The 49,143-nt window shown below is 70.8% G+C and carries 43 protein-coding genes and 4 pseudogenes; 22 read left to right on the top strand and 25 right to left on the bottom strand.

Annotation, left to right across the window (positions count from 1 at the left end; all coding sequences use genetic code 11):
• Positions 1–148: 148 nt before the first annotated feature.
• Positions 149–2,173 (bottom strand): sensor histidine kinase, encoded by a 2,025-nt coding sequence (locus tag ACIBAF_RS35355; RefSeq protein WP_399468368.1) that lies wholly within the window; start codon positions 2,171–2,173, stop codon positions 149–151.
• 153 nt (positions 2,174–2,326) lie between these two features.
• On the opposite strand from ACIBAF_RS35355, the gene ACIBAF_RS35350 reads away from it, so the two are divergent.
• Complete coding sequence (locus ACIBAF_RS35350; protein WP_399468366.1) at positions 2,327–2,626, top strand: hypothetical protein; 300 nt, start codon at positions 2,327–2,329, stop codon at positions 2,624–2,626.
• 114 nt (positions 2,627–2,740) lie between these two features.
• Here the strand turns inward: ACIBAF_RS35350 and ACIBAF_RS35345 are convergent, their stop codons facing one another.
• Positions 2,741–2,908: a hypothetical protein gene (locus ACIBAF_RS35345; protein WP_399468364.1), complete on the bottom strand. Its 168-nt coding sequence runs from the start codon at positions 2,906–2,908 to the stop codon at positions 2,741–2,743.
• On the opposite strand from ACIBAF_RS35345, the gene ACIBAF_RS35340 reads away from it, so the two are divergent.
• Entirely contained in the window at positions 2,907–3,212 is a 306-nt protein-coding gene (locus tag ACIBAF_RS35340; protein ID WP_399468362.1) for a hypothetical protein, read from the top strand. The two genes, ACIBAF_RS35345 and ACIBAF_RS35340, sit on opposite strands and share 2 nt — an antisense overlap.
• Here ACIBAF_RS35340 and ACIBAF_RS35335 read toward each other — a convergent pair.
• The 3 genes and pseudogenes from ACIBAF_RS35335 to ACIBAF_RS35325 form a co-directional block, all read right to left on the bottom strand.
• Positions 3,184–4,290: a CU044_5270 family protein gene (locus ACIBAF_RS35335; protein ID WP_399468360.1), complete on the bottom strand. Its 1,107-nt coding sequence runs from the start codon at positions 4,288–4,290 to the stop codon at positions 3,184–3,186. The two genes, ACIBAF_RS35340 and ACIBAF_RS35335, sit on opposite strands and share 29 nt — an antisense overlap.
• Positions 4,287–4,946 (bottom strand): RNA polymerase sigma factor, encoded by a 660-nt coding sequence (locus tag ACIBAF_RS35330; protein ID WP_399468464.1) that lies wholly within the window; start codon positions 4,944–4,946, stop codon positions 4,287–4,289. The genes ACIBAF_RS35335 and ACIBAF_RS35330 overlap by 4 nt, the downstream gene beginning before the upstream one ends.
• 103 nt (positions 4,947–5,049) lie before the next feature.
• Positions 5,050–6,076: pseudogene (locus ACIBAF_RS35325) on the bottom strand (medium chain dehydrogenase/reductase family protein).
• A 106-nt stretch (positions 6,077–6,182) separates the two neighbouring features.
• On the opposite strand from ACIBAF_RS35325, the gene ACIBAF_RS35320 reads away from it, so the two are divergent.
• Positions 6,183–6,878, top strand: a complete 696-nt coding sequence (locus ACIBAF_RS35320; protein ID WP_399468357.1) for a TetR/AcrR family transcriptional regulator — start codon at positions 6,183–6,185, stop codon at positions 6,876–6,878.
• Positions 6,879–6,946: 68 nt separating this feature from the next.
• On the opposite strand, the gene ACIBAF_RS35315 is transcribed toward ACIBAF_RS35320, so the two are convergent.
• The 4 genes from ACIBAF_RS35315 to ACIBAF_RS35300 form a co-directional block, all read right to left on the bottom strand.
• Positions 6,947–7,615: a class I SAM-dependent methyltransferase gene (locus ACIBAF_RS35315; protein WP_399468355.1), complete on the bottom strand. Its 669-nt coding sequence runs from the start codon at positions 7,613–7,615 to the stop codon at positions 6,947–6,949.
• 76 nt (positions 7,616–7,691) lie between these two features.
• Positions 7,692–8,189 (bottom strand): hypothetical protein, encoded by a 498-nt coding sequence (locus tag ACIBAF_RS35310; RefSeq protein ID WP_399468353.1) that lies wholly within the window; start codon positions 8,187–8,189, stop codon positions 7,692–7,694.
• A 262-nt stretch (positions 8,190–8,451) separates the two neighbouring features.
• A complete protein-coding gene (locus ACIBAF_RS35305; protein ID WP_399468351.1) occupies positions 8,452–8,646 on the bottom strand; it encodes a hypothetical protein in 195 nt (64 codons plus the stop codon).
• Entirely contained in the window at positions 8,637–9,026 is a 390-nt protein-coding gene (locus tag ACIBAF_RS35300) for a DUF6415 family natural product biosynthesis protein (RefSeq protein WP_399468349.1), read from the bottom strand. The genes ACIBAF_RS35305 and ACIBAF_RS35300 overlap by 10 nt, the downstream gene beginning before the upstream one ends.
• A gap of 132 nt (positions 9,027–9,158) precedes the next feature.
• On the opposite strand from ACIBAF_RS35300, the gene ACIBAF_RS35295 reads away from it, so the two are divergent.
• Both ACIBAF_RS35295 and ACIBAF_RS35290 read left to right on the top strand, forming a co-directional pair.
• Positions 9,159–10,406, top strand: coding sequence for a helix-turn-helix domain-containing protein (locus ACIBAF_RS35295; RefSeq protein ID WP_399468347.1), 1,248 nt, complete (start codon positions 9,159–9,161; stop codon positions 10,404–10,406).
• Positions 10,403–10,612, top strand: a pseudogene (locus tag ACIBAF_RS35290) (transposase); the annotation flags it as partial. The gene ACIBAF_RS35295 and the pseudogene ACIBAF_RS35290, both read left to right, overlap by 4 nt.
• 2 nt (positions 10,613–10,614) lie before the next feature.
• Here the strand turns inward: ACIBAF_RS35290 and ACIBAF_RS35285 are convergent.
• Positions 10,615–11,154, bottom strand: a complete 540-nt coding sequence (locus ACIBAF_RS35285) for a hypothetical protein (protein ID WP_399468345.1) — start codon at positions 11,152–11,154, stop codon at positions 10,615–10,617.
• Positions 11,155–11,541: 387 nt separating this feature from the next.
• Here ACIBAF_RS35285 and ACIBAF_RS35280 point away from each other — a divergent pair, with 387 nt between their 5' ends.
• The gene (locus ACIBAF_RS35280; RefSeq protein WP_399468343.1) at positions 11,542–12,444 is read left to right on the top strand and encodes a Rieske 2Fe-2S domain-containing protein; all 903 of its coding nucleotides are present in this window, start codon (positions 11,542–11,544) and stop codon (positions 12,442–12,444) included.
• A 65-nt stretch (positions 12,445–12,509) separates the two neighbouring features.
• On the opposite strand, the gene ACIBAF_RS35275 is transcribed toward ACIBAF_RS35280, so the two are convergent.
• Complete coding sequence (locus ACIBAF_RS35275) at positions 12,510–14,093, bottom strand: carbohydrate-binding protein (protein ID WP_399468341.1); 1,584 nt, start codon at positions 14,091–14,093, stop codon at positions 12,510–12,512.
• A gap of 326 nt (positions 14,094–14,419) precedes the next feature.
• Between ACIBAF_RS35275 and ACIBAF_RS35270 the strand changes: the two genes are divergently transcribed.
• Positions 14,420–15,247: a hypothetical protein gene (locus ACIBAF_RS35270; protein ID WP_399468339.1), complete on the top strand. Its 828-nt coding sequence runs from the start codon at positions 14,420–14,422 to the stop codon at positions 15,245–15,247.
• 146 nt (positions 15,248–15,393) lie between these two features.
• Positions 15,394–15,849, top strand: coding sequence for a tellurite resistance TerB family protein (locus ACIBAF_RS35265; protein WP_399468337.1), 456 nt, complete (start codon positions 15,394–15,396; stop codon positions 15,847–15,849).
• A 99-nt stretch (positions 15,850–15,948) separates the two neighbouring features.
• On the opposite strand, the gene ACIBAF_RS35260 is transcribed toward ACIBAF_RS35265, so the two are convergent.
• Positions 15,949–16,314 carry a DUF952 domain-containing protein gene (locus tag ACIBAF_RS35260; protein WP_399468335.1) on the bottom strand — a complete coding sequence of 122 codons (366 nt, stop codon included), beginning with the start codon at positions 16,312–16,314 and terminating at the stop codon, positions 15,949–15,951.
• Between the two features lie 215 nt (positions 16,315–16,529).
• Here ACIBAF_RS35260 and ACIBAF_RS35255 point away from each other — a divergent pair, with 215 nt between their 5' ends.
• The gene (locus ACIBAF_RS35255) at positions 16,530–16,733 is read left to right on the top strand and encodes a cold-shock protein (RefSeq protein ID WP_031482971.1); all 204 of its coding nucleotides are present in this window, start codon (positions 16,530–16,532) and stop codon (positions 16,731–16,733) included.
• Positions 16,734–16,920: 187 nt separating this feature from the next.
• Positions 16,921–18,492 carry a DEAD/DEAH box helicase gene (locus ACIBAF_RS35250; protein ID WP_399468333.1) on the top strand — a complete coding sequence of 524 codons (1,572 nt, stop codon included), beginning with the start codon at positions 16,921–16,923 and terminating at the stop codon, positions 18,490–18,492.
• Positions 18,493–18,543: 51 nt separating this feature from the next.
• On the opposite strand, the gene ACIBAF_RS35245 is transcribed toward ACIBAF_RS35250, so the two are convergent.
• The 4 genes from ACIBAF_RS35245 to ACIBAF_RS35230 all read right to left on the bottom strand — a co-directional run bounded on the left by ACIBAF_RS35245 (position 18,544) and on the right by ACIBAF_RS35230 (position 21,029).
• Positions 18,544–18,756: a DUF4287 domain-containing protein gene (locus ACIBAF_RS35245; protein WP_399468331.1), complete on the bottom strand. Its 213-nt coding sequence runs from the start codon at positions 18,754–18,756 to the stop codon at positions 18,544–18,546.
• Positions 18,757–18,811: 55 nt separating this feature from the next.
• The gene (locus ACIBAF_RS35240) at positions 18,812–19,273 is read right to left on the bottom strand and encodes a hypothetical protein (protein WP_399468329.1); all 462 of its coding nucleotides are present in this window, start codon (positions 19,271–19,273) and stop codon (positions 18,812–18,814) included.
• 34 nt (positions 19,274–19,307) lie between these two features.
• Positions 19,308–19,697 carry a hypothetical protein gene (locus ACIBAF_RS35235; protein ID WP_399468327.1) on the bottom strand — a complete coding sequence of 130 codons (390 nt, stop codon included), beginning with the start codon at positions 19,695–19,697 and terminating at the stop codon, positions 19,308–19,310.
• Between the two features lie 96 nt (positions 19,698–19,793).
• Positions 19,794–21,029 (bottom strand): sensor histidine kinase, encoded by a 1,236-nt coding sequence (locus ACIBAF_RS35230; RefSeq protein ID WP_399468324.1) that lies wholly within the window; start codon positions 21,027–21,029, stop codon positions 19,794–19,796.
• Between the two features lie 86 nt (positions 21,030–21,115).
• Between ACIBAF_RS35230 and ACIBAF_RS35225 the strand changes: the two genes are divergently transcribed.
• Positions 21,116–21,484 (top strand): DUF4333 domain-containing protein, encoded by a 369-nt coding sequence (locus ACIBAF_RS35225; protein ID WP_399468322.1) that lies wholly within the window; start codon positions 21,116–21,118, stop codon positions 21,482–21,484.
• Positions 21,485–21,496: 12 nt separating this feature from the next.
• Here ACIBAF_RS35225 and ACIBAF_RS35220 read toward each other — a convergent pair whose 3' ends face one another.
• From ACIBAF_RS35220 to ACIBAF_RS35205, 4 genes are all read right to left on the bottom strand, one after another.
• On the bottom strand, positions 21,497–22,600 hold the full coding sequence (locus tag ACIBAF_RS35220) for a ferritin-like protein (protein ID WP_399468462.1): 1,104 nt from the start codon (positions 22,598–22,600) through the stop codon (positions 21,497–21,499).
• Between the two features lie 165 nt (positions 22,601–22,765).
• Positions 22,766–23,110: a VOC family protein gene (locus ACIBAF_RS35215; protein ID WP_399468319.1), complete on the bottom strand. Its 345-nt coding sequence runs from the start codon at positions 23,108–23,110 to the stop codon at positions 22,766–22,768.
• Positions 23,111–23,138: 28 nt separating this feature from the next.
• Positions 23,139–23,453, bottom strand: coding sequence for a hypothetical protein (locus tag ACIBAF_RS35210; protein WP_399468317.1), 315 nt, complete (start codon positions 23,451–23,453; stop codon positions 23,139–23,141).
• A gap of 132 nt (positions 23,454–23,585) precedes the next feature.
• Positions 23,586–26,372 carry an AAA family ATPase gene (locus tag ACIBAF_RS35205; RefSeq protein ID WP_399468315.1) on the bottom strand — a complete coding sequence of 929 codons (2,787 nt, stop codon included), beginning with the start codon at positions 26,370–26,372 and terminating at the stop codon, positions 23,586–23,588.
• Between the two features lie 327 nt (positions 26,373–26,699).
• On the opposite strand from ACIBAF_RS35205, the gene ACIBAF_RS35200 reads away from it, so the two are divergent.
• From ACIBAF_RS35200 to ACIBAF_RS35190, 3 genes are all read left to right on the top strand, one after another.
• A complete protein-coding gene (locus ACIBAF_RS35200) occupies positions 26,700–27,371 on the top strand; it encodes a LuxR C-terminal-related transcriptional regulator (protein WP_399468313.1) in 672 nt (223 codons plus the stop codon).
• A gap of 176 nt (positions 27,372–27,547) precedes the next feature.
• Positions 27,548–28,222 (top strand): DUF4255 domain-containing protein, encoded by a 675-nt coding sequence (locus tag ACIBAF_RS35195; protein WP_399468311.1) that lies wholly within the window; start codon positions 27,548–27,550, stop codon positions 28,220–28,222.
• A 29-nt stretch (positions 28,223–28,251) separates the two neighbouring features.
• Positions 28,252–30,255 carry an ATP-binding protein gene (locus tag ACIBAF_RS35190; protein ID WP_399468460.1) on the top strand — a complete coding sequence of 668 codons (2,004 nt, stop codon included), beginning with the start codon at positions 28,252–28,254 and terminating at the stop codon, positions 30,253–30,255.
• A 42-nt stretch (positions 30,256–30,297) separates the two neighbouring features.
• On the opposite strand, the gene ACIBAF_RS35185 is transcribed toward ACIBAF_RS35190, so the two are convergent.
• From ACIBAF_RS35185 to ACIBAF_RS35170, 4 genes are all read right to left on the bottom strand, one after another.
• Positions 30,298–31,680, bottom strand: coding sequence for a ricin-type beta-trefoil lectin domain protein (locus ACIBAF_RS35185; protein ID WP_399468309.1), 1,383 nt, complete (start codon positions 31,678–31,680; stop codon positions 30,298–30,300).
• A gap of 97 nt (positions 31,681–31,777) precedes the next feature.
• On the bottom strand, positions 31,778–33,199 hold the full coding sequence (locus ACIBAF_RS35180) for a hydrolase (protein WP_399468307.1): 1,422 nt from the start codon (positions 33,197–33,199) through the stop codon (positions 31,778–31,780).
• Between the two features lie 286 nt (positions 33,200–33,485).
• On the bottom strand, positions 33,486–33,650 hold the full coding sequence (locus ACIBAF_RS35175) for a hypothetical protein (RefSeq protein WP_399468305.1): 165 nt from the start codon (positions 33,648–33,650) through the stop codon (positions 33,486–33,488).
• Between the two features lie 102 nt (positions 33,651–33,752).
• Positions 33,753–39,911: an RHS repeat domain-containing protein gene (locus ACIBAF_RS35170; RefSeq protein ID WP_399468303.1), complete on the bottom strand. Its 6,159-nt coding sequence runs from the start codon at positions 39,909–39,911 to the stop codon at positions 33,753–33,755.
• 377 nt (positions 39,912–40,288) lie between these two features.
• Here ACIBAF_RS35170 and ACIBAF_RS35165 point away from each other — a divergent pair, with 377 nt between their 5' ends.
• Positions 40,289–43,396, top strand: coding sequence for an FG-GAP-like repeat-containing protein (locus tag ACIBAF_RS35165; RefSeq protein ID WP_399468301.1), 3,108 nt, complete (start codon positions 40,289–40,291; stop codon positions 43,394–43,396).
• Between the two features lie 107 nt (positions 43,397–43,503).
• Positions 43,504–43,833 (top strand): annotated as a pseudogene (locus ACIBAF_RS35160) (NUDIX hydrolase); the annotation flags it as partial.
• A gap of 76 nt (positions 43,834–43,909) precedes the next feature.
• Here the strand turns inward: ACIBAF_RS35160 and ACIBAF_RS35155 are convergent.
• A complete protein-coding gene (locus tag ACIBAF_RS35155) occupies positions 43,910–44,242 on the bottom strand; it encodes a hypothetical protein (RefSeq protein ID WP_399468299.1) in 333 nt (110 codons plus the stop codon).
• A gap of 191 nt (positions 44,243–44,433) precedes the next feature.
• Between ACIBAF_RS35155 and ACIBAF_RS35150 the strand changes: the two genes are divergently transcribed.
• The 6 genes and pseudogenes from ACIBAF_RS35150 to ACIBAF_RS35125 form a co-directional block, all read left to right on the top strand.
• Positions 44,434–44,721 (top strand): GntR family transcriptional regulator, encoded by a 288-nt coding sequence (locus ACIBAF_RS35150; RefSeq protein ID WP_399468297.1) that lies wholly within the window; start codon positions 44,434–44,436, stop codon positions 44,719–44,721.
• A gap of 115 nt (positions 44,722–44,836) precedes the next feature.
• Positions 44,837–46,417: a phage tail sheath subtilisin-like domain-containing protein gene (locus ACIBAF_RS35145; protein ID WP_399468295.1), complete on the top strand. Its 1,581-nt coding sequence runs from the start codon at positions 44,837–44,839 to the stop codon at positions 46,415–46,417.
• A 64-nt stretch (positions 46,418–46,481) separates the two neighbouring features.
• On the top strand, positions 46,482–46,925 hold the full coding sequence (locus ACIBAF_RS35140) for a phage tail protein (protein ID WP_020132887.1): 444 nt from the start codon (positions 46,482–46,484) through the stop codon (positions 46,923–46,925).
• Positions 46,925–47,437, top strand: a complete 513-nt coding sequence (locus ACIBAF_RS35135) for a hypothetical protein (protein ID WP_399468293.1) — start codon at positions 46,925–46,927, stop codon at positions 47,435–47,437. Before ACIBAF_RS35140 ends, ACIBAF_RS35135 begins: the two co-directional genes overlap by 1 nt.
• Positions 47,434–47,592, top strand: coding sequence for a DUF6760 family protein (locus ACIBAF_RS35130; RefSeq protein WP_099936383.1), 159 nt, complete (start codon positions 47,434–47,436; stop codon positions 47,590–47,592). The genes ACIBAF_RS35135 and ACIBAF_RS35130 overlap by 4 nt, the downstream gene beginning before the upstream one ends.
• Positions 47,593–48,513: 921 nt before the next feature.
• Positions 48,514–49,143 (top strand): annotated as a pseudogene (locus ACIBAF_RS35125) (hypothetical protein); the annotation flags it as partial.

The following is a 49,143-nucleotide window of genomic DNA, read 5'->3' as shown; positions in this document are numbered from 1 at the left end:
GGGCTCCCCCGCCGGGGTGCCGTCGCGGAGGCCGCCGAGGAGCCCGCGCATCGCCGCCAGCGCCTCCCGGGCGGCCGGGGCCACCTCATCGAGACGGCCAGCCTCGGCGACGCGGACCACGTCGGCGGCCCGGTCCAGCACCCGAACCCTAACGGCGACCGACAGGCTGACCCTCCTGGCCTGCGCCGATCGCGTCCTCGCGGGGCTCCCCCGCCGGGGTGCCGTCGCGGAGGCCGCCGAGGAGCCCGCGCATCGCCGCCAGCGCCTCCCGGGCGGCCGGGGCCACCTCATCGAGACGCCCCTCCTCCGCGACACGGATCATCTCGGCGGCCCGGTCCAGGACCGCGGAGCGCAACCCGGCGGCGACGCGCTGCCGTTCGGTGTGCGCGGCGGCGACCGCGTCGAGGACGGCCTGCCCCAGCTCGGAGTCCTCGCGCCCGGTGACCGTCGTGCGCCGGGACCGTACGGCGAAGCCCGCCAACCAGGCGGCGCCCAGCGGCGGCAGCAGGAGCAGCGCCAGGGCGAACACGCCGACGCCGACCGACAGGGGTCCGACGGGGCGGCCGTCGAGGACCCCGTCCCGGGCCGCAGCCGTCACGGCCGCGCCGCCCAGCGACACGGCGGCCGACGGCACCGCAACCCAACTCGCCCACGCCGTACCGCCGTCGGCGCCCACGGCGTACACCCCGGCCAGCAGTGCGCAGCCGCCCGCGACCAGGACCCAGACCGGATCCGCGGCGCCGGGCAGCCACGGCCACCCCCAGACGCCCGCGCCCACCGCGGCCAGCGCCGCCCAGGGCATCCGCCGCCGCCACAGCAGCGGCAGCACCTGGACGAGCAGCAGCGCGCCCAGCAACAGCCGGGCCCCCGCGTCGCGGGACTCGCCGAACAGCAGTGCCGCCGGGACGGCGAGCACCCCGAGCAGTGCGGCATGCTCGGCGAACCGCCAGTCGACGCCCACGAGGCCGGAGACTCGCGTGCCCCCGGAGTGCGCTGGGCACGCGGGAAGCTCGGCCCGTACCGACCAGCCGCCGGCCGGACCGGGCCGCGGCCCTGCCGTCACCGTGCCGCCGACGGCCGCAGCGCGCTCCTTCATCCCGGCCGTCCCCCGCCCGGACCCGAGCCCACGCCCGGCCCCCGAACTCCCGGCAGCATGGGCCTCGTTGACGACGGTCAGTGCGAGCCGTCCGTCGCGCAGGTCCCGTACCTCGACGCGGACGGGCGCTCCCGGGGCGTACCGCAGCGCGTTGGTGAGCGCCTCCCGGGCGATGCCGAACACAGCGTCGGCCACCGCCTGCCCGACCTCGACCCCGGCCTCGACCCCGGCCTCGACGTCCACTTTCACCTCGACCTCGACGGGCTGGCCCAGCCGCACGAAGCCGGCCGCCAGCTCCCCGAGCCGCTCCGCGAGAGGAACGTGACCGCCGTCGTCGTCCTCCTCGGCGGTGCGCAGGGTGTCGACCAGCCGGTGCAGGGTGTCCAGGGTCTCGCGGCCCGTGCGGGCGGCGAACTCCAGGGCTTCGGCGGCGAGTTCGGGCCGACTGCCGGCGAGGTGCCCGGCCGCGTTCACGGTGACGACGACCGAGGTGAGGTGATGGGCGCTGACGTCGTGCAAATCCCGGGCCAGCCTGCGCCGTTCGGCCGTCGCCGCGTCCCGCCGCTCGGCCCGCGCCCGCTCCAGCCGGCCGGCCGCCTCCGCCCGCGAGGCCAGCCATCGGGCGCGCCCCCGGCCGAGCCCGGCGGCGACCAGGCAGACGGCGGCGGTCACGACCTGGTCGGCGCGGTGCGCGAGCCCCGCCCCGTCCGCCGCGAGGCTCACCAGGACCTCGAACCCGACCAGGACGCCGACGGCCCGGAGCGTCACCGGCAGGGTGGTGCGGGCCGCGACCGAGTACACGGCGACGGCCTCGCCCACGAGGGCGTACACCACGACCGCGTCCGCGGGCACGACGAGCCGGCCGAGTTCGGCCACGACGACGACCCCGGCGAGCGCGATCAGCGGCGCCCGCCGCCGCAGGGCCAGCGCGCCGGTGACGGCGACCCCCGCCGCCACGGCCACCGTCACGTCGGCGACCACGACCTGATGGCCGTCCCACTCCACCGCGCCGGGCCAGACGAGCAGTTGCCCGGCCATGACGGCCAGCGGCAGCAGCCAGTTCCGTACGCTCTCCACGAGGACAGGAGCATAGGCGGGCGCCCGGAACCGCACGTCGTCCGCCGGACGCACCCCGCGCCCACTCGTCTCTACCTTCCGATAGAGCGGACGGCGCCGGGACTCGTACCGCCGCCCGACGCGCCCGCCGTCCGCCGCGGCGAGGCTGGTGGCATGCAGCTGACCTACCTCGTCGTCCCGCTCCTCGCCCTCGCGATCGCCGCCCGGTTCGTCTGGAGCGGCGAGCGCCCCGCGCCCCCGATCTGGCTGGCCGTCGCCCTGTGCCTCGCCTCCTACCCGCTCGGCATCATGACCGCGAACGCCCTCGGGCTGGACATCGACTCCTCCTCCGGCCGCGGCGTCCGCCTGAGCGTGGCCGTGGAAGCCGCCTTCCTGGCGGGCCCGGTGGCGACCGCGGCACGGAAGGCGTCCCGGTCGCTGGCCCCGAAGCGACGGAGCCGTGAGCGGGCCTGAGGTTGATCGACCGGCCGGGTCACGGGCCCGCGTCCGCGTCCTGGTCCGCCGTCACGCGGCGCAGCAGGTCCAGCAGGTCCAGCAGGCTCAGCAGGCTCAGCAGGCTCAGCAGGCTCAGCAGCGTCGCACGGTCGGTCTCGTCCAGGGGGCGAAGCAGGTGGCGAGGACCTCGTCGGCGATCCGGTGGCCGGCCGCCAGGACCTGTTCGCCGGACGGGGTGAGGTGGTGCTCGATGCGCCGGCCGCCGCCGGGGCGGCGCTCGATCAGGCCCAGCGCCACCATGCGCCCGGCGAGCGCGCCGAACGCCTGCTCGCTCCACACCCTCACCCCCACCCACCCCGGCTGGAACGGCGCCCACCGTCCCGACCGGCTGACCGGCGTCGACGACCTCGCCTTGGCCTGCCTCCGCCACCTGCACGCCCTCGGCCGGCTCCAGGTCGTCCCCGAAGCCGGCCACCTCCCGCACGTCGAACAGCCGGAAGCCGCCTTCGCCCTGCTCGACGCCCACCTGCACGGGACGGGCGCCGCCCCCCGGCCGCGCGTCAGCCGGACGAGCCTCAGCCGGACTGCGCCGGCGTCTGCCTGACGCCGTCCACGACGGCCCGGTTGACGACGGCACTGGTGAAGACGACCGTGCCGGGCTTGATCAGCCCGTCGTCCCCGCCCGCTCCCTTCACCTGGACCGAGCGCTCGCCGAGGAAGACATGGGTCTTCTTGTCGAAGATCCACTCCTCGCGCTGCCCGCTGGTCTCGTCCAGCCGCGCCACGGCCACCCCGGACCGTCCGACGGCGTCCACGGCGTCGTTCACGACCACCACCCCGGGGATCTTCGCGGCCGTCCTGAACAGCGCCGAGTAGAGGCCGGCCGGCGGATAGCTCTCGCCGAGCAGGTCGCCGATGGTCGTGAACGCCTCCTGGTCGGGCGAGTTGCCCATCCCCTCGGTCTCCTTGTAGATCTTCGCGAGGAGCTCGTCGGGGTCGGTGGTCAGCTTGCTCAGGTAGTCGTACGACGGAGCGTTCAGGCCGGCCTGCCGGGTGTTGCCCTGCTCGTCGGGGAGGCTCAGGGTCTCGCCCTCGGGGCTGTCGTTGACGGCCGGGTCGATCAGCCAGCCCTTGGCGCCGTCCGCGGACTCCCACACCTGACGGGTGTGCAGCGCCTGACCGACCAGGGTGCTCTTGTCGTCGACCGTCTTCACGAAGCTCTCGGCGGTCCTGGACTCGATGTAGACGTACTGGCCGGGCTTCAGGGCCGGGCGGGGCGCCTCGGCCGCCGCCAGCGAGATCTGGTCGAGCAGCTGCGGCACGCCCTTGGTCGTCGCGACGCCGACGGTGGCGGTCAGGGCCGGTCCGGTGGCGACGCCGCCGTCCCTGACCCCGTCGCCACCGGAGTCCACCACACCGGCGACGACGGCCGCCGCCACGGCGACGGCCAGGGCGGGCAGCGCGATCGCGGGCCGCGGCAGCCGCAACCGCCGGGACTTCGCCGGGGCGGTGGGCTGTGCCGGGGCGGTGGGCTGCGTCTGAATCTCGTGAATCTGGGCCATCATGCGCTCCCTGTGGAACTGGTGACGGCCCGTCGGCAGGTCACGCGCCATCCGGGCGAAGAGCTGTGCGCCCTTTTCTTCCCACTCGGCTTGACTCTGCCGGGACGTGTTCGCGTTCATCGGTTTCCTCCCTGCGCGGGCCGGACCACGTGTGCGTGATCGCCTCTTGTCTGTCGAGCGGAGCGTCCGTCTTCCCGATCCGCGCCGACTTTTCTGGACGCCGGGCCGGCGCCGGTGCGGGCGACCGGTTCGTCCCCGGCCAGCGCGCGCAGCTTCTTCCGCGCCCGGGAGAGCCGGGAGGCGACGGTGCCGACCGGAATCCCGAGGGCTTCGGCCGCCGCCTCGTAGTCCAGCCCCTCCCCCAGACACAGCGCGACGACCTCGCGCTCCGGTCTGCGCAGGGTGGCGAGGGCGGTGAGGGCCTTGGCGAGCCGCCGCCGGTCGTCGACCCGGTCGGCCACCTCGTCGGCGTGGTCGGGCACCGACAGCCCGGCCGCCGCGGCGGCGCCGGCCGCGGCCCGGTACCGGCGGTTGCTCCGGTACTGGTTGCGCGCGGTGTTGGTGGCGATGCCCAGCAGCCAGGGCCGCAGCGAGCCGCCCTCGGGCTCGACCTTGTCCCGCAGCCGCCACGCCTCCATGAAGGTCGCGGCCATCACGTCCTCGGCCGTCGACCAGTTCGCGGTCAGCCGGAAGGCATGGTTGTAGACGGCACGGGAGTAGGCGTCGAACAACTCCCCGAACGCACTCGATTCCCCGGCCCGCACCCGGGCACGCATATGAGTACTCACGTCCCTGAGCTGTCCGCCACCTCACCCCGCCTTCCCGTGACGTGCGTCACACGCCGGGCCCCGCTGGACATGCTGTCTCCCTCGTTGGGCCCTACGGGTTGAGGACGACCTTGCCCGTGACCGTGCCGGACTCGGCCAGGCGCACGGCGTCGGCGACGTCGGCGAGCGGGAGGCGGGCGGCGATCCGGGGGGTGACCTCGCCGCGCTGGAGGGCCGCGAAGAGTTCGGTGAGGTCGGTGCGCAGACGGGCCCGGAAGCGGTTCGGGGCCAGAGCGCGACCTGCCCAGACGTTGAAGAAGTAGGCGCGGCGGCGGTTGGGCAGCGCGTTCCACAGCCACAGCCGGCCGAGCATCTTCAGCACGGGCCACTTCTTGGAGCCCTCGGCGTCCCGCGTGGAGGCGGTGCCGTACGAGACGAGCGTGCCGCGGGGGGCGAGGAGGCGCCAGGAGTATGCTCCGGCCTCCGAGGTGGTCGAAGACGGCGTCCGCACCGGCGGGGGCGAGTGCTCGGATGCGTGCGGCCAGGTCGGCGGTGCGGTAGTCGACGGGGGCGACTCCCTGCTGCCGTAGGGCGTCGTGGTGGCGGGGGGACGCCGTGCCGATCACCCGCACGCCGGCGGCCAGCGCCAGTTGGACCAGGACCGAGCCGACGCCGCCGTTCGCGCCGTGCACGACGATGGTCTGCCCGGCCCGGATCCGCGCCTTGCGGTGCAGCATCTGCCAGGCGGTGATGCCGTTGAGGACCAGGGTCTCCGCCTCCGCCGGGTCGATCCCGTCGGGCACCGGCACGGCGTCGGCGGCGTCGACGAGCACATGGCTGGCCCAGCCGCCGACCTTGACCAGCGCGGCCACCCGGGTGCCGGTCAGGCCCGGCTCGACGCCCTCGCCAGTCGCCTGCACGGTGCCGACCAGGTCGTATCCGGGCACGAAGGGGAACGGCGGCTGGTCGTAGTAGCGGCCGCGGCGCATCTGCTGCTCGGCGAAGGAGACCCCGCTCGCCTCCATCCGGATCAGCACCTGTCCGGGGCCCGGCGCGGGGACTGCTCCGTGCCTGATCCGCAGCCCTTCCGGCTCGACCTTGCCCGGCAGGACGACCTCGACCAGTCCGTCGGCGTTCATGACCATGACCTCTTCCCCATCTATGAGTTACGGGCTTTCCCGTTCGTTAGAAGTTATAACTAGACGGAAGCGCAACTGTCAATAACTCCAGTGATAGCCTCTAACCATGACGAGCGTGACCGGGCCAGGAACAGGCGACGACGACACGAAGACCCCGCGCGAGCGCTACCGCGCCCAGGTGCGTGCGGAGATCAAGCAGCGCGCGTGGGAGCAGATCGCCACGGCGGGGGCGTCCGCGCTGTCCCTCAACGCGATCGCCAAGCAGATGGGCATGAGCGGCCCCGCGCTGTACCGCTACTTCGCCGGCCGCGACGACCTGATCACCGAGCTCATCCGGGACGCGTACCGCAGCCTCGCCGACACCTTCCGCGCGGCCGTGGACTCCGGCGCGGGCGTGTCAGGCCTGGCGCACGCCCTGCGCGCCTGGGCCCTGGACGACCCCCACCGCTACTTCCTCATCTACGGCACGCCCGTCCCCGGCTACCACGCGCCCGACGACATCACCGTGATCGCGTCCGAGATCATGAGGTCCCTGCTCGACGCCTGCGGCGACGCCCCGTCCGACGCCCCGTCCGACGCTCCGGAGTCCCCGTTCGCCGCGAGCCTGGAAGGCCTCGGCCGCCCATGGGCGGACGGCCACCCCGCCCCGCCCGCCACCCTCCACCGCGCCCTGACCCTCTGGACCCGCCTGCACGGCGTCCTGTCCCTCGAACTCGCCGGCCACTTCACGAACATGGGCTTCGACCCGGCAGACCTCTTCACCGCCGAACTGACCGCCCCGACCACCCCCACACCAAACTGACCACCGACCCGCCACGCCCTCTACGCCCCTCCGCCCCTCCGCCCCTCCGCCCCTCCGCCCCTACGGCTTTACGCCTCGGCGCGGACGACCAGCGTGCCGATGTGTCCGACCCTGGGCGCATCGACGACGCGCGCCTCCGCGGCCGCGAACCCGGCACGGGTGAGCAGCCGCTCCCAGACGGCGGGGCGGTAGCTGTACCGGTAGGTGAACATGGCTTTCCCCGCGAACCCGCCCTTGTACATGCCCTGGGGGCCGTACGCGCCGGGGATCGCGGGCGGCTGCGAGAACACGAACACCCCGCCAGGGCTGAGGCACTCGCGCACCAGAGGGAAGAGCCGCCCGGGGTCGGTGAACCAGGCCGCGCCGAAAACCGAGTAGACGGCGTCGAAGCTGCCGTAGGCGCCGGTGCCGTCGCGGGCGGCCAGCCACTCCAGGATCTCGCCGCACTCGAACGTCGCCCCAGTGCCGGCCCACCGTCCAGCGGCCTTCTTCACCATCACCGGGGAAAGGTCCACGCCGTGGGCCTCGATTCCCCGCTGTGCCAGCCAAGCGAGGGCGCGGCCGGTTCCGCAGCCGATCTCAAGGACCCGGCGCGGACTGCCCAGCAGTTCCGGTCCGGGCCCGTGTCCGACGTACTGGGTCCAGCAGAACGCGGGCTCGGCGTCGTCCTTGAAGGCGGATTCGGCGTAGGCGTCCCACAGTTCGGTCTCGGCGGCGATGTCATGCGGCACGGCCACAGCTGTACCTCCGGCGGTCGGAATGCAGAGCCCCCGCCCTCGAAAAGCCGCGCGGGCGGGGGCGACTGCAGTGGGCTCAGTGACTGTCGGGGACCTTGTCGTCGCACGGCGAGCAGTCGGCACCGTCGACGGCCCACAACTCCTCGTCGATCGGCCAGCCCTGGCTCTTCAGGAACTCGCCGGTACGCAGGCACAGGCCGTCGCGGCGACGCTCGATGAACGGTGCGTGGTGCTTGAACCGGCCGCCGTTGTAGGTGCGGCAAATGCCCCACCAGACTGGTGTGTCGAGGATGAGCTGATGGACGCCGATGTCGACGAGCTTGCCGACACCGAGATGCCGACCGGGGTTCTCGATGCTGCCCAGGACATACATGACGGCGTTGGCGAGGATCCGCTCGGCCATGTCGACCATGGTGTGGTCGCGGAGCAGAAGCGCGACCTCGCGGTCCCACAGGCTCATGCCGGAGTCGAAGACGTTGACGGTCAGCTCCGTGATGTGGGGAGCGACGGTGTTGAGGAGTTCCTTCGGTTCCCGCGTGAGGGTGCTCGCAGGCTGGTCGAGGGTGACGGTCATTGACCTTCCCTTCTGGAGTGTCGTGCCGTACCGAGGGAGCCCACGTCGGACCCGACCGGTCTATGGCCGGGGCTCTCGGGTGGGCGTCTTGCGAACCTCTCCCGCCATGTCCTGAACAGCACGCCGGGAGAGGCGATCCGGGCGCGACCCTGACCCCGGGTCGCCATGGGGGTGCGTCAGTACGGTGTCCGCGCGAGCACCAGGGCGAGGACCGGGGCGGTCACTGCCGCGACGTACATGAACAGACCGGTGATCGCCCTCACTACGTGTTCCCTGGCGGCGGTTGCCGGTGGCAGGCGCAACGGCAGCGGCGCACCAGCAGCACGCCCGTGGAGTGCGGCAACGGCACGTCCTTGAGCTGGCGGCACCATCCGTGCACGCTCTCGTAGCCGGCCTTCCGCCCGAGGGTGCATTCGACGGACAGGTCCGTGACGTCGGCCGCCGCCGTCACGAGCACCCGCCGACCTTCTCGTGGTGGTCGCACAGGGCGTTCAGAACCCGGGCCAGGCGCTGGGCGTGTCCGAGCGCCCCGCCGGGGCCGACGCTCGACTCGGCCCGGAGCTTCCCGCGCGCCTCCCCGACGCACGCGAGCGCGCAGTACCGGGGGACGCTCTGCTTGTCCAACCTCCCGGCCGCCTGCTCCACCTCGGGGATGAGGACCGCGAGATGACCGCGCACCGTCCGGGTCAGCGCGGCCAGCTCGTCGGCCGCCGGGGGCAACGCGTCGATGTCCGGGTTCAGCAGAATCCGGACCGTCTCCCGCATCACGGCGAGGTCGGGCGGACCAGCCGGGGCATGCTCTGCCGCAGCTCGCGCTGCGGCGGTACGGTGCGTCATGTCGACTCCTTGATAGTCGGCCACGCCCCCGGGCCGTTCGCGCGGTCGCGGGGGTTTGTCGTGTCAAGACCTTGGCGCTGAAAGCCGGTTGTTCCCATCCCACGGCATATAGCCGCGCCCTATATTGGGGTTATGGGGGATTCCCGCACCGAACTCTGGTCCCACCCGACGCTCTCCGCCGCGGTTGCCGAGTCGGACTGGGGCGCGGTCTTCCGCGCCTACCGCACACTCACGGGCCTCAGCCAGACCAAGCTCGGAGAGCTGGTCGGCTTGGTCCAACCCGAGGTGTCGGACATCGAGCGCGGCCGACGACGCGTGACCTCCCTCGAGGTGCGAAAGCGCATCGCGACCGGTCTCAGGATCCCTGAACGCCTTCAGACCGCAGGTGTTCCGTCGGCGAGGAGCCCGGTCCCTGCGCTCGCCCTCGCCGGACCGGGGCCCGACGAGGACCTGCTGGCGCGCGTGACGAGTGTCGTCGACACCGAGCACCGAGTGGACGACCCCACTCTGGACTGGCTCGACCGGCTGCTCGCTGAACACCGGCGCGCCGAGGACCAGATCGGCTCACGTCCGCTCGTCACCGTCATGCGTCAGCAGCTCCGTACCGTCGTCGACCTGTACGCGGGAGCGCGCGGCCCCCTCGCAGGCCGCGTGGTGCGTCTCGCGTCCGAACACGCGCAGTTCCTCGCCTGGATGGCGCAGGACCAGGCGCAGACAGCCGCCGCACTGGCCTGGTACGACCGTAGCCACGAATGGGCGTTGGAAGCAGGCGACGCCGACATGGCTGCCACCACCCTGAGCATGAAGGCGCACATGGCGTGGTCCGGCGGGCGCGGTACCCGGTGCGTGCGGCTGGCGGAAGCCGCCCGCTGGTCCGCCCCGGGCGCTTCCCTTGGCGTCCAGGGCATGGCCGCGCAGATGGAGGCCCGCGGACACGCCCTCAACGGCGACGCCGACAACGCCCACCGTCGTCTGGACGAAGCCCAGGACCTGATCAGCCGTGCGTCGCAGTGCCCCGAAGACGAACCACCGTGGATGTACTTCTACGGCGAGACCTGGTTCACCCTCCAGCGAGGCATGATCGCCCTACACCTACGGAACTGGCGGGGCGCAGTCGAACACCTCACCGTCGGACTGGACGCTATGCCCGACGACTACCGACGGGACAAGACCTGGTACCGCTCCTGTCTCACCCACGCGCTGGCAGGAGCCGGAGAAACCGCCCAGGCTCTCGCCGCAGGTCTGACGGCCGTGCCCGATGCCGCGGCCATCGGCCGCCCGCACTCCTGGAACGAACTGCACACCGCCGCGGCCGTACTACTGCGCCGCGGGGCGGCAGAGGGACAGCAACTCGTCGCCGCCCTCCGTGAGTACGACTGAGCGTGGGCTACACCCCGACCAACAGCTCCTGGCTCAACCGCATGGAGGCCCAGTTCACCGCCCTGCGCTACTTCTCCCTCGACGGCACCGACCACGCCAGCCACAAAGAGCAAGGCAGCATGATCCGCCGCTACATCATCTGGCGGAACAAGCACGCCTCCAACGAACGCCTCCGCGAGGTCGTGAACAGGGCGAACGTTGCCTGATGCTAGGAACGGTCGGGGGCGTCGAGGGAGTGTTCTTTGAGGAAAGCGCCCGCATGGGCTGCTGCTTCTTCCGCGGTCGCGTGGCGTGTCCCATCGGTGACCGCGGCGGATGCTCCATCAGCGCCCACGCCTGTCCAAGTCCAGTCACCGGAAGGCACCTGCACCAGTTCGGCAGTCCCCCCGAAAAGCGCAAGCGTGTTCCTTCTTGCTGTCGCGGGCGCTGAGCGGCTGACGGCGTCGGGCCATTTCTTACGGGCACCCTGCCGGGTGATGCCCCAGACAGCCCCCATCTGCTCGTAACTGGCGCCGCAGGAGCCAGCGGTTGCTGCCGCGTGCGCGGTCAACTGCCTGACCTCGGCATCCATCACCTTCCAAGCGGCCAGGACGGACAGTGTCACTTCGATGGGATCCGCTTCCCACATACGTTCCGCGGGCAGCCCGGTCTGTCGGGAGCGAATCGCCGAGGCCAGCGGATTCAAGGCGTCGTACAGCGCCTTGTCGAGCTCTGTCTGCTCTTCCGGGGTGATCTCAAAGGCCATCATGCGACAACTATAGTTCCCAAAGCGATGAATGGAAACCAAAGTTTACGCACTGTCTCGCTGGTGGCCCGGCCGCATCGGCGAGATGGGCCCTCCAGTGCTGAGCCAGGCGTCGTTCGCCCTGCGACGACTTGGCGGAGGCGTTCGTCGGCGGCGGGCTTGTTCCGCCAGATGATGCAGCGGCGGATCTTGCTGCCCTGTTCCTGGTGGTGGACCAGGTCAGCACCACTGAGTGCGAACGTTGCTTGATGCGGCACTAGCATCGGCCGCATGCCTTTACGTCGGAGCCATGACAACGGAAGCGGCCATGACCTCGCGGGCTCGCCTCCCGGGCGGGATCCGCGAGCCGACGCGTATCCGATGCCGTCCGTCCCCTGCGGGTGGTACGCCGTGCTCCGCAGTCGCGAGCTGCGGCCCGGGCGGGTCGTCAGCCTGCACTACTTCGGGCGGGCGCTCATCGCCTTCCGCGGGGCCGACGGGCGGGCGGCCGTGCGGGACGCGCACTGTCCGCACTACGGCGCGCATCTCGGCGTCGGCGGGAGGGTCGTGGACGGGACGGTGGAGTGTCCGTTCCACGGGTGGCGGTTCGGGGCCGATGGGCGCTGCGTGCACGCTCCCTTCGCGGTCCGGACCCCCAAGGTGGCCCTCGGCGGCTTCCCGGTCCGCGAGCACAGCGGACTCGTCTTCGTGTACGCCGGCCCCGCCGAGCCCTCCGCCGAGCCCACCTGGGAGGTCCCCGACATTCCGGAGACCACGTCCAGGGAGTTCGCCGCCCCCGTCGACGACACCTGCCGGGCCCGCATCCACATCCAGGAGATGCGGGAGAACATCGTCGACGAGTCCCACTTCCACCACATCCACGGCCAGAGCGAGCCCCCCGTCCAGGACTGGAAGGTCGACGGTCCGTTCGCCGAGGTCCGCGGACGCATCCGGCGGCGCGTGCTCGGATGGGACATCGACAACACCTTCGACGCGTTCATGTACGGCCCGGGCGTCATGGTGGTCCGCACCCACGGCCCGGCGCTCTCGGTGACCGCCGTCGCCCTCTCCACCCCCGTCGACGACCGGACCAGCGAGTTGCGGATGCTGTACTACCTCCGCAAACCGGCACGGGCCCCCTTCCTCACCCCCGCGCTCAAGCTCGTCTTCCGCGCGGAGGCTTTGGGCGAGGTGCGCGAGGAGGTCAGGATCTGGGACCACAAGATCCACCAGCCGCGGCCCGTCCTGCTCCCGCACGAGAAGGGAATCAGGGAACTCCGGCGCTGGTACGCGCAGTTCTATCCCGCCGAGTGACGAGGGACGAGGAAGGGCCCGGGTCGACTGCCGACCCGGGCCCGCTCACGTGCGTCCTCTGTCCCTTACAACGTCACCTGCTTGCCCCCCAACGTCACCACGAGCTTGCCGTTCGAGGCGAACGACCAGCCCAGGGCGCCCGAGTACGAGGCGCAGCGGGAGCCGTTGGCACCGGTCCAGAACTGGTTGGTGCTGTCGGCGTCGCCGATGGTCTTGTCGTTGGAGCCGCTCACGCCGAACCGGCATGAGGTGTTGCTGCGGAACACCGAAGTCCCGGCGTCCCAGGAGTAGTTGCGCTGGGCGTTGTCGATGCTCAGGTTGTTCGAGACGGCCATGGAGCCCGGGTTGCTGTTGTACGTGAACCCGTGCTTGCCGTTGTGGAAGGCGATGCTGCGTCGCACGACGTGGTTGACGGCGATGTCGTCGCCGCCGAGCTTGTAGCCGTTGCGGTCGCCGTTGGAGTTCACGGTGCCGTCGCTGAGCGTGCCGTTGTTGTAGGAGAGGGAGTCCTCGATGGTCACCGGGCCGATCGCGCCGGTGTCCGTCTTGGTGTAGAGGTCCCAGCCGTCGTCGATGTTGTTGTGGGAGACGGCGTAGCGGAAGACGTTCCCGGTGCCGGTGGTGAGCTTCGCGGCGAAGCCGTCGGCGTCCTCGCCGTCGGAGTCGGCGTTGTCGTGCGACTCGGCGGAGAGGACGAGGTTGTCGGACGGCCACTGGGCGGCGGGCGTGCTGGAGGCGATCCGGCCGAGTTGCAGCCCGGTGTCGCGGTTGAAGCGGGTGATCGTGCGCTCGACGACGTTGTGGCTGCCGCCGACGTAGATCCCGTTGTCGCCGGCGCGTTCGACGACGAGGCCGTAGACATGCCAGTACGAGCCGAAGAGCTGGAGCCCGCGGTTGGACGAACTCTCGGTCTGCGCCGAGAAGTTGAGCACCGGCGTCTCGCCCGGGTAGGCGGACAGCGTCGTCAGGGCGCTCGCCGTGCCGCTGCTGGTCGCCGGGATGGTGACCGTCGACGCGTAGGCGTACGTCCCGCCGCGCAGGTAGATCGTCCCGCCCGCGCCGACGCGGCTGATCGCCGAGGTGAGGGTGGTCGGCGCGGACTGGGTGCCGGCCGCGCCGTCGGTGCCGCTCGGCGAGACGTAGAGCGCGCCGCCGGCCGGGGGCGTGGTGCTGTCGGCCGTCGTCGCCTCGGCGTAGTCGACGTTGGGCAGGCCGTCCGCGGTGGTGGGGTTGAGGCGGACGGTGTTGCTGCCCGCGTTGAGGGACACGGTCAGCGTCTTGGTGACCCAGGTCGACCAGGCGCCGGTGACCTCGAAGGACGGCGTCTGCACCGTCGTCCCGTTGACGACGAGCGAGGCGGGGCGTGCGGCGGTGGCGCCGTTGGCGAAGCGGACGTTCAGCGTCGCCGTGCCGGCGGTGGCCGCGTTCACGGTGAACTGGGCGTATCCGCCGGTCGAGTTGGCGCCGTTGCAGAATCCGCTGCCGGAGTAGCCGGTCCAGTCGGAGTCGATGGTGCCGGTGCAGACCGCCGGGGAGGCCTCGGCCTCGTAGCGGGTGGTGGTGGCCGCCTGCGCGGGCGCGGTGCCGGCGAGCGCGACGAGCGTGCCTGCCACCAGGCTGACGCAGGCCATGACGGATCTCAGCTGCATGGGTTCATCTCCAGGAACGGGACGCGTGCGGGTCGGCCGAACTGGAAAGCGCTTTCTCCCGGAAGTTAGGGGGGTGGCCTGAGCACGTCAAGAGCCGCGTATTTGTTTTCTGTTCACATAGGTGGACGCGGAAGGGCGTGCGAGACGACGCCGACGACCGCGGACGCGCGCGTCCCCCGCTGCGCGCACCGACGCTTCCGCCATCCCCTCAAGGGATCCGTGCAGGAGCATCACACAGGCTGCACACAGTCCTTCGAACGACTCGTTAGCGTGTGCGGCCATCGGATCCCTGCGTACGGACGGATCCCCGCGTAGGAAGAACACAGATGGACTACTGCTCCACGTGTCGTCGGCATCTCAACGGCGCCCTGGTGTGCCCGGGATGCGGCGCCTACGCTCCGGACATCGCACCGCAGATCATCGCCGCACCCTCCCCTGCGCCTGCCCCACTGGCCGCACCCCGCTCACCCGACTCATCCGCCTCATCCGGCCTGGAGAGCGTGACGCCGCCCGTGCCGCTGCCCGCGCCGCAGGGACGGGCAGCGCGACGGCGGCAGTTGGCCCGCTGGAAGAAGAACCAGCGCCGGGCCGTGGTCGCGACGGCCGTCGCACTCGTCGGAGGCGGGCTGACCGTCGCCGCGCTGGACCGAGGGTCCGGCGACCAGACCCAGGCGGCCGCGGCTCCGGAGCTCCCGACCACGTCGAACGACGAGCAGCCGACGTCGGACCACACCCGCCCGACGGTGACCCGCTCCGACGCCCACCGGTCGACACCGTCCTCCACCACCCCGTCGCAGCCCCAGTCCCGGGCAGACACCCACCCGGACTCGCTGGCCTCCACCCCCACGCCCCCCGCGACGCCCCCGAGGGCGGCATCGGTCCCCCACCAGCGAACCGGAACCTCCTCCTACGGCGGCACGGTCACCACTACGACCACCTCCACCGACACGACGGGCGCCACGAACACGACCGGCACGACGGGCACGACGGGCACGACCGCGCAGCAGTCGCCCCCGCCCGCCGCGACGGACGGCACGGCGTCGTCGACGTCGACGTCGACGTCGACGGGATCGACGTCCACGGGATCGACGAACCCCGCACCCGCCGCGACCTCACCGTCGAACATCTGCGTGCTCGGCCTGATCTGCCTCTGATCCGGCATTCCCGAGGGGCGGGCTGCTCTGCCCCTACGTGTCCGGGACGGACATCGGCGCAACAGGCTCTGTTCAACGGAACTTATCGGGACGGCTGTTAGTTTCTACGTTGCTGTAGACGACCCGAACCGACCTCTGGAGTTCTCATGGCCCTGTGGGACCGCGTCAAGGAGTCCGCGTCGACGATGCAGACCCAGCTCATGGCGAAGAAGAACGACCTCAAGAGCGGCGCCTTCCGCGACGCGAGCATGGCGATGTGCGCCCTGGTCGCCGCCGCCGACGGCACCATCGACCCCGCCGAGCGCCAGCGGGTGGCTCAACTCATCGCCACCAACGAGGTGTTGCAGAACTTCGACGCCATGGACCTGCAGCGGCGCTTCGACGAGAACCTCAACAAGCTGACGACCGACTTCGCCTTCGGCAAGGTCAGCGTGCTGCAGGAGATCGCCAAGGCGAAGAAGAAGCCGGCCGAGGCCCGTGCCGTCATCCAGATCGGCATCGTCATCGGCGGCGCCGACGGCGACTTCGACAAGACCGAGCAGGCCATCGTGCGGGAGGCGTGCTTCACGCTCGAACTCCCGCCGCACGAGTTCGACCTCTGACCGTTGAGCGACCGGGGTGGCGGTGCGTGAGGGCTAGGGCCTGTCCCGTAATCCCTGGCGGGACAGCGCTCAGGCCGTTCTCGCGCACCGCGATCGCCCTCAGCCGACGACGTCCGTCAGGCCCGCCGCTCGGCCGTCCTCGTCCCAGCGGACCTCCAGGACGCGGGTCACGGCGTCGCGGTTGACCGGGCCGAACACATGCGGGAACAGGGTGCTCTCGGCGACCCCGGGCGGCGGAGCCGGGGCGGCCGCCTCCCACTCGCACGTCGCGGTCAGCCGCTCCTCGTCCAGGACCAGCGCCAGCAGCGGCCGAGGGCTGTCGCGGTAGAACGCGTTGACGACGCTGAGCGTGGTCTCCTCGTCGGGCGAGCAGTGCACGAACCCCTCCTCGGCGAGGGAGGCGGGCGCGTAGGGCCGGTCGGCGCCGGCGTTCCACTCGTCGAGCGGTACGACGTGATAGATCATGATCCCTCCGGGGAAGTGGCGGAGTGCTTCGCGGGCCTTTGGCTCCGACCTGTGCTACCGTGATAAAAGTGGCAGTTTCGGTTACCAGAGGCTTGTGAGTGCTCTTCGACCTTCCGTCGACGGGCACTCTTTTTGTTTCCGGGGCTTATCTCTGATCCTGCGACGCCGGTTCCGCAAGGTGCGGACACCGGGCACTGCCCCAAGGGAGATTCAATATGGCATCTGGCACCGTGAAGTGGTTCAACGCGGAAAAGGGCTTCGGCTTCATCGAGCAGGAGGGTGGCGGCCCCGACGTCTTCGCCCACTACTCGAACATCGCCACCCAGGGCTTCCGCGAGCTTCAGGAAGGCCAGAAGGTTACCTTCGACGTCACGCAGGGCCAGAAGGGCCCGCAGGCCGAGAACATCGTTCCCGCCTGACGCTGACGCGACCTACGCGTATCACGTGGCCGGGGCTCGCACTCTTGTAGTGCGAGCCCCGGCTCATGGCGTTCTACTGCGCATGTGAGTTCTGCCGCGCATTTGTTTGTATTTTTTCGGCTCATTCTTGTGAATCCTCATGTCGGGAGGAATTCCTCGATACGTGCCGCATCGAGGAAGGTTCCGAATGAACCGCAACAGCTCCGTCCGCTCCCGCCGGGGCGGCGCCGCTCCCTCCCGTTCGGCCAAGCCCGCCGGCCGCAACGGACGTACGAGTCGTCCCGCCGCGTCCGGCGGTGAGTTCGCGGTACCCGTCACCCTCACCCCGGGCCTGCCGCCGGTCGAGGCGTTCACGGAACTCGACATGCCCGAGCGGCTGTTGACCGCCCTCGGCGCCGAAGGCGTCACCACGCCGTTCCCGATCCAGGCGGCGACGCTGCCGAACTCGCTGGCCGGCCGGGACGTCCTGGGCCGCGGCCGGACGGGTTCCGGCAAGACCCTCGCGTTCGGCCTCGCCATGCTGGCCCGGATCGACGGGCAGCGGGCCGAGCCCCGGCAGCCGCTGGCCCTGGTCCTCGTCCCCACCCGGGAACTGGCCCAGCAGGTCACCGACGCCCTCACCCCCTACGCCCGTGCGCTGCGGCTGCGGCTCGCCACGGTGGTCGGCGGTCTGTCGATCGGCCGGCAGGCGAGCGCGCTGCGCGGCGGCGCCGAGGTGGTCGTGGCCACCCCCGGCCGGCTCAAGGACCTCATCGACCGGGACGACTGCCGGCTGGACCGCGTCGCCATCACCGTCCTCGACGAGGCCGACCAGATGGCCGACATGGGCTTCATGCCGCAGGTGACGCAACTGCTCGACCAGGTGCGCACCGACGGCCAGCGGATGCTGTTCTCGGCGACGTTGGACCGCAACGTCGACCGGCTGGTGCGCAACTACCTGCACGACCCGGTCGTCCACTCCGTCGACCCGTCCGCGGGCGCGGTGACGACGATGGAGCACCATGTGCTGCACGTCGAGGACGAGGACAAGCACGCCACGACGACGGAGATCGCCGCCCGCGACGGACGCGTGATCATGTTCCTGGACACCAAGCACGCGGCGGACCGGCTGGCCAAGAAGCTGCTGGCGGTCGGGGTGCGCGCGGCGTCGCTGCACGGCGGCAAGTCGCAGAACCAGCGCACGCGCACGCTGGCCCAGTTCAAGGACGGCCACGTCACGGTGCTGGTGGCGACCAACGTCGCGGCCCGCGGCATCCACGTCGACAACCTCGACCTCGTCGTCAACGTCGACCCGCCCGGCGACCACAAGGACTACCTGCACCGCGGCGGCCGTACCGCACGCGCCGGGGAGTCCGGCACCGTCGTCACGCTGGTCCTGCCCCACCAGCGGCGGGAGGTGACGCGGCTGATGGCCGACGCCGGCATCACCCCGCAGACCACCCGGGTCCGCTCCGGCGAGGCCGAGCTGAGCCGTATCACCGGCGCGCAGGCGCCCTCGGGCGTGCCCGTCGTCCTCACCCCGCCGCCCACCGCGGAGAAGCGCCCCGAGCGCACGGCTTCCTCCTCGCGCGCCCGACGCGGCCGTCCCGCGGCCCAGGGCGGGCGCACCGCCGGCCAGGGCGGCCGACCCGCGTCCCAGGGCGGGCGCCCCGCCTCCCAGGGCCGTCGTCGCGCCCCCGCCAAGGGCAACGGGAACGGCGGGAACAGCGCCGGTAACGGGACCGGAAACGGAAACCGTCCCAGCGCGAACGGCCGCTGAGGGCCGCTGCCGCTGAGCGGCGCGCGCCCCGGCGGCCCGCGCCGGGGCGGCTCACCCGCTGGTGTCCTCCGCCGGCGTGTGGGCCACCAGCGCGTTGGCGTGGCCGTGCCCCAGACCGTGCTCGGTCTTCAGCCAGGAGACGAGCTCCATGTGCCGGGTCAGCGGTGAGGCGCGGATCAGCGCCTTCCACTCGGCGATCGGACGGCCGTACTTCTTCTCGATCGACGGGAAGTAACTGGCGGGGCCTTTCACGGGTGTCGTCATGTCCGTAGGACCGGCCGTGCGGGGAGAAGTGATCGGCTGCCGGAGGTGACCTGCGTCACTTCCTCAGACGTCGTGCGGCGTCGTCCGGGGCGTCGTCGGCGAGCCATGCCCGGCAGGCGCCGGCCACCGCCACGGCGAGACCCGCGTACATCAGCCACCGCCCCCACGTCGAGGCCGCCAGCTCCGGGGGGCCGCCGTACGACGCCGCACCGGCCCACACACAGGTCACCCGGGGCGGGAACACGTCCACGCTGACGTGGTCGAGGCGGTAGTCGCGCATCATGTCCATGTAGACGCCGTCGCCGGTCGGGGAGGCGCAGACGTCCATGGGGTGGAGGAACGCCAGGCCGTAGACGGTCGCCGCGCCATACCCGGCCGCCGCCACGAGCGAGCCGAGCACCGTCCACTGCCGGCCCGGCGACCACCCTCGGGCCCGCCCCCACGCACGGAGGACGACGACGAGCGGCGCGAGCACGATCGTCACGGCCACCGGACCGAAGAACGCGAACAGATCCACTACTCCACCGCCTCCGCCACCCCGCCGCCGCCCGTCATCCGCCGCTCGCCGCGTACACGGCGTACACGGTGTACGGCAGCAGGATCGCGGGGAGGGTCAGCAGCCGTGGGCGGAGCGAGCGGCCCGTCTTCAGGGGCCGGAGTCCGTCGAAGAGGACGAGCAGCAGCCCGACGAACGCGGCGAAGACGACGAGGGCGGTCAGCACGAACCCGCTGTTCTCGATCTGGTCGTACGTGCAGTCGTCCAGGTCGCGACGGCCGAGGTCGCCGTAGCCGCAGTGCCCGTGGTCGAGGTACCAGCGCGCGCACAGCACGACGACGGCCGTCGGGAGGCCGATCAGCAGGTGCACCAGGAACGGCAGCAGACAGCTCCGCAGTGCGGAGCGGGCGGAGCGGGCGGAGCGGGCGGAGCGGGCGGAGCGCATCCGATCACCCCACCAGGCGCCGGACCCCCCGGCTATGGCGGAAGCCACTCCTCCGGTCACAGGGCTGTCACAGGGCTTCGCATGGCTTCACATGGCTCAGCGGGCCGGGAAGAGCGCCCGCACCACCCATCCGTGATCGTCCGCCACCGGGCCGGTGTGCAGCTCGCCGCCCAGGGCCGTGACCCGTTCGCGCAGGCCGACGAGGCCGAAGCCGCCGCCGTGGGCCTCAACGGGGAGTTGGGAGCCGCCCCGGCCGTCGTCGCAGACGGTCACCTCCAGGCGTCCTCCGTCGGGGCGCAGGCGGAGCCGGACGGTGACCGTGGCAGCGTCGGCCGCGTGGCGGCGGACGTTGGTCAGGGCCTCCTGGACGACGCGGAAGGCGGCGGCCTGCACCTCGTGGGGGAGGTCGTCGGGGAGGGCGGGGTCGCGGTGGAGGCTGACCTGCTGGCCCGGCCCGGCGAAGCCCTCGACGAGGTCGGCGACGGCGGCGAGGTCGCCGACGGGCCGCCGGTCGGCCTCCGCGGTGTCCCGCAGGACGCCGACCGTGCGCCGCATGGAGGCGAGGGCCTCGGTGGCGGCGCGTTCGATGCCCGCGAGGACGGGGTCGAGGTCGTGGTCGCCGTGCGGCGCGACGGCCGACGGGAAGGCCGACGGGAAGGCCGACGGGAAGGGGGACGGGACGACCGGCCGGGCGGCCGCCATCATGCGGGCCATCTGCGTCTGCACGAGGATCCCGGTGACGTGGTGGGCGACGAAGTCGTGCAGGTCGGCGGCGATGGCGAGGCGCTCCTCGCGGCGGGTCTCGTCGACGGCGACGGTACGGCGGTAGTCCAGCGACCGCAGATACGCGGCCAGCCCGACGACGAGCAGCACGAGCACCAGCCCGACGACGAGGAAGGCGAGCCCCGACCCGTCCCCCGCCCACGGCGGCCGGACGTACCGGGCCGGGGTCGCGAGCAGGGCGCCCGCGTCCAGCATCGAGCAGGCGAGGACCCATCGGGGCGGACAGTGCCGTACCGCGACGAACAGCAGGCAGAGCAGGACGACGAGCTCGGCCGGGCCGAAGGCCACGTAGCGGTCGAGGACGACCGCGGAGGCCGTGTACAGGACGGACATCAGGGCGGGGACCGCGGTGCGCAGCTGAGGGGTGAGCCATGCGGGGCGCCGCGCGGCCGGCCACAGCACGGCGGTGAGGCCGACCGCGAGGACGGCCACGACCCACCACAGGCCGTAGCCCTCGGCGTGCGCGACCAACAGATCGAGAGCGGACGCCGCGAGCAGCGCGCCGACGGCGGCGCCTCGTGCGACACCCCGTAGCCAGGCGGATCTCATGCGGCTCACGGTAGGCGCAGGCGGGGGCGACGGTATCGGCCGAATGGTCGAGGCGGCCCGGTCGGGGCCGCTGGTACGTTCGCGGCATGCCGGACAGCAAGTTCCTCGTCGGGCTCGTGGGCGGGGCGGCCGCCGTACTCGTCCTGGGCGGTCTGGCCACGCAGCTCATCGCCCGCGAGGAGTCGACGACCACGCTCGACGCGTACGACACCGTCCTGGTCGACGGTCACCGGGCCCTCGCCCCGAACATCGTGGCCGGCCGCGTCCAGGGCCTCTACCACCCGCTCCCGTGGGTCGGCACGGACGTCGACGTCACCTGCCCGACCGGCCTGAAGGCCGTCCCGGACGCCCGGCTCACCTGCACGGGCAAGCGGAACGACGGGACGACGGTCGACATCCCGGTGCGGGTGGTGCGGGTGTCCGGGGCGCGGCTGACGTGGCGGTTCGACCGGTAGCCGCCCTGCCCGTCACGCCTTGGGCGGGACGAACAGGAACTCCGGGCCGTAGGTGTGCTTCTCGTCGTGGGGAAGCTTCTTGCCCATCAGTTCGATCGCCGGGCCCCCGAGCGCCTGCATGTGGGTCCAGATCGCCTCGTTCATGTGCGGCTCGGCGGCCGCCTGCGTGTCCTGCTCCCAGGCCTTCTCCAGCGAGCGCAGCATGTCGCTGAACGACTGGTTGAACATGGCCAGCGCGGCCTTCACCGCCGGGTCCGTGGGAACGGTGTTCTTGTCCTTCGCCCAGCCGCCCTTCGGCACCTTGCCCATGGGCAGGGCCTTGGGCAGCGGGATGACGGCGCCCTTGAAGTCCCACATCGGCGGGTCGTCCTGGACCTTGATCAGCTTCTGGCCCTTGTAGAGCTCCCGGAACACGTAGTAGTGGGACAGTTCGCCCTCGTACCCGGGGAAGTCGTTGTCCGGGGTCTGGCCGGTGCCCTCGCCCTGCTCCTTGATGATCCTGATCGCCAGCTGGGCGTCCGCGAGCGTCCTGATCGCGAAGAGACTGTTGCCCTTCCCGTGCCAGCCCAGGTCCCAGGTGATCTGGCGCGTCCCCTTGATCGCGTCCGCGTTCTTCTCGAAGGCCTCCTCGATCGCCGAGTAGAAGCTGCCGATCGACGGGAACGTCTCGGCGGCCTCCGCGAACTGTGCGAGCGGCTTCTCGGGGGCCTCGATGTGCGAGTACATCCTGACGGAGTCCGTCGTCAGGCCGCCGAGGTAGACCTGCAGGTTCACGTCGATCGCGGGCTTGATCCCGCCGGGCAGCGGACAGGGATACGGCGCCACCACGCCCGCGTGGGCGATGCTCGGGCTTCCGCCGATCGTGGTGAGCAGGTTGCAGACGTGCCCGAGGTGCGACATCTCGTCGAAGATGATCTCCTTGATGGCCGCGGCCGCGGCGACCCCCGTCTCCGACGTGTCGTCCAGCGACCACCAGCCGCACAAGTACGGTGGCAGGGTGGCCAGTTCGAGCATGATCGCCTGTTGCAGCGAGCTCTTCAGCCAGGGCAGGGAACGGTCCTTCGCGGGCGTCTCCAGCAAGTGGACGATCGCGTCGCTGCTGTAGTCGAGCTCCATGGTGGTCACGGCGTGCCCCTTTCGGCGGGCGGATGGCGAGGGCTGGAGCCCCACCATCGAGCGAGGAGCCGCACCGGCAGGTGACATCCGCGTATGCGCCCCCGTGGTTCACCCACCCGCCCTACTGGGTCGGCATGCGGGCATGGCCCGCAGCCATGGGACGCCTCACTGCGGGCCCCCGCCGAAGCCGATCTCGTTGCCGTCCGGGTCGTGGTAGGTGATCTTGCGGACGCCGTTGGCGTAGGTCTCACGGCGGGTGGGGGTCAGGCCGCGGGCCGTGATGGCCGCGACGCGGACGTCGAGGTCGTCGACGAAGAGGGTGTGCAGGGCGTGGCCGGCGTGGTGGCCGGTGCGTTCCTCGATGTAGACGTACCGGTGCTCCGCCAGCTCCCAGACGGCTTCCTTGTCGTTGGGGAAGAACATCGGAGGGTCGCCGAACAGCCGCTCGTACCAGGCGAGGGCCGCTGGGTAGTCGTTGACGGGGATGCCCGCGAAGAGGTCGACTGTCATGCCTCCTCATCGTAGGTCCGAGGGTTCGCTACCAGGTGTGGCCCAGCGGGCACATGTGCGGGGGCTCGTGGATGAACTGTCTGGTGCAGGTCTTGCCGCAGCCCTGGGTGGGGCACGCACCGCCGCAGTACTTGCGCTGGGGCGTCGCACCGGGGCCCGCCTGCTCCCAGACGTCCCCGTAGGCGCACTGGTGATCGCCGGAGTGTCCCAGGGCGTAGACGCAAGGGGACGACGTCTGGCGGTCTTCGCCGCAGGCGGGGCAGGGTCCCGCGGCACAGGACTGTTGCTCCGGAGCGCCGCCCGGGGGGAGCCCGCCGTCGTCCGGTCCGAAGTCCGTGGGCACGTCGTCACCTCCAACTGGCCGGGACATCGTCAGGATCACGCCCACCGGAAGGGGGTGCAACTCGGCGATCCGCCGACCGGGACGTGCATCCGTTCGTCAGCCGTTTCGTCAGTCCCTTCGTCAGTCCGTTCGTCAGTCCTTCAGCGTGCCCCGCAGTTCTCCCCTCCTTCGGATTCCCAGTTTCTTGTACGTGCTCGTCAGATGGGTCTCGACCGTGCGGCGGGCCACGTGCAGGAGTGCGGCTATCTCTGTGTTCGTGCGGCCCTCCGCCGCGAGCTCCGCGATGCGGCGCTCGCTGCCGGTGAGCGCCGCGGAGCCGGTGTGCGCGGGGGTGGTGCGGCGCGCGCCCGCAGTGCGCAGTGCTTCGTCGGCGTACTGCAACAGCCTTGTGCTACCCAGGCGTTCGGCTCGCTCGGCGCCCTCGCGAAGGTGGTCGCGGCCCCGTATGCGTTCGCCGGCGGCCATCAGCTGGTGCCCCTGGGCGAGGAGGGAGGCGACCAGTTCCGCTTCGGCCGGTGAGTCGCGCAGCACCGCCACCGCCTCCTCGCCCAGTTCCAGGCCCCGCCGGCCACGGGTCGCGCGGCTCAGGACGCGCAACGCCCGTCCCACCGTGCGCGGGGTGTCCCACACCCGGGCCAGCCGGAGTTCCTCCGTGGCCAGGGCCAACGCCTCCTGGGGGTTGCCGAGCGCCAGCCGGCACTCCGCGGCCGCAGTCCGCCACGGCGTGACGACCGGGCTGAGGACGGTGCGGGCGGACTGCCGGCGGCCGCACTCCAGGAAGTCGTGGAGGGCGCCCGCGACATCCCCTTCGGTGAACCGCAGCACGCCCCGCGCGTACAGGAAGCGGTTCAGCTCCCAGGAGTCGGGGGTGGCGCGCAGGTCGAAGGCGTCCGCGAGACGGCGGGCGTCCTGCGTACGACCCGTCTCCACCAGGGCCAGCAGGGTGTGCGCGTCGGCGTTGGCGGGACCGCCGCCGGTGTGCCGGCGGACGGGAACCGCGGGATGCGCGGCGAGCAGCACGGCGTACGTGCCCCGCGCCGCCGCTATGTCCCATCGGGTGTCCAGCAGGGCCTGTTCCATCGGATGCAGCAGGGACGGGTGTTGGCCGGCCAGACCGCGTTCCACCAGGCGTTCCGCCTCGTCGAGCTCGTCGGCCCACTGGGCCACCGCCGCGGCCGTGCCCAGCAGGAACGGCTCGGCGAGGGGGTCGGCGGGCTCCGTCATGAGCGTGCGCAGGCGTCGCATCGCCTCCCGCGCCGCGATCTCCCCGGCCGTCGCCGCGTACCGCACGAGGAGGGCCCGCCCGGAGGCCCCGACGAGCTCCGGGGAGCGTTCGGCGGTGTCGGTCAGCCAGCGGTAGGCCTCCCCGCGGACCGTCTGGTCCTGGTCAGACAGCAGCGTGGACGCCGTCTGGAGGGTCCGGGCCAGGTCTGCGTGGCCCGCCGCCAGCCGGGACTCCAGGCGCCGCAACGCCTCCACCGCCGTACGGACCTCCCCGCGGCCCGCGAGCGCGGTGCCCAGGGCGATCGCCGTACGGACCTGGTCGCGGGGGTCGGCGGGCAGGTCCAGCGCCTCGGCCAGCCGCGGGATGCCCGCCGGGGCGTCGGCGGAGACGTACTCCAGCGAGCCGAGTTCGGTGAGCAGGCGCTGACGGAGGCCGTCGGGGAGGGGTTCGCGCAGGGCTCGGCGCAGATAGCGGACGGCGTCGTCGGGGCGGCCCTCGCGCGCGGCGACCGTACCGGCCTCGCGCAGCACGCGCAGCGCCCACGGCAGCCCGGCCGGTGCGCTGCCCAGCAACTGCCGGGCCACGGCGTCGACATGGTCGCCCCGGCGCAGCATCGCCTGGGCGACCGCCCGGTGCGCGTCCTGACGACGGGCGGCGGACCAGCCGCCGAGGACGGCGTCCCGCAGAAGAGGGTGCGCGTAGCGGGGGCGGCCGGCCGGGTCCGGGCGCAGCACTCCGAGCCGCGTCATCGCCGTCAGCCAACCGGAGACCAGGGCGTGGTCGGCGCCGGAGGCGTCGGCGAGGAGGGAGGAGAAAGCGGCCAGGGACTCCGGCTCCCCCGTCTGCTCCGTCTCCCCCGTCTCCCCCGGCTGCCCCGTTTCCGCCTGTTCCAGTGCTGCCAGGGTGCGGGCCGTCTCCGCCGTCGTCGGGCCCGCGTTGTCCAGCCACCAGGAGACGGCCGCCGGGTACGCGCCCGGGTACAGCGCGGCGCAGGTCAGCGGGACGGCCGTCGGGGGCGGGGCGCCGTCGAGGTCGTCGAGGAGGGCGTGCAGGAGCAGCGGACTGCCGGCGCCGGCGCGCACGCAGTCCGCGGTCCACCGGTCGGAGGCGGTCGGGAAGGCGGCGCGGACCAGGTCGGCCGAGGCGTCGTCGGTGAGGGGGGCGAGGGTGTGGGTGCGGACGAGCGACGGGGACAGGGCGTGGGTGAGACCGGCGGGCCGTGGGTCGATGTCGTACTGGCTGCGCTCGGTGACCACCAGCAGTACCGGTAATCGGTCGATCCGGCGCGCCGCCTCCACGAACCAGCGGCGCGAGGCCTCGTCGGCGAGGTGGACGTCGTCGACGGCCACCATGAGCGGCGCCTCGTCGGCGTACGAACGCAGCAGCCGCCAGAGCCGGGCCGCGCTGGCCCGGTCTTCGATGCCGGGTGCGACGTCCGCGAACTCCGGTACGGGGCCCAGGAGATGGAGGACGGAGGAGAACGGCAGCGCGGTGTCCTCGGGGGAGCAGCGGGCGCGCAGGACGCGCAGGCCGAGGTGGGTCGCGTGGGTGGCGGCGGCCTCCAGGAGGGCGGAGCGGCCGGTGCCGGTGGCCCCGCGCAGCAGGACGAGACGGCCGCTGCCGGCGCGGGCGTTCTTCGCCTCCGCCGCGAGCAGTGCGTGCGCGTCGTCGCGTTCCCGCAAGGGTCCGGTCATCGGTGCCTCCTGCTGTCGGGTGCGTCGTCGGAAACGTGCTGGGCAAAGTGATCGGAAACGTCGGGTGTGTACGTGTAGAGGTCGTGTGGTGGGGTACGGGTCCACGCGATCGTTGTGGCGAGGCTCACGACGGATCGGACGGCGACAAAGACAACCCGTCTGACCTGCGGTGATGCTGCCGAACCGTGGTCGTGGACGGCTTGCTCTCGTGGTCCGCCTCGTGGTGCTCCACGATTGCGCGCGCCGCGGGAGGCGCAGAAGTCTGGGCCCGACCCACCCGTCACCGGTCCCCGCCGGACGACGGGCCCGTGAACTTGGGGGATACGGTTGCTCAGCTCACCCCGGACACCAGAGACCGGTGCCGCCGGCGCTGCCCGGCGACGGGTCCCCGTGGCCGTCCAGGCGCCGGACCCCCTCTCCCGCGAGGGAGCCGTCAGCCAGTTGCGCGCCCGCCCCGAGGTCGAGGTCCGCGAGGAGCTCCCGGCCGTCGCCGGCACGGTGGTGCTGCTGATCGAGGACACCCTCGACGAGGCGGCGCTGGCCCGGCTGCGGCGGATCGTGCGCAGTGAGGGGGCGCGCGCGGTGCTCGTCGTGGGCACGATCCGCGAGACCGAGCTGCTGGACGTCATCGAGTGCGGGGTCGGGGCCATCGTCTGGCGCCGTGAGGCCACCGCGCACCGGCTGGTGCAGGCGGTGCTGGCCGCCCACCGGGGCGACGGCGACCTGCCCGCCGACCTGCTCGGAAGGCTCATCAGCCAGGTGGGCACGATGCACCGCGGTGCGGCGGGCCGGCCCGGCGCCCCCTCCCTGGGGCTCGCGCCGCGGGAGGTGGACGTCCTGCGGCTGGTCGCCGAGGGCCTGGACACCGGAGAGATCGCCAGCAAGCTGTCCTACTCCGAACGAACCGTCAAGAACGTCATGCACGGACTCACGACGCGGCTGCATCTGCGCAACCGGGCGCACGCGGTGGCATATGCCCTCCGGGAAGGCTACATCTGACCGAACGGGCAATCGAAGGCGGACACGCGGGCAGCGTGCCGTGCCCGGTCACCGGCCCCGCAGCGCCTGCGGAAACCGGCCCGGAAAGGGCACGATGGGCAAGGGGCTGCCGCTGGGCTACCGCTGTGCGCCGCCGCCCATGCGCTGCTGCTGTACGGCAATTGAGGAGCACGACGGTGATCCACGAGGTGGACGAAGTCCTCAAAGGCCTGCTCGAAGGCGGTGCGCTCGCGGGCTCCGGCATCGACGTCTCCTTCGAGGCGCCGACCCGCGACTGGGCCGCCCGGCGCAACGCCCCCGTGATCAACACCTACTTGTACGACATCCGCGAGGACGTGTCCCGGCGACAGCGCGGTCAGATGGCGGTGCGCGACGAGCGGGACATCGTCGTGAAACGCCGTCAGCCGCCCCGCTGGTTCCGGCTGTCGTATCTGATCACCGCGTGGACGCGGACCCCGCTGGACGAACACCGGTTGTTGTCGGCCGTGTTGGCCACCCTGCTCCCGCGCGAGCTGCTCACCGCCGATGAACTGCCCGGCTCGCTGGGCGCGTTGGGGCTGGCGGTACCGGTGACGGTGGCCAGCGTCCAGAGCGAGTCCCGTTCCCTCGCCGAGATCTGGTCCGCGCTGGGCGGCGAGCTCAAGCCGTCCCTGGACCTGGTCGTGACGGCGCCCTTCCCCGCGTTCCCCGAGTACGACGCCGGGCCGCCGGTCACGGAGGGCGCGGCGGTCCGCCTGCGCGGCATGGACGGCGACCCTCCGGAGTCCGGCGAACGCGCCCACCGCCCCCACCAGGTGGCAGCGGCCCGCGCCGCCCGCGAGGCCGCGACCCGCCGCCCGGGCCAGCGGTGAACGGCGCATACGCCGGCGAACAGCACGAGGTGGTCGCCGCCCCGCTCCCGGAGGGGGAGAACGGGGCCTTGCTGTCCCGTCTCCTCGTGGTGCGGGAGCGGGTCGCTGTGCTGGTCGACCGACGTGCGGCCGGCGATCCCACCGCCGCCGATCCGCTCCGCGGGCTGTACCTCTCCGAGGAGGCCGTGCGTCAGCTGCTCGCCGGCGGGACGGCCGTCCCCGGCGACGACCTCACCGCCGCCGGGCATCCCGAGGCGACACCCACCGCCCACGACCCCCTCACCGCCCTCGCCGCCCGGCTCCGTCTCAGCGAGCTCGACGCCGGGATCCTCCTCATCGCGCTCGCGCCCGATCTGGACCGTGCCTTCGAGCCGCTCTACGGCTACCTCAACGACGACGTGAGCAGACGGCGCGCCACGGTCGGCCTCGCCCTCGAACTGTGCGGGACGCCCGTGCACCGGGCCGCCGCCCGCGCCCGCCTCCACTCCTCGGCGCCCCTGCGCGCGTACGGCCTGCTGGACGTCGAGGAACCCGAACGGCCTTTCCTGTCCCGCTCGTTGCGCGTCCCGGACCGGGTGCTCGCCCACCTCCTCGGCGACGACACCCCGGACGCGGCCCTGCACGGCTGCCTGCACCCGCTTCCCCCGCCGCTGCCCCCGTCCGCCGACGACGAGGACTTCGTCCACCGGCTGACGCACCGGCTGCGGGACGGCGGCCCGCTCACCGCCTACCTGCGCGAACACCGCGAGGGCGACGGCCTCGCCGCGATCACCTCGGCCCTGCACGGCGCAGGAGTCGACGCCCTCCGCTTCACCGGGCCCGACGACCGCCTCCCCGGCCTGCTGCGCGAGGCGCGTCTCGGCGGCCGGGCGGTCGTCCTGTCGGGCCTGCCGGACCACCCGGCCGCGCTGATCGGCGCGTTGGCCGACGCGTCGGACGTCACCGTCCTCCTCACGGACCCCCGCCCCTACGACCCGCACTGGTCCACCCACGACCCCCTCGTCCTGGAGGCCCCTCGGCGCCGAGCAGGCGGAACGGCCACCTGGGCGACAGCCCTGGCCGCAACCGCCCCCGGCTTCGACCTCGCCGCCACCGTCGCCCCCTACCGCCTCGGCGGCGAGCGGGTGGCGCGGGCCGCGCGCGCCGCCGCCGCTCTGGCCGCCTTCGAGGGTCGGCCGCTCACCGCCGACCATGTGCGCCTGGCCGCCCGCCAGCAGTCGGCCTCCGGCCTGGAACGACATGCGCGGCGGATCCGGCCCGACGTCGGCTGGGCGGATCTGGTGCTGCCCGAGCGGCCGTTGACGCAGCTGCGGGAACTCTCCCTGCGCGCCCGGCACCGCGACCGCGTCCTCGGCGACTGGCGGCTCAGTGCCGGCGGCGGGCGCGGCCGAGGGGTACTCGGGCTGTTCGCGGGCGAGTCAGGCACCGGGAAGACGCTCTCCGCCGAAGTCGTCGCCGCCGAGCTCGGCCTCGACCTCTACGTCGTCCAGCTGTCCTCCGTCGTCGACAAGTACGTCGGCGAGACGGAGAAGAACCTGGAGCGCATCTTCAGCGAGGCCGACCGCACCGACGCCGTGCTGCTCTTCGACGAGGCCGACGCCGTCTTCGGAAAGCGGTCCGAGGTGAAGGACGCGCACGACAAGTACGCCAACATGGAGAGCGCCTACCTGCTCCAGCGGCTGGAGTCGTTCGACGGCATCGCGCTGCTCACCACCAACCTGCGCGCCAACATCGACGAGGCGTTCACCCGGCGGCTCGACCTGGTGGTGGACTTCCCGTTCCCCGACGCCGGTCAGCGCCTCGCCCTGTGGCGGCACGGGCTGGTCCACGTCCCCTGCGCCGACGACATCGACCCCGAGCCACTGGCCAAGGACTTCGAACTCGCCGGCGGCTCCATCCGCAGCGCGGTCGTCACCGCCGCCTACCTCGCCGCCGCCCGCGACGAGCCGGTCGGCGACGCCGACCTCCTGGAGGGCGCCCGCCGCGAATACCGCAAGGCGGGCCGCCTGGTACCGGGTGAGGCCAACTGGTAACTGCCCTGTACAGGGCGGGAGTTGACCCGACTCACCCAGCGCCTACTGTGCGCGCCACTTCTGGTTTGGTGTCCCCGAGCAGGTCCACAGCTGGAGCTTCACGCCGTTGCCGGTGCCGTTGTCCTTGGCGTCCACGCACTTGTCAGCCTGCGGGTTGACCAGGTCGAGGTCCTTGCTCAGGATGAACTGCTGGGCGGGGTTGCCGCTGCAGTTGGCCAGCTGGATGACCGCGCCGTCGTCCCGCGAGCCCCAGGCGACGTCCATGCACAGGCCGAGCGAGCGCACGGTGCCGTCCTTGCCGAAGATCCACTTCTGGTTGGCCGAGCCGGCGCAGTCCCACAGCTGGAGCGGGGCGCCGTCCTTGCCCTTGCCGTTCTGCGCGTCGGTGACGTCGATGCACCGGTTCGAGGCCTGGCCGATGATGATGGCGCCGGGCACCGGCGTCGTCTTGCCGGAGCCCCCCGAACCGCCGTTGTCCTTCTTGCCGCCGCTGCCCGACCCCGAGGAGTCGCCGGACCCGCCGGCCCCGGAGCCGCTGTCGTCCTTCTTCGGCGGGACGGACGGCGTCTGCTGCTCGGGCAGCGGATCGGCGGAGGCGTCCGCCTTCGGCGCGGACGGCGGGGAGACGGACGGGCTGGGCAGCGCGGTCGCGCCGGCCTCCGCGAGCTTCTCTCTGGCGCTGGTGCCGACCGGCGGCTTGTACGCCAGCCAGATCATCACGAACGCGATCGCCAACGCCACGCTCAGACTGAGCGCCGTCGCAAGCCAGCGCGGCAAAAACCCGCGCTGCACGAACGTCCCGTCCACGGACAACGGCACCGCACCCGACCGCTGCACACTCAACGCATACGGCCGCTGCTCCTTCGACCCGAACCAGATGACCTGACGCGGCCGAAGCGTCGTGTCCACGAACGCCGCCCGCCCCGGCTCGATCTGCACACTCCCCGGACTGAACTCATAACCGAGGTGATCGCCCATGTCACTGCCCGCGACCGACGCCGTCACCCGCGTGTTGCCCAGGTTGTCGATCGCCAGACGCGGACGACCCCGGAACCGGCCCTTCACCGTCGGCGGCACGAGCTCCGCCCGCACCTCCGTGAACGGCGTCACCGTCAGATTCCCCTCCGGGACCGTCACCGCCTCCGGATGCTCAGTCGGCGTAATACGCACGGCGTACGGGTTGGGACCCGCAGTCGCGTCCGGGGTACGGGGCGGGGCGAAGGTCAGCTCCACCGTGCCCGTCGTCCCCGGGTAGAGACGCAGCGTCTGCGGCTCCACCGTCGTCCACGGCGCGACCGCGCCCACGGGCTCGAAGCGGTACTCGTCGACGACGTCACCGGTGTTGCGCACGCGCAGCCGTACGGTCGTACTGCCGCCGGGGTCCACGGTCGCCGCGGCCGGTTCCAGGGAGGTCCACAGAGTCACCTGGCGACGCTACGACGCGGGGTGGGAGGCCGTCAGGAAGCCCCAGGGCACGACCGCTGCCCGAAAGGGACGGCAGGTCGTGCCCTCGGACACGGTTTCAGACCGTGAAGCGGACCGCCTCCAGCTGGAGCTTCTCCTCCATGGGGCTGCCGCCGTAGATCCAGTCTCCGGCCTTGGTGCAGCCGTTCCCCCACCAGCCCTTGTCCTTGATGTGCGGGTTCTGGCACACGGAGCCCTCGAACGTCTTGATCGTGTAGCCCTCCATCGCCGCGACCGCCGGCTTGCTGGAGCCCATGTACATGTTGACGCCGTCGCCGGCGTGCGACCACTTGTCGCCGGTCAGCCAGCCCCCGACCACATGGGCGGCGTTGCCCGTGACACCGCCGGTCCTCGCCGTGGCGATGTTGAGGGCCTTGATGGGCAGGTCCTTGCCGGTCGTACCGGCGATCGCGCCGTCGCAGACCGGGTCCTGCCAGCCCTTGCCCTCCACGAAGGCGCGGTAGCAGATGTGCCGCCCGTCGCTGCGCGCCGCGAGCTTGTTCACGGCGTCGGCCGCCGTCTCCTGCTTGGGCTTCGCAGGGGCCTTCGACTCGCCCCCGCCGCCTCCGCCGCCTCCACCGTCCCCGCCGCCGCCGTCGGCCGGGGCCGGGCTGCTGGCGGGCGCCTCGACCACGGCGGGGGCCGAGGGAACGGGTACCAGGGCCGGGGCGCTGGGCGTCGCCGAGGGGCTGGGCACCAGGGTGCTGACCCCGGCCGCGAGCTTCTCCCTGGCGCTGGTGCCGACCGGCGGCTTGTACGCCAGCCAGATCATCACGAACGCGATCGCCAACGCCACGCTCAGACTGAGCGCCGTCGCCAGCCAACGCGGCAGGAACCCGCGCTGCACGAACGTCCCGTCCACCGACAACGGCACCGCACCCGACCGCTGCACACTCAACGCATACGGCCGCTGCTCCTTCGACCCGAACCAGATGACCTGACGCGGCCGAAGCGTCGTGTCCACGAACGCCGCCCGCCCCGGCTCGATCTGCACACTCCCCGGACTGAACTCGTACCCCAGATGATCACCCGTGTCCGCGCCCGCGACCGACGCCGTCACCCGCGTATTGCCGAGATTGTCGATCGCCAACCGCGGACGCCCCCGGAACCGCCCCTTCACCGTCGGCGGCACAAGCTCCGCCCGCACCTCCGTGAACGGCGTGACCGTCAGATTCCCCTCCGGCACGGTCACCGCCTCCGGATGCTCCGTCGGCGTAATACGCACCGCATACGGGTTCGGCCCCGCTTTCGCGTCGGGGGTGCGCGGCGGGGCGAAGGTCAGCTCCACCGTGCCCGTCGTCCCCGGGAAGAGACGCAGCGTCTGCGGCTCCACCGTCGTCCACGGCGCCACCGCGCCCACGGGCTCGAAACGGTACTCGTCCACCACGTCACCGGTATTGCGCACGCGCAGCCGCACGGTCGCCCGGCTACCGGGATCGACGGTGACGGAGGAGGGTTCGAGAGAAGTCCACAGGCTCACACACCGACGCTACGGCGAGGCCGGGGGGCGGGGTCAGAGGCCGGGGGGCAGGGTGCGTGCCCGTAGGGGCTGTCCCGACTGCCCTCGTGGTGTCCGAAGTACAGCCAAGGACGAGGGGTCGCGGCGGGACATTTCGAAGCAGGTCCGGGTCGCCGCTACTCCCGCGGCGAAAGGGCTCCGAGAACCAAGAGTCCGCCTTCGGGCTCTCCCTGTAGCAGGTGTTCGGTTGAACCGGATCCACTTCCGTGCGGCCCACGCTTCGTCCACCTCACCACACGGCACGCGGTCAGGTGAAGATGGCCACTCCGAGCGCAATCAAGGCACTGATCATCATGGTCACCCGAAGAGTCGTCATGACCTTTATGTCATGCTTCTCACCCCTTTCCACGAATATCGCAGCCACCAGAAGTCCGACGACCACGCCCACAAAGAAGGCAGAATAGCCACCCATGAATTCACGTCCAAGATCGATATACTGAGGGGTAGGCTACTCACGCCCACCCCTCAATCAACAAAGACCCACCGCTTTGGAGGTGACGATGATTTTCGATGCCTACATGTAGTATTTATAGAAATCGTCCCAGAAATCGCTCGCCTCCTCAGCAGCCTGCTGCGCCGCGATTTTCGCTGCGCGGGCAGATTTCCAAGCTGCGATGCGCTCGCGCGCGCCGGCCCCGAAAGCAACTCCTGTGGCGGCACCGGTTGTCCCCTGCTGAACGTACGACCACCCTTCCCCTGCATCGGTCGAACCCGGGTGCGAGTACTGCCATGCACCCACCCCTACTGCCGCCCCGGCGATTATCCCGCAGGCTCCCGCCGCCGCCACCGATGCAATGGCGATGCCGCAGCCTACACCAGCGGCAATACCAGCGATTGTTGTCTTATGGGTTTCAGCCCAGTCTTTCGCTTTTTCTGCACCACTCTTCGCCGTGTCTCCAAGCCAGTTCAGGCCCGCTTTAACATGGCCAAGAATACCGTCCTTCTTGCGGCGTTCTGCTTGGGCTGCTTTGGCTCGTTCGATGGCCTGGGCTTTGGCCACTGCGGCGGCCTCGGCTTTGGCTCGTGCTGCTGCTGCCTGCGGGTTGTAGTGGCCAGCGGCGGCTACATCGGCTTTGTACTGCCTCGCGTACTTCCTGGCGTATGCCTTGGTGTTGTTGGGGGTGCTGCCCGAGCCCGGGCGGTCTCTCATCGCCCTCTTGGTTCCGTTTTTGTCGCCTGGGGTGGAGTTGAGGCAGTAGGGGCAGTTGCGGGTCGGGCAGTCGGGCCCTGCGCATTCGCCGGTGGGGTCGGAGTTGGTGACCGGGTCGTTGTGGGCGTAGCTGTAGGCGTTCATCTGGCCTGGGTTGTCCAGGTTCATGACGGGGTCGACGGAGAGGAAGCGGCCAAGTTCAGGATCGTATTCGCGGGCGCCGAGGTGGACCAAGCCTGTGGGGTCGGCAGTGCCGCCGACGTAGCCGCGGGTGCCGGGGATGGTTTCGGTCCGGGCGGAGCGCATTTGACCGAAGGGGAGTTGCTTGCGGCGGGTGACGGTGAGGGTGGTCATGGCGACGGCGGCCATGGCGGTGCCTTGCTGGTCGGGAAGGAGGAAGGAGAAGCCGCTGCTGGTGCGGACGGCGACGGATTCCCCTTCGTGGGTGTAGTAGCGGATTCCTTCCTTGGTGCCGTCAGCTTTGATCTTCAGCTCGTTGTTGCCGGGCAGGGTGAGGGTCCGGGTGCCGTCGGCGTCCTTGGAGATCAGGCGGTCGCCGTCGGCGTCGTACTGGTAGCTGGTGGCCTTGCCGGCCTCGGTGTGGGTGGCGAGGTGTCCTTCGTCGTCCCAGGTGAGGTCCTGGGAGGTGGCACCGATGGTGCGCTTGGTGGTGTTGCCCGCGGCGTCGTAGCCGAAGCTGCTCTTCTGCCCGTCGACGGGCCCTCCGCGGACGGTGGCGGTCTGCACGGCGTGCGGCAGGCCGGTGTTGGGTTCGTTGTGGGCGTAGGTGGTGGTGGCGTCCGTGCCGGCCAGGGCGCCGGTGCCGTGGTCGGTCTGCCCGGTGCGGTTGCCGACCGGGTCGTATGTGAAGGACTGCCAGTAGGCGTCCGGGCCGCCCACGGTGGTGGCGGAGGGCTGGGCAGTGCAGTCGGATTTGGCGGTCCATGCCTCGGTCAGGCGGTCCAGGGCGTCGTTGGTGAAGCACTGGGTGTCGACCGTCTTGCCGGTGTCCTGGCCGCTGGCGGTGGTGAGGCCGGTGACGTTGCCCGCGTCGTCGTAGGCGTAGGTCACGTCGTCGATGCGCTGCGGGGCGAGGTCGCGGTCGGTGGTCTGCTGGGTCGGGCGGCCGGTGAATTCGTCATAGGTCTGGGTCTTGTAGACCTTTTTCCCGAGTGTGCCGTATTCGGTGCGTACGGGGCGGGAGAAGACGTCGTGGTTGGTGGCGTTGACGAGGGTGACGGAGCCGGCGGTGGTCTTCTGCGGGAGGTTGCCCTCGCCGTAGACGGTGGTCTGGCGTTCGCTGGGCAGGTTGCCGACGGCCGGGTGTTTGATCCATTCCTGCTGGCCGGTGTAGGCGTTGTAGCCGTAGGTCCAGGTGTAGGTGCCGGCCAGGGCGCCCGCTTCGGCGGGGATGGTGACGGTGCTGGAGGTGGGCTGGTAGGCGTCGTTGTAGGAGTCGACGGCGGAGATGTACTGCTTGCCGTCGATGTAGCGGATGCTGCTGGAGAGCTGGCCCTTGGCGATGGTGTCGTAGGTCCACTTGGCCAGCAGTGTGCTGCCGTTGTTCAGCGCGGTCCGGCGGCCGAGTGCGTCGTAGTCGGTGGTCAGGGTGATGCCGCGGGCATCCGTGATCGAGACGGGGCGGCCGAGCTTGTCGTAGTTGGTGTGGGTCTTTCCTTTGTCAGGGTCGTCGACGTCGGTCTCCTGACCGCGGGCGTCGAAGGTGTACGACCAGGTGTTGCCCGCCGGGTCGGTGACGGTCAGCGGCTCGTCCCACTTGCCGTAGGTGTAGTGCGTCTTCTGCGACGAGGTACGGGCCGGGTCGGTGTACTCGAGGCGGTCGGTCGTGCGGTCCCGGGCATCGGTGATCACTGTCGTGGCTGTGCCGCCCTTGGGTGGGATCACCGTGGTGCGGTCACCTTCGTAGACGGTCTTGGTGCGGTATTGCTCGTCGCCGTATTTGCGTGCGATCGCGTCGGTGACGCGGCCCTGACCGTCGTAGACGTTCTCCACCATCGTCGGCACCGCGTTGTCGGCTGCTGATTTGAGGCTCTTGGCGGGCGCGCCGTCGGCGTAGTAGGCGGCGTAGGTCTTCCACGCCCAGCCGTGGGTGTCGTACAGGGTCTCGGTCATGATCCGGTTGGAGGTGCCGATCGCCGGGGATTGGGTCTCGCGTGCGCGCAGCAGGCCGTCGTAGAGCTGGTAACTGACGGCGTACGAGCCGTCGTACTGCAGTGACTTCGTCGACACGGCGTTGGCTGCGGTCTTGGAGATCGTGTAGCTGTACTCGGCCGACGGTTGGGCCGGGTGGTCGGTCTTGGTCCAGCCGGGCTTCCACACCTGCAGCGTGCGGCCCAGGCCGTCGTAGACGGCGTCGGTGCGCTTGCCGTTGGCGTCGATCACCGCCGTGGGGACGCCGCGGGCCGGGTCGTACTCGGTCTTCGTGGTCTGGTCCAGCGCTGTGGTCACGGTCATCGAGGTGGGGGCCCCGATCGTGAGAGGTGTGTACGCGGTGGTGGTCGTGTTGTCGTCCGCGTCGGTCTCGGTCAGCTCACGGCCGTGGTTGTCGTAGGTGTGGGTGGCGGTAGTCAGGTAGCCGATGCCCTTGTCGTCCTGTTCCTCCAGGCGGGTCACGTCGCCCTTGGCCGGGGCCGTGTCCAAGCTGACGGCCTTGTCGTAGTAGTGCCGCTCGACGGAGATCAGGTCGGCGGGCAACTGCGGCGTCATGCCGCAGGCCGCCGCAATCGTCCGGACCTCCTTGACCAGAGTGAGGATGTTCTTGTTCTCGTTGCGGGCGTACGCAGTAGTGGTGCACTCCTCGTCGCCGGTCTTGGCCGTGTCGCCGAGTTCGGACTCGGTTTTGACCAGTCCGTAGTCGTCGAAGGTGCGCACGATGCGGGTGGTGCGCCAGTTGTCGCCGACGGCACTGCGGGCCTTCTCCTCCTGGCTGCCGGTGGCGTACGCCTTGAGGGCAGACAGACCGCTGCGGGCCATCGTGGCGGTGGCCGCCGAATGCCAGGGGGTGTAGCTGGTGGTTGTCTGCAGTTTCCCGCCGTCCCCGTCGTACGCGGCCTCCTCGCGGGTCATTCCGGCGAACGCGGCGTGGTCGGTGACCTTGACACCTTCGTGGTCGACGACCTCGGCGCCGTCGATCCCGCGGAAGTAGCGATATTCGCTCAGCGTCTGCTTATCCGAGGCCGGAGCACCCGTGCGGACCTGGACGCGGCTGTATCCCTTGCGGTCGCTGTACGTGAGGTACTTGGCCTTGGTGAACTCGTCTTCGTCCTTGCCCCACGCCATGCCGCCCAGGTAGGCGTAGTCGGTCTCCTTAACCGGAGCTCCGCCGGTGTGGTCGGCCTCCAGAATCTGGGTGGCCACGTAGGTGTGGAACCAGTCCAGGTACGGCACGTAGTCGGCGGCCGGTGCGTCCGGCGGCGACCACATCACCGGATAGCAGCGGCGGGCGTTGGAGGAGGGCGTGGGAACGTCGCCGGCCTTGCAGTCCGGTGCCGAGTAGGTGACGCCGATGGTGGAGCCGGTCTCGGTGTCGATGCCGTAGACGCGGTAGCGCACCAGCGGCGGCACCGGGTCCGGATCGCCGCCCGTGGTGGCGCCCTCCACGCGGTTGGCGAGCTGCTGGCCTCTGAAGGTGACCGCGGGCAGGGACACGTCGCCGGTGCCGGTGTGCCCGGTACGGGTGATGGAGGCCAGCCACAGTGCCGGATCCGTGCCGTCGCCGGTGGACGGGAACTGGTGCGCCAGCGTCCACGAATCGACGCTCTTGTAGGCGCCTCCGGTCAGCACGGACGTGTCGATCTTGGTGAGGCGTTTACGGGTCCAGAACGAGGGCGAGTATCGGCTTTTGCACTCCTCGCCCGACTTGCAGGACTCGTCGAACGGTACGTCGGGCCAGTTCTTGGCGTGATCCTTGTCGAAAGCGTCGCAGCCGCTCAGGCAGCGCTCGGCAACGGCGAAGTCGACTCTGGCCGCGGCCTTCTGGCTGTAGACGGAGTCGGACCGCAGCCCGTATTCGATGTGGTCCAGGTAGCCGCCGCGGTCGTACACGGTGGCGGCGGAGGCGCCGCTGTCCGGATTGACGTTGCGGCCGTAGTAGTTGGTCTCCTTGTTCCAGTAGTAGGCCAGGGCGTCGGAGTGCGGGTCCACGACGTAATCGAGGTTCCACCGCCATGCCTGCTGGCACCAGGAGTCCTTGAAGGCGCTGGCGTGGCACGGCTCGTCGGTCTGGTTGCCGAACACGGGCACAGTCCAGGTGGAGTTCGTCTCGGCTTTGCCGTCGGCCCAGCCCGGCAGGCGGTTGTAGCCGAAGTAGTACTGGGTGCCGTCCGGGGTGGTCACCCGCCAGTACTCGCCGTTGTCGTCGCCGTTGCCGCGGTCGCTGCCGGCGAGCTTGACGATCTTGGTGCCGTCGTCGCTTTGCAGGTGCCACTCACCGGTGGTGTCGTCCTTGACGAGGACGTTGGACTGACCGTTGAGGTTGAGGACCGCGTTGTCCTTCTTCCAGCACAGGTCCCCGCTCTTGTCGGTGCCGTTGCTGTCCTTGGTGTCGTCGGAGCAGGACACATAGCGGCGCTCGACGGAGCCGGGATCCATGGACCAGCCGTCGCCGATCCAGTTGGCCTGGTTGTTCGTCGCCGCAGTGCGTCCGTCCACGGACTGGGAGCTGTAGGACAAGCTCAGGTCAGGCACGACACCGCCGGGCACGTCCGGGGTGTCGATGTCGTATTTCCAGGAGAAGCCGCCGCTGGAGCCGCCTGCCGTCCAGGACGCCGACGGGGCGAGCGGGGTGGCTTTGAAGTCACCGGATGCGCCCGCGGCGGCGGCGGTGGCGGCCAGGAGGACTGTGCCGTCACTCGCCGTCGTTCCGCGGACCGAGGGCGTCGCGGCAGGTGCTTTCGTCACCGGCACGGTGGACGGCGTGTCCTCATCCGCGGCGTCTATGGGGACGGCGGCCGACAGCGTCGCGGCCTTGACGTCGTTGTCGCTCTGCAGAGCAGCCGATGTGCGGCAACGTTCGGCCTCAGGCGTGGTCAGCGCGCACAGCGGCAGACGGTGCAGCGTCAGCCGCGAGGCCCAGTCGCCGCCGTAGGCGTTCTGGAAGCCGGAGTAGTCCAGGGTGACATCGAGTGTGCCCTTGTCGCTCTGCAGCGGGCGTACCGCCAGCAGCACGCCGGTCACGCCCGCAGCGTTGGCCTCCTTCTGATCCAACACCTGTACCTGAACACGGCGTTGAGCGGCGGCAGTTGCACGGGCCTTCTGGTCGGCCGTGCCCTGGTGAGGGCTGATGCTCAGAGGAAGGGTGCCCGCCTCGGTCTTCGTGCTGCCCCTTGCCGGCACAGTGACCGTGGCGGTGCCCGGCTTGGGCCAGGACGGCTTCGGCGCCGCCTTCCAGCGGTGGGCAGCGGTCTCGTCCGGGCGGGAGATCCGGTGCTGCTTCGCCGATGAGACAGGAACCGGGTGCGGGTTCGTCAGCTTGGCCAGCGACAACTCTGCCGCCTCGGCCACCGGGCCACCCAACAGGCCGGCCGCCAGATAAACGACCAAAGACACAGCGATCCGACGGACCCATTTCGCATGTCTCGTCACCATACGGCCGGGACGTCTCGTCCCCTTCACTCGTAAACCGGACACAATTCCCCCACCGGAAGCCCGCCTGCATGAAGATCGAACAGAAGGTATCAATGTCCGAGGCGCGAGAAAAAGATCTGCTCGATGATTGGCCGATTATCGACACTGCATGCGCCTGAGTAACGGAAAGCGGAATTAATTCCTCCAGAAATTCGACATTGCGAGTGATCCGCGATTCGCGTAGAACCATTGCGCCCCAGGCAGGCCGAGAAATTTGCCGCACGGCAGGACATCTAATTCGCGAGAGGAAATAAATGCCGATCTTGCATCAACGGCGTAGCAGACGCCGCACCAGCGGGCAACGGCCCGCAGCCGCGGCAGTCGCCGCCGCACTGGCACTTACCGCCTCGCTGCTGGCCACCCAAACCGCGGCCCGCGCTGCCGCCGCGCCCGTCGGCGCATCTGCGACTCCGCAGAGCACAGCCGAATCCCGCGCACTGGTGAAAGCCGTCACGTCGGGCAAACCGGTGGAGGTGATCGCTCACCGGACGGAAACAGTGCAGGTCTTCGCCAATCCGGACGGCTCCTTCACCCAGGACACCTACGCCCTGGCCCAGTTCGTGCGCAAGGACCGCAGACTGGTGCCGATCGACACCACGCTCAAGGCGAATGCGGACGGAACCATTTCCCCCGCCGCCACCGAGGTCGGGGTCAAGTTCTCCGGCGGGGGCGAGGGCCCGCTGGCGACCGTGACCCGGGACGGCCGGAGCCTGTCGATTGGCTGGCCCAAGCCGCTGCCCAAGCCGGTGATCGACGGAGACACGATCACATACGCGAACGTGCTGAACGACGTCGACCTCAAGCTCAAAGCGAGCTCGGCCGGTTTCAATGAGCTTCTGGTGGTCAAAAGCGCGTCGGCCGCCGACGATCCGGCGCTCGCCACAATCAGCCTGCCGTTGAGCACCAAAGGTCTAACCACAGCCGCGGACGATCACGGCAACCTGCGAGCGACTAACCCGGCAGGGCAGGAGGTATTCACCGCGCCAACCCCCCGTATGTGGGACAGCTCCACCGCCCAAGCCGGCACACAGACCCTGACCCGGGCAGCCCAGGAATCCTCGCCCGGACCGCAAGCCACCAATGAGTTCGAGCCCGGCCCTGGCGCCCAGCAAGCGGCCGTACCCGTCGCCGTCAGCGACCATGAACTCAAGCTCACGCCCGACGCGAATGTCATGACCGGACAGAACACCACCTACCCGGTGTACATCGACCCCTACGTCGAAGGCTCGCGCTACTCCTGGACCATCGCCTACAAGAAAACCCCCAACAGCGCCTACTACAACGGCGCGGGCTTCAACGGCGGCACCACTACCGCTCGTGCGGGCTACGAGAACGAGACCAACGGCCTGGCCCGCTCCTACTTCCGCATGAACACCAAGAACCTGTGGAGCACAAACAAGCAGGTCACCAAGTCCACGTTCCGGATCAAGAACACCTGGTCCTGGTCCTGCACCGCCAAGCCCGTCGAACTGTGGCGCACCACCGCCATCACCTCCGCCACCACGTGGAACAACCGCCCCGCCCGGCAAGAGAAGTTGGCCACTGTCACCGATGCCAAGGGCTGGAGTTCCAGCTGCCCGGCCGGCAACCTCGCCTTCAACGTGACCGGGGGCGCTCAGGACGCCGCAGCGGGCAAGTGGAGCACCATCACCTTCGAACTCGCGGCCTCCAACGAGTCGGACGTGTTCGGCTGGAAGAAGTTCGACGCCAAGTCGGCCGTGCTCTCCACCGAGTACAACACCGTCCCCAACGCCCCCACCGGTCTCGACACCTCCCCCAGCGTCGGCGGCTGTGACACGGCCGCCCCGTATTCCGTGATCGGCAACACCGACGTCTACCTGACCGCCAAGGTCTCCGACGCCGACGGCGGCACCGTCAAGGCGGAATTCCGCCTGTGGGGCAGCAACAACCTCTCCAGCGGCTCCCAGATCTACGACCAGACCGTGTCCGCCACCTCCGGAACCGTCGCCAGAGCCCGCGTCCCCAAGGCCACACTGGCCGCGAAGGAGACCGTTGCGCACGGCAACTTCGTCTGGAAAGTCCGCGCCTACGACGGCTCCGCCTACTCGGCCTGGACTCCTACCACCACCTGCGGGTTCGGCTTCGACTCCACCCGTCCCTCCAGCCCGCCCGGGGTGATCTCCACGGAGTTTCCCGACGGCAGCGACGGCTGGCCCGCCGTGACCGGCAGCGTACGCACCAAGGGAACCTTCACTCTCTCCGGCGCAGGCATCACCGACGTCGCCAAGTACGAGTACTGGACCGACACCGACCCCACCGTACGCACCGCCACACCCGGCACTGCGGGCGGCAGCGTCAACGTCACGTTCACCCCGACCAACGCCGGGACCAACCACCTCTACGCGCGCAGCCTGGACAGGGCCGGCAACAAGTCGGACGCCGCCGACTACCCGTTCTACGCCAACGGCCTCAAGACAGCCGACAAGGCCGGAGACATCAACGGCGACGGCAACACCGACCTGTACGGCATCGACAAGAACGGCTCCCTCAACCGCTTCTACGGCGCGGGGGACGGAACCCTGACACCAGGCGCCGAGGCCGCCGCCACCGGGAACTGGACCAGCGTCAAGATCACCCGGCGGGGCGACTGGACCGGCGACGGCTACGAGGACCTCATCTCCCTCGAGCACGACGCCACCGCAAACACAGACCGGCTGCGGATCCACCCCAACGACGGCTCCGGCTTCGCCTGCACCGACTGCCCCGGCACCGACAACGACGAGCGCGAACTCACCGTCTACGACGACGCCAACAACCACTGGAGCAACGGCGTCAAGCAGATCCTCGCCGTAGGCGACGTCGACGGCCCGCTGGACATCGACGGCGACGGCACCCCGGACAGTCCCGGCTACCCCGACCTCGTCGTCAACGACGGGACGTTCGTCTGGCTCTACTACGGCAACAGCGACGACCGCCTCGACAGCGACCGCGACCCTGTCCTCCTCGGCGGCCCCGACGACCCCCTCGCCACGGGAACGTCAAAGATCAACGAGATCACCCTGGCCGCGCCCGGAGACTGGAACAACGACGGCCGAGCCGACCTCGTCGTCCGCTACGACCGTCCAGACGTCGGAGGACTCTGGGTCTTCCACGGTGAGCAAGGCGACAACGGCTACGACATCGGCGTCACCAACCGCACCGCGATCGGCACCAACTGGAGCACCAGCACCGTGCCAACCTTCACAGCCGCACCCGACGCCGACAACGACGGCAAATTCGACCTGTGGGCCACAACGCCCAACACCGGCAGGCTCCGCGCCTTCCGCGGCATAACCACCAGCGGCACAGAACAGGTCACCGTGGCATCCGAAGCCTTTACCGGCTACCAGGCCATCGGCTAACCCACTGGCCGCGACCACTCTCACACCGGCGAAACACGCGGCCCGCCCCCGTACGACCCGGATGCAAGTATCCGGGCCGCACGTGGCGGCGGGCCCAGCGGCCTCAAGCTGGTGAGGTCGGGTCGGACGAGGATGCGGCCGTACGGGAGACCCAGGAGGAGACCGGCCTGACCGTGACGGCTGTGGAACTGTTCCGCGAGCGGGATCAACCGAAGACGGGCTGGCTGATGTCGTACACGGCCTGCCAGGTGGTGGGTCGCACCGCCCATGTCGCTGGCATCGAGAATCTGGCCGATCTCGCTTGGGTGCCCCAGGGAGTACCTCGACGCGGCCCTGCTTTCCTGAGTGCCTGTGAGAGCAGTGTGTGCTCCGGCAGCGAGGCCTGTTGCGTACCCCCTACGCCGCACGGAAGGTTCCCGCCACGAACCACGACGTGAGATACACCTCGTCGTGAACTTCGGTCCCTGGCGGGATGAACGAGCTACGAGCTCCGGAGCGAGCGCGTATCCGAGGTCATCGTCCGCCTTCGTTCTCTACGGCATCCTCGGTGTCCGCTACGGGCAAGCGCCCGCCGCGGGACTCGGCGACACGCAGGGCGTCGGTCAGGCACTCGGCAAGCCGGATGCCGGCGTAGCGGACTTCGGCGTACGGCGACCTGGGGTCATCCAGCACCTGGCGCGCGAGGCCGAGCACGTCGGTGCCGGTGGCGAGCTGCACGGCCTCCAGGTCGTCGGCGAGACGGGAGAGGCGGCTGCCCTTGTCGTCGGTCACCAGGTAGCAGGGTTTGCCCTCGGGGGTCGGCCAGGGCAGGAGTCGGGGGGTGGTCACGCCGTTCAGGTATTCCATCAGGCGGCCACTCCCTGCGCGCCGACGATGTGCTGGTCGAGGTCGATCCCGAAGTCGGCGGCGAGAACGAGGGCGAGACGGCGGCGCTGCTGGAGCGCGGCCTCTCGGTCGTGCGCGGTTAGGAAGCATCAGGTTGCATGAGGACGTTCTCGCATGTGGTGCACCGCTGCAAGTCGCCTTAGCGTGCGGCCATGGCTAACGATGGGTGGACGCCCGATCCCGCGAGTCCCGTGTACGTGTATCTCCAAGTCGCACACCACATCGCCGGGCAGATCCGCACCGGACGCATTTCTGTGGGCGCGCGGCTCCCCGCCGAGCGCGACCTCGCCGAGCAGTACGGCGTGGCCATCAACACCGCCCGCCGGGCGGTGCGCGAACTCCGGGAACAAGGACTCGTCATCACCGTCCCCATCAAGGGCTCCTTCGTGCAGGCAGAACCGCCCAGCGCCCCCTCCCAGGAGGGCGAACCGGACGCCTGATGCCCGCAAGGGCAATAACCGTGCCCCCAAAGGTGCACCGGAGGCCGTTTCGACGGACGCGCTTCGCGCGTGACGGTGAAAGACGTCCTGACGCGTACCCCGAGGAGAGCACAGCATGCCGTCCTACCTGTCGCCCGGCGTATACGTCGAGGAGGTGGCCAGCGGCTCCCGCCCGATCGAGGGGGTGGGCACCTCGGTGGCGGCCTTCGTCGGGCTCGCCCCGACCGGCCCGCTCAACGAGCCGACCCTGGTGACCAACTGGACCCAGTACGTGGCGGCGTTCGGTGACTTCACCGACGGCTACTACCTGGCGCACTCCGTCTACGGGTTCTTCAACAACGGCGGTTCGGCCGCCTACGTCGTCCGCGTCGGCGGTTCCGCCGCGGGCGCGGACGGGGACGCCAAGTCCCCGGCGGCCGTGACCGGTTCCGCCGCCCCCGCCGCGCTGCCGGCCGGCGAGCCGAGGCAGCTCGGCACGTTCGCCGTGACGGCCGTGGCGCCCGGCAACCTGAGCGTCGAGGTCGCGGACGCGGAGGGCGAGGGCCCCGCCGAGCGCTTCAAGCTGATCGTCAAGGACGGCGACAAGGCCGTCGAGTCGTTCGACGTGTCGGCGAAGAAGGGCAACCGCTCCTACGTCGTCACGCAGGTCAAGGAGCGCTCCAAGCTCATCACCGTGACCGAGGCCGCGCCGGCGGCGCAGCTGGCCCGCCCGGAGAACCAGACGGTCGCGCTGCCGTCCGCCCCGGCGTCCGCCGCGCCCGCCGTGCCGTCGGAGGAAGCGGCCACGGTCGGCCCGGCCCAGTACCTGGGCGACAGCTCCGACCGCACCGGCTTCGGCGGCCTGGAGGCCGTCGACGAGGTGTCGATGGTCGCGGTGCCCGACCTGATGGCCGCCTACCAGCGCGGCGCGATCGACCTGGAGCAGGTCAAGGCCGTCCAGCTCGGCCTGATCGCGCACTGCGAGCTGATGGGCGACCGGGTGGCGATCATCGACCCGCCGCCGGGCCTGAACGCCCGTCAGATCCGGGTCTGGCGCCAGGAGACGGCCGGCTACGACTCCAAGTACGCGGCCCTGTACTACCCGTGGATCAAGTCCTTCGACCCGGCGACCGGCCAGGCCCGGCTGATCCCGCCGAGCGGTCACGTGGCCGGCGTGTGGGCCCGCAACGACTCCGAGCGCGGCGTCCACAAGGCTCCCGCCAACGAGGTCGTGCGCGGCGCGGTGGACCTGGAGATCCAGATCACGCGCGGCGAGCAGGACCTCCTCAACCCGATCGGCGTGAACTGCATCCGGGCGTTCCCGGGCCGGGGCATCCGCATCTGGGGCGCCCGCACCCTCTCCTCCGACCCGGCCTGGCGCTACCTGAACGTCCGCCGGTACTTCAACTACCTGGAGGAGTCGATCCTGATCGGCACCCAGTGGGTGGTGTTCGAGCCGAACGACCACGCCCTGTGGGCCCGGATCCGGCGCAACGTCTCCGCGTTCCTCGTGAACGAGTGGCGTTCGGGCGCGCTGTTCGGCGCCCGCCCGGAGGAGGCGTACTACGTCAAGTGCGACGAGGAGTCCAACCCGCCGGAGTCGGTCGACCTCGGCCGGGTGGTCTGCGAGATCGGCATCGCGCCGGTCAAGCCGGCCGAGTTCGTGATCTTCCGGCTGGCCCAGTTCCAGAGCGGAAGCGGGGAGCTGGAGGAGTAGGCGCACCGCGCCGCGCCTCTCCGCTTCCGCAGACCGCAGTCAACTCCCCTAGAAGGAACCGAAGATGAGTCTCCAGCCGGGTGACGCCCTTACTTCGCACAATTTCGGCCTGCAGATCGACGGCGTGATGGTCGAGTACCTCGCCGAGGTCAGTGGCCTCAGCCTCGAACAGGACGTCATCGAGTACCAGCAGGTCTCCGCGCAGGGCAAGCCGGTCACCAAGAAGCTGCCGGGCGTGAAGAAGGCGGGCACCTGCACGGTCGTGCGCGGCATGACCCAGTCCGCGGCGTTCAACCAGTGGATCACCGAGTCGATCAACGGCGTCATGGGCACCGCCCGCAAGAACGCCACGATCATGGTGATGGACTACCAGAACAACCCGGTCAAGCGGTACAACATGCGCAACGCCTGGTGCAGCAAGATCGACACCAGCTCGGTGAAGGCAGGCGAGGCCTCCGCGCTGACCGAGACCGTGACGATCACGTTCGAAGAACTGGTCATCGAGTAATGCGGCGAACGGCTGTACGGGGGCCGGTGGCGGGAGCGGGTGCGGGAGCGCAGACGGTCGTCGGGGAGCAGCCTCAGGAGGCTGCCGCCCCGCTCCTGCCGGCGTCCACGCCCGCGCCCATGCCGGCGCCGGTGCAGCAGCGACTGCAGACGGAGTTCCCCTTCGAGCTGCCGCGCGGCTACGTCGACGAGGCGGGCACGGTCCACCGCGACGGCGTGATGCGCCTCGCGACCGCACGGGACGAACTCGTCCCGCTGCGGGACATCCGCGTCCAGGAGAACCCCGCGTACCTGTCGGTGGTCCTGCTCGGCCGGGTCATCACCCGCCTCGGCACGCTCCCGCTCGTCCACGACGGGGTGGTGGAGAACATGTTCGCCTCCGACCTGGCGTTCCTGCAGGACTTCTACCGCCAGGTCAACGCCGAGGGGCACACCCGCGCCTCGGTGCAGTGTCCCCACTGCTCGGAGCCCTTCGAGGTGGAACTCGGCGGGAGCCGCCTGGGGGAATCGTGACGTACGCGACCGACCGGCTGCACGAGGAGATCGCGTACGTCGCCTACCACTTCCACTGGAGCCAGGACGACATCCTGGACCTGGAACACCACGACCGGCGCCGTTACGCCGACCAGATCGCGTCCCTGGTGACCCGGGGCCGGGCGGAGGGCTGAGGCATGGGGTTCCTGCAACGGTTGCGGGGCGGACGCGGGGATCGCCGGGATCGTGAGGGTCGCGGGGACGGCTCGGGTACGCCGTCGGCTGCGGCGGGCGGCCCGGTCGACACGACACCGACGTCGAGGCCGACCTCGACGCCGGCCTCGACGTCAGCATCGGCATCGGCACCGGCACCGCGCGTCGTGACAGCCGCCTGGCCGTCGCTTCCGCCCATCCAGCGGACGGCGGCCGGGGGCACGTCGGGGGTCGCCGACGCCGGCTTCGGCGGCCGACTGGCCACCTGGCAGAACCCCTCCTTCACCGTCACCCGCTCCCCCGCGGTACTGGACGCGCGGCCGGGCGGCCTGATGAGCAGCCTGGCGACGGCGAAACCGGTCGAGCAACCCGGGCGGGTGGCTGCGCCGCCCCGACCGACGCCCCTACAGCGCACGGCGCCTCCAACCGGGGCACCGGCGCCGTCCGGCCAACCGGCTCCCACGTACCCGACTGCGGCGAGGGTTCCGACGACTCCGGCGGCTCTGGCGGCTCTGGCGGGTCCGGCGGGTCCGGTGGCTCCCGCGTACCCGACTGCGGCGAGGGTTCCAGCGGCTTCGACGACTCAGGCAGGTCCGGCGGGTCCGGTGGCTCCGGTGGCTCCAGCAGGTCCGGCAGCTCTCGCGTACCCGACTGCGGCGACGGCTCCGGCGGGTCCGACGGCTCCGGCGGCCGCGGTTCCCCCGGGAAGGCCGGCGGTGCCAGTGGTGTCGGCACGACCGACGGCGCCGGTCGCTCCCACCCCCGCTGCCGCCTTCCCGGCGCGGGGCATCCGGGTGTCCCCGGCAGGCCCGGCGACGACATCGGCCCCGGCTCCGTTGACCAGGTCCTCGTCGGCACCGGTTCAGCGCCGTACGCTGCCTGCCCGGCCGACGCCCGCACCCGTGTCGACGTCCCCCGGCGCCGGTTCCGCGCAGGCCTCCGGCCGGGGCACGGAGACTGACGGCGGAGGCCCGTCGACCGGCAAGGAACCCGCGCCGGGCCCGCGACCGGCCCCCTCGGCCGCCGTCGCGGGGCCGACAGCGGCAAGGACGGCCCCGACCCCGGCGGCCCCGACCCCGCCGGCCGGCGGACAGCCGGTGGCGCTTCAGCGGGCGGCGACGCCCCGGCACGAGGTCTCCGCCCCGGCCACTCACCAACCGGTCGGACTCCAGCGGGCGGTACCCCGCCACGAGGCCTCCACCCCGACCAACTCCCGCACAGCAGAGGCCAACCCGATCTCTCCGGCTCCTCAGCAACCGGTCGGACTCCAGCGGGCGGTACCCCGTCACGACGCCTCCACCCCGATCAACTCCCCTACAGCTGAGGGCAGCCCGCCCTCTCCCTCCGCACAACAACCGATCGGCGTCCAGCGAGCGATACCCCGCCACGACGCCTCCACCCCGACCAACTCCCGCACAGCAGAGGCCAACCCGACCTCTCCGGCTCCTCAGCAACCGGTCGGACTCCAGCGGGCGGTACCCCGTCACGACGCCTCCACCCCGATCAACTCCCCTACAGCTGAGGGCAGCCCG

It is taken from the genome of Streptomyces sp. NPDC051677 (assembly GCF_044453465.1).
In the GTDB taxonomy this organism is placed as follows: Bacteria; Actinomycetota; Actinomycetes; order Streptomycetales; family Streptomycetaceae; genus Streptomyces.
The sequence above is the reverse complement of the archived record's forward strand: the minus strand, read 5'-3'. Positions and strand labels throughout refer to the sequence as shown.

What these genes read in the sequence shown, in the direction of transcription:
- ACIBAF_RS35350 (WP_399468366.1), top strand. Translation starts at nt 2,327, where the DNA reads ATGCAGCTGACCTACCTCGTCGTCCCGCTCCTCGCCCTCGCGATCGCC.
- ACIBAF_RS35340 (WP_399468362.1), top strand. Translation starts at nt 2,907, where the DNA reads ATGCGCCCGGCGAGCGCGCCGAACGCCTGCTCGCTCCACACCCTCACC.
- ACIBAF_RS35345 (WP_399468364.1), bottom strand. Translation starts at nt 2,908, where the DNA reads ATGGTGGCGCTGGGCCTGATCGAGCGCCGCCCCGGCGGCGGCCGGCGC.
- ACIBAF_RS35335 (WP_399468360.1), bottom strand. Translation starts at nt 4,290, where the DNA reads ATGAACGCGAACACGTCCCGGCAGAGTCAAGCCGAGTGGGAAGAAAAG.
- ACIBAF_RS35330 (WP_399468464.1), bottom strand. Translation starts at nt 4,946, where the DNA reads ATGCGTGCCCGGGTGCGGGCCGGGGAATCGAGTGCGTTCGGGGAGTTG.
- ACIBAF_RS35320 (WP_399468357.1), top strand. Translation starts at nt 6,183, where the DNA reads ATGACGAGCGTGACCGGGCCAGGAACAGGCGACGACGACACGAAGACC.
- ACIBAF_RS35310 (WP_399468353.1), bottom strand. Translation starts at nt 8,189, where the DNA reads ATGACCGTCACCCTCGACCAGCCTGCGAGCACCCTCACGCGGGAACCG.
- ACIBAF_RS35300 (WP_399468349.1), bottom strand. Translation starts at nt 9,026, where the DNA reads ATGACGCACCGTACCGCCGCAGCGCGAGCTGCGGCAGAGCATGCCCCG.
- ACIBAF_RS35295 (WP_399468347.1), top strand. Translation starts at nt 9,159, where the DNA reads ATGGGGGATTCCCGCACCGAACTCTGGTCCCACCCGACGCTCTCCGCC.
- ACIBAF_RS35285 (WP_399468345.1), bottom strand. Translation starts at nt 11,154, where the DNA reads ATGATGGCCTTTGAGATCACCCCGGAAGAGCAGACAGAGCTCGACAAG.
- ACIBAF_RS35275 (WP_399468341.1), bottom strand. Translation starts at nt 14,093, where the DNA reads ATGCAGCTGAGATCCGTCATGGCCTGCGTCAGCCTGGTGGCAGGCACG.
- ACIBAF_RS35270 (WP_399468339.1), top strand. Translation starts at nt 14,420, where the DNA reads ATGGACTACTGCTCCACGTGTCGTCGGCATCTCAACGGCGCCCTGGTG.
- ACIBAF_RS35265 (WP_399468337.1), top strand. Translation starts at nt 15,394, where the DNA reads ATGGCCCTGTGGGACCGCGTCAAGGAGTCCGCGTCGACGATGCAGACC.
- ACIBAF_RS35260 (WP_399468335.1), bottom strand. Translation starts at nt 16,314, where the DNA reads ATGATCTATCACGTCGTACCGCTCGACGAGTGGAACGCCGGCGCCGAC.
- ACIBAF_RS35255 (WP_031482971.1), top strand. Translation starts at nt 16,530, where the DNA reads ATGGCATCTGGCACCGTGAAGTGGTTCAACGCGGAAAAGGGCTTCGGC.
- ACIBAF_RS35250 (WP_399468333.1), top strand. Translation starts at nt 16,921, where the DNA reads ATGAACCGCAACAGCTCCGTCCGCTCCCGCCGGGGCGGCGCCGCTCCC.
- ACIBAF_RS35245 (WP_399468331.1), bottom strand. Translation starts at nt 18,756, where the DNA reads ATGACGACACCCGTGAAAGGCCCCGCCAGTTACTTCCCGTCGATCGAG.
- ACIBAF_RS35235 (WP_399468327.1), bottom strand. Translation starts at nt 19,697, where the DNA reads ATGCGCTCCGCCCGCTCCGCCCGCTCCGCCCGCTCCGCCCGCTCCGCA.
- ACIBAF_RS35230 (WP_399468324.1), bottom strand. Translation starts at nt 21,029, where the DNA reads ATGAGATCCGCCTGGCTACGGGGTGTCGCACGAGGCGCCGCCGTCGGC.
- ACIBAF_RS35225 (WP_399468322.1), top strand. Translation starts at nt 21,116, where the DNA reads ATGCCGGACAGCAAGTTCCTCGTCGGGCTCGTGGGCGGGGCGGCCGCC.
- ACIBAF_RS35220 (WP_399468462.1), bottom strand. Translation starts at nt 22,600, where the DNA reads ATGGAGCTCGACTACAGCAGCGACGCGATCGTCCACTTGCTGGAGACG.
- ACIBAF_RS35215 (WP_399468319.1), bottom strand. Translation starts at nt 23,110, where the DNA reads ATGACAGTCGACCTCTTCGCGGGCATCCCCGTCAACGACTACCCAGCG.
- ACIBAF_RS35205 (WP_399468315.1), bottom strand. Translation starts at nt 26,372, where the DNA reads ATGACCGGACCCTTGCGGGAACGCGACGACGCGCACGCACTGCTCGCG.
- ACIBAF_RS35175 (WP_399468305.1), bottom strand. Translation starts at nt 33,650, where the DNA reads ATGGGTGGCTATTCTGCCTTCTTTGTGGGCGTGGTCGTCGGACTTCTG.
- ACIBAF_RS35165 (WP_399468301.1), top strand. Translation starts at nt 40,289, where the DNA reads ATGCCGATCTTGCATCAACGGCGTAGCAGACGCCGCACCAGCGGGCAA.
- ACIBAF_RS35155 (WP_399468299.1), bottom strand. Translation starts at nt 44,242, where the DNA reads ATGGAATACCTGAACGGCGTGACCACCCCCCGACTCCTGCCCTGGCCG.
- ACIBAF_RS35150 (WP_399468297.1), top strand. Translation starts at nt 44,434, where the DNA reads ATGGCTAACGATGGGTGGACGCCCGATCCCGCGAGTCCCGTGTACGTG.
- ACIBAF_RS35145 (WP_399468295.1), top strand. Translation starts at nt 44,837, where the DNA reads ATGCCGTCCTACCTGTCGCCCGGCGTATACGTCGAGGAGGTGGCCAGC.
- ACIBAF_RS35140 (WP_020132887.1), top strand. Translation starts at nt 46,482, where the DNA reads ATGAGTCTCCAGCCGGGTGACGCCCTTACTTCGCACAATTTCGGCCTG.
- ACIBAF_RS35135 (WP_399468293.1), top strand. Translation starts at nt 46,925, where the DNA reads ATGCGGCGAACGGCTGTACGGGGGCCGGTGGCGGGAGCGGGTGCGGGA.